49 protein-coding genes and 2 riboswitches (1 of these 51 running past the window's edge) are annotated in these 57,671 nt (G+C 70.1%); of the genes, 22 read left to right on the top strand and 27 right to left on the bottom strand.

Annotation, left to right across the window (positions count from 1 at the left end):
- Positions 1–466, bottom strand: the 5' portion of a protein-coding gene (locus ABH935_RS46490) for a nuclease-related domain-containing protein (protein ID WP_370384422.1). It extends 188 nt beyond the left edge of the window; 466 of the gene's 654 nt are visible here — the first part of the coding sequence; it begins with the start codon at positions 464–466; its stop codon lies beyond the left edge, outside the window.
- Between the two features lie 284 nt (positions 467–750).
- Between ABH935_RS46490 and ABH935_RS46485 the strand changes: the two genes are divergently transcribed.
- Both ABH935_RS46485 and ABH935_RS46480 read left to right on the top strand, forming a co-directional pair.
- Entirely contained in the window at positions 751–1,644 is an 894-nt protein-coding gene (locus tag ABH935_RS46485; protein WP_370384421.1) for a metallophosphoesterase family protein, read from the top strand.
- A 213-nt stretch (positions 1,645–1,857) separates the two neighbouring features.
- Positions 1,858–2,703 carry a hypothetical protein gene (locus ABH935_RS46480; RefSeq protein WP_370384420.1) on the top strand — a complete coding sequence of 282 codons (846 nt, stop codon included), beginning with the start codon at positions 1,858–1,860 and terminating at the stop codon, positions 2,701–2,703.
- Between the two features lie 79 nt (positions 2,704–2,782).
- On the opposite strand, the gene ABH935_RS46475 is transcribed toward ABH935_RS46480, so the two are convergent.
- From ABH935_RS46475 to thiC, 3 genes are all read right to left on the bottom strand, one after another.
- Positions 2,783–3,382, bottom strand: a complete 600-nt coding sequence (locus ABH935_RS46475; protein WP_370384419.1) for a hypothetical protein — start codon at positions 3,380–3,382, stop codon at positions 2,783–2,785.
- A gap of 54 nt (positions 3,383–3,436) precedes the next feature.
- On the bottom strand, positions 3,437–3,979 hold the full coding sequence (locus ABH935_RS46470) for a DinB family protein (protein ID WP_370384418.1): 543 nt from the start codon (positions 3,977–3,979) through the stop codon (positions 3,437–3,439).
- Positions 3,980–4,171: 192 nt separating this feature from the next.
- Positions 4,172–5,950: a phosphomethylpyrimidine synthase ThiC gene (thiC, locus tag ABH935_RS46465; RefSeq protein ID WP_370384417.1), complete on the bottom strand. Its 1,779-nt coding sequence runs from the start codon at positions 5,948–5,950 to the stop codon at positions 4,172–4,174.
- Positions 5,942–6,050: riboswitch (TPP riboswitch) on the bottom strand. Its footprint overlaps the gene before it by 9 nt.
- A 63-nt stretch (positions 6,051–6,113) precedes the next feature.
- On the opposite strand from thiC, the gene ABH935_RS46460 reads away from it, so the two are divergent.
- The 4 genes from ABH935_RS46460 (at position 6,114) to ABH935_RS46445 (ending at position 9,095) form a co-directional block, all read left to right on the top strand.
- A complete protein-coding gene (locus ABH935_RS46460) occupies positions 6,114–6,311 on the top strand; it encodes a hypothetical protein (RefSeq protein ID WP_370384416.1) in 198 nt (65 codons plus the stop codon).
- Between the two features lie 34 nt (positions 6,312–6,345).
- Positions 6,346–7,038, top strand: a complete 693-nt coding sequence (locus tag ABH935_RS46455; protein WP_370384415.1) for a DUF2975 domain-containing protein — start codon at positions 6,346–6,348, stop codon at positions 7,036–7,038.
- Positions 7,038–7,277, top strand: a complete 240-nt coding sequence (locus tag ABH935_RS46450; protein WP_370384414.1) for a helix-turn-helix domain-containing protein — start codon at positions 7,038–7,040, stop codon at positions 7,275–7,277. The genes ABH935_RS46455 and ABH935_RS46450 overlap by 1 nt, the downstream gene beginning before the upstream one ends.
- 153 nt (positions 7,278–7,430) lie before the next feature.
- Positions 7,431–9,095, top strand: a complete 1,665-nt coding sequence (locus ABH935_RS46445; RefSeq protein ID WP_370384413.1) for an SPFH domain-containing protein — start codon at positions 7,431–7,433, stop codon at positions 9,093–9,095.
- Between the two features lie 341 nt (positions 9,096–9,436).
- On the opposite strand, the gene ABH935_RS46440 is transcribed toward ABH935_RS46445, so the two are convergent.
- Positions 9,437–9,661 (bottom strand): DUF5326 family protein, encoded by a 225-nt coding sequence (locus ABH935_RS46440; RefSeq protein ID WP_194915604.1) that lies wholly within the window; start codon positions 9,659–9,661, stop codon positions 9,437–9,439.
- Between the two features lie 400 nt (positions 9,662–10,061).
- Positions 10,062–10,676 (bottom strand): MarR family winged helix-turn-helix transcriptional regulator, encoded by a 615-nt coding sequence (locus tag ABH935_RS46435; protein WP_370345562.1) that lies wholly within the window; start codon positions 10,674–10,676, stop codon positions 10,062–10,064.
- Between the two features lie 392 nt (positions 10,677–11,068).
- Between ABH935_RS46435 and ABH935_RS46430 the strand changes: the two genes are divergently transcribed.
- Positions 11,069–11,467, top strand: coding sequence for a phage holin family protein (locus ABH935_RS46430; RefSeq protein WP_370384412.1), 399 nt, complete (start codon positions 11,069–11,071; stop codon positions 11,465–11,467).
- Positions 11,468–11,542: 75 nt separating this feature from the next.
- On the top strand, positions 11,543–12,442 hold the full coding sequence (locus ABH935_RS46425; RefSeq protein WP_370384411.1) for a fructosamine kinase family protein: 900 nt from the start codon (positions 11,543–11,545) through the stop codon (positions 12,440–12,442).
- Positions 12,443–12,464: 22 nt separating this feature from the next.
- Here ABH935_RS46425 and ABH935_RS46420 read toward each other — a convergent pair whose 3' ends face one another.
- The 6 genes from ABH935_RS46420 to ABH935_RS46395 all read right to left on the bottom strand — a co-directional run bounded on the left by ABH935_RS46420 (position 12,465) and on the right by ABH935_RS46395 (position 19,926).
- The gene (locus ABH935_RS46420; RefSeq protein ID WP_370384410.1) at positions 12,465–13,370 is read right to left on the bottom strand and encodes a hypothetical protein; all 906 of its coding nucleotides are present in this window, start codon (positions 13,368–13,370) and stop codon (positions 12,465–12,467) included.
- Between the two features lie 62 nt (positions 13,371–13,432).
- Complete coding sequence (locus ABH935_RS46415; RefSeq protein ID WP_370384409.1) at positions 13,433–14,479, bottom strand: hypothetical protein; 1,047 nt, start codon at positions 14,477–14,479, stop codon at positions 13,433–13,435.
- A 92-nt stretch (positions 14,480–14,571) separates the two neighbouring features.
- The gene (locus ABH935_RS46410; RefSeq protein ID WP_370384408.1) at positions 14,572–16,185 is read right to left on the bottom strand and encodes a hypothetical protein; all 1,614 of its coding nucleotides are present in this window, start codon (positions 16,183–16,185) and stop codon (positions 14,572–14,574) included.
- Between the two features lie 278 nt (positions 16,186–16,463).
- On the bottom strand, positions 16,464–17,249 hold the full coding sequence (locus ABH935_RS46405) for a hypothetical protein (protein ID WP_370384407.1): 786 nt from the start codon (positions 17,247–17,249) through the stop codon (positions 16,464–16,466).
- A gap of 97 nt (positions 17,250–17,346) precedes the next feature.
- Entirely contained in the window at positions 17,347–18,054 is a 708-nt protein-coding gene (locus tag ABH935_RS46400; RefSeq protein ID WP_370384406.1) for a class E sortase, read from the bottom strand.
- A 42-nt stretch (positions 18,055–18,096) separates the two neighbouring features.
- The gene (locus tag ABH935_RS46395) at positions 18,097–19,926 is read right to left on the bottom strand and encodes an acyl-CoA dehydrogenase (protein ID WP_370384405.1); all 1,830 of its coding nucleotides are present in this window, start codon (positions 19,924–19,926) and stop codon (positions 18,097–18,099) included.
- Between the two features lie 200 nt (positions 19,927–20,126).
- On the opposite strand from ABH935_RS46395, the gene ABH935_RS46390 reads away from it, so the two are divergent.
- Positions 20,127–20,528: an SseB family protein gene (locus ABH935_RS46390; protein WP_194915594.1), complete on the top strand. Its 402-nt coding sequence runs from the start codon at positions 20,127–20,129 to the stop codon at positions 20,526–20,528.
- On the opposite strand, the gene ABH935_RS46385 is transcribed toward ABH935_RS46390, so the two are convergent.
- From ABH935_RS46385 to ABH935_RS46360, 6 genes are all read right to left on the bottom strand, one after another.
- On the bottom strand, positions 20,525–21,202 hold the full coding sequence (locus ABH935_RS46385) for a Uma2 family endonuclease (protein ID WP_370384404.1): 678 nt from the start codon (positions 21,200–21,202) through the stop codon (positions 20,525–20,527). The genes ABH935_RS46390 and ABH935_RS46385 overlap by 4 nt on opposite strands.
- A gap of 109 nt (positions 21,203–21,311) precedes the next feature.
- The gene (locus ABH935_RS46380; RefSeq protein WP_370384403.1) at positions 21,312–21,722 is read right to left on the bottom strand and encodes a thioredoxin family protein; all 411 of its coding nucleotides are present in this window, start codon (positions 21,720–21,722) and stop codon (positions 21,312–21,314) included.
- Between the two features lie 2 nt (positions 21,723–21,724).
- Complete coding sequence (locus ABH935_RS46375; protein WP_370384402.1) at positions 21,725–22,399, bottom strand: ABC transporter ATP-binding protein; 675 nt, start codon at positions 22,397–22,399, stop codon at positions 21,725–21,727.
- Complete coding sequence (locus ABH935_RS46370; protein WP_370384401.1) at positions 22,389–23,192, bottom strand: ABC transporter ATP-binding protein; 804 nt, start codon at positions 23,190–23,192, stop codon at positions 22,389–22,391. Before ABH935_RS46370 ends, ABH935_RS46375 begins: the two co-directional genes overlap by 11 nt.
- Positions 23,189–25,102, bottom strand: a complete 1,914-nt coding sequence (locus tag ABH935_RS46365) for an ABC transporter permease (protein WP_370384400.1) — start codon at positions 25,100–25,102, stop codon at positions 23,189–23,191. Before ABH935_RS46365 ends, ABH935_RS46370 begins: the two co-directional genes overlap by 4 nt.
- 7 nt (positions 25,103–25,109) lie before the next feature.
- The gene (locus ABH935_RS46360; RefSeq protein WP_370384399.1) at positions 25,110–25,406 is read right to left on the bottom strand and encodes a hypothetical protein; all 297 of its coding nucleotides are present in this window, start codon (positions 25,404–25,406) and stop codon (positions 25,110–25,112) included.
- A 119-nt stretch (positions 25,407–25,525) separates the two neighbouring features.
- Here ABH935_RS46360 and ABH935_RS46355 point away from each other — a divergent pair, with 119 nt between their 5' ends.
- Complete coding sequence (locus ABH935_RS46355) at positions 25,526–26,125, top strand: hypothetical protein (RefSeq protein WP_370384398.1); 600 nt, start codon at positions 25,526–25,528, stop codon at positions 26,123–26,125.
- 29 nt (positions 26,126–26,154) lie between these two features.
- On the opposite strand, the gene ABH935_RS46350 is transcribed toward ABH935_RS46355, so the two are convergent.
- A complete protein-coding gene (locus ABH935_RS46350) occupies positions 26,155–28,596 on the bottom strand; it encodes an HAD-IC family P-type ATPase (protein ID WP_370384397.1) in 2,442 nt (813 codons plus the stop codon).
- A gap of 211 nt (positions 28,597–28,807) precedes the next feature.
- Between ABH935_RS46350 and ABH935_RS46345 the strand changes: the two genes are divergently transcribed.
- The 3 genes from ABH935_RS46345 (at position 28,808) to ABH935_RS46335 (ending at position 33,524) form a co-directional block, all read left to right on the top strand.
- Positions 28,808–30,829: a cell wall-binding repeat-containing protein gene (locus tag ABH935_RS46345; RefSeq protein WP_370384396.1), complete on the top strand. Its 2,022-nt coding sequence runs from the start codon at positions 28,808–28,810 to the stop codon at positions 30,827–30,829.
- 93 nt (positions 30,830–30,922) lie between these two features.
- Complete coding sequence (locus ABH935_RS46340; RefSeq protein WP_370384395.1) at positions 30,923–32,818, top strand: glycoside hydrolase domain-containing protein; 1,896 nt, start codon at positions 30,923–30,925, stop codon at positions 32,816–32,818.
- Between the two features lie 109 nt (positions 32,819–32,927).
- A complete protein-coding gene (locus ABH935_RS46335; protein ID WP_370384394.1) occupies positions 32,928–33,524 on the top strand; it encodes a dihydrofolate reductase family protein in 597 nt (198 codons plus the stop codon).
- Here the strand turns inward: ABH935_RS46335 and ABH935_RS46330 are convergent.
- The 3 genes from ABH935_RS46330 to ABH935_RS46320 are packed head-to-tail and all read right to left on the bottom strand — an operon-like array spanning position 33,514 to position 37,999.
- Entirely contained in the window at positions 33,514–33,996 is a 483-nt protein-coding gene (locus tag ABH935_RS46330; RefSeq protein WP_370384393.1) for a GtrA family protein, read from the bottom strand. The genes ABH935_RS46335 and ABH935_RS46330 overlap by 11 nt on opposite strands.
- Positions 33,993–36,911, bottom strand: a complete 2,919-nt coding sequence (locus ABH935_RS46325; protein ID WP_370384392.1) for a YfhO family protein — start codon at positions 36,909–36,911, stop codon at positions 33,993–33,995. Before ABH935_RS46325 ends, ABH935_RS46330 begins: the two co-directional genes overlap by 4 nt.
- Complete coding sequence (locus ABH935_RS46320; protein WP_370384391.1) at positions 36,908–37,999, bottom strand: glycosyltransferase family 2 protein; 1,092 nt, start codon at positions 37,997–37,999, stop codon at positions 36,908–36,910. Before ABH935_RS46320 ends, ABH935_RS46325 begins: the two co-directional genes overlap by 4 nt.
- Positions 38,000–38,255: 256 nt before the next feature.
- On the opposite strand from ABH935_RS46320, the gene ABH935_RS46315 reads away from it, so the two are divergent.
- Together ABH935_RS46315 and ABH935_RS46310 are read left to right on the top strand one after the other, a co-directional pair.
- Positions 38,256–40,193, top strand: a complete 1,938-nt coding sequence (locus ABH935_RS46315) for a cell wall-binding repeat-containing protein (protein WP_370384390.1) — start codon at positions 38,256–38,258, stop codon at positions 40,191–40,193.
- Positions 40,194–40,465: 272 nt separating this feature from the next.
- Entirely contained in the window at positions 40,466–42,472 is a 2,007-nt protein-coding gene (locus ABH935_RS46310; RefSeq protein ID WP_370384389.1) for a cell wall-binding repeat-containing protein, read from the top strand.
- Between the two features lie 90 nt (positions 42,473–42,562).
- On the opposite strand, the gene ABH935_RS46305 is transcribed toward ABH935_RS46310, so the two are convergent.
- On the bottom strand, positions 42,563–44,857 hold the full coding sequence (locus tag ABH935_RS46305; protein ID WP_370384388.1) for a heavy metal translocating P-type ATPase: 2,295 nt from the start codon (positions 44,855–44,857) through the stop codon (positions 42,563–42,565).
- Positions 44,858–45,015: 158 nt separating this feature from the next.
- Between ABH935_RS46305 and ABH935_RS46300 the strand changes: the two genes are divergently transcribed.
- Positions 45,016–46,140: a DUF1906 domain-containing protein gene (locus ABH935_RS46300; RefSeq protein ID WP_370384387.1), complete on the top strand. Its 1,125-nt coding sequence runs from the start codon at positions 45,016–45,018 to the stop codon at positions 46,138–46,140.
- Positions 46,141–46,203: 63 nt separating this feature from the next.
- On the opposite strand, the gene ABH935_RS46295 is transcribed toward ABH935_RS46300, so the two are convergent.
- Positions 46,204–47,892, bottom strand: coding sequence for a hypothetical protein (locus tag ABH935_RS46295; protein ID WP_370384386.1), 1,689 nt, complete (start codon positions 47,890–47,892; stop codon positions 46,204–46,206).
- Positions 47,893–48,206: 314 nt separating this feature from the next.
- Between ABH935_RS46295 and ABH935_RS46290 the strand changes: the two genes are divergently transcribed.
- The 6 genes from ABH935_RS46290 (at position 48,207) to ABH935_RS46265 (ending at position 53,923) form a co-directional block, all read left to right on the top strand.
- A complete protein-coding gene (locus ABH935_RS46290; protein ID WP_370384385.1) occupies positions 48,207–48,779 on the top strand; it encodes a SigE family RNA polymerase sigma factor in 573 nt (190 codons plus the stop codon).
- Positions 48,780–48,822: 43 nt separating this feature from the next.
- Positions 48,823–50,448 (top strand): long-chain fatty acid--CoA ligase, encoded by a 1,626-nt coding sequence (locus ABH935_RS46285; RefSeq protein ID WP_370384384.1) that lies wholly within the window; start codon positions 48,823–48,825, stop codon positions 50,446–50,448.
- 116 nt (positions 50,449–50,564) lie between these two features.
- On the top strand, positions 50,565–51,494 hold the full coding sequence (locus ABH935_RS46280) for a hypothetical protein (protein WP_370384383.1): 930 nt from the start codon (positions 50,565–50,567) through the stop codon (positions 51,492–51,494).
- A 122-nt stretch (positions 51,495–51,616) separates the two neighbouring features.
- Positions 51,617–52,111 carry a SigE family RNA polymerase sigma factor gene (locus ABH935_RS46275; protein ID WP_370384382.1) on the top strand — a complete coding sequence of 165 codons (495 nt, stop codon included), beginning with the start codon at positions 51,617–51,619 and terminating at the stop codon, positions 52,109–52,111.
- Between the two features lie 35 nt (positions 52,112–52,146).
- On the top strand, positions 52,147–52,518 hold the full coding sequence (locus ABH935_RS46270; protein WP_370384381.1) for a hypothetical protein: 372 nt from the start codon (positions 52,147–52,149) through the stop codon (positions 52,516–52,518).
- 43 nt (positions 52,519–52,561) lie between these two features.
- Entirely contained in the window at positions 52,562–53,923 is a 1,362-nt protein-coding gene (locus ABH935_RS46265; protein ID WP_370384380.1) for an ABC transporter substrate-binding protein, read from the top strand.
- Here ABH935_RS46265 and ABH935_RS46260 read toward each other — a convergent pair.
- The 3 genes from ABH935_RS46260 to ABH935_RS46250 all read right to left on the bottom strand — a co-directional run bounded on the left by ABH935_RS46260 (position 53,911) and on the right by ABH935_RS46250 (position 57,027).
- Positions 53,911–54,705, bottom strand: a complete 795-nt coding sequence (locus ABH935_RS46260; RefSeq protein ID WP_370384379.1) for an ABC transporter ATP-binding protein — start codon at positions 54,703–54,705, stop codon at positions 53,911–53,913. The genes ABH935_RS46265 and ABH935_RS46260 overlap by 13 nt on opposite strands.
- Positions 54,702–55,688 (bottom strand): FecCD family ABC transporter permease, encoded by a 987-nt coding sequence (locus ABH935_RS46255; protein WP_370384378.1) that lies wholly within the window; start codon positions 55,686–55,688, stop codon positions 54,702–54,704. The genes ABH935_RS46260 and ABH935_RS46255 overlap by 4 nt, the downstream gene beginning before the upstream one ends.
- A 358-nt stretch (positions 55,689–56,046) precedes the next feature.
- The gene (locus ABH935_RS46250; protein WP_370384377.1) at positions 56,047–57,027 is read right to left on the bottom strand and encodes an ABC transporter substrate-binding protein; all 981 of its coding nucleotides are present in this window, start codon (positions 57,025–57,027) and stop codon (positions 56,047–56,049) included.
- 104 nt (positions 57,028–57,131) lie between these two features.
- A riboswitch (cobalamin riboswitch) is annotated at positions 57,132–57,256 on the bottom strand.
- Between the last annotated feature and the right edge of the window lie 415 nt (positions 57,257–57,671).

The following is a 57,671-nucleotide window of genomic DNA, read 5'->3' as shown; positions in this document are numbered from 1 at the left end:
CCACCAGGACCGGCTCGACCTTCACCCCGCTCGGCAGGTTCCGGCCCAGCGCCGAGGTGAGGTTCTGGGCCTCCAGGTCGAGCCGCTTGAGCGTGGTCTCGCGGTTGTCCATGCCGACGAAGAGCTTGTCGCCGATCATCTGGGGCTTGGGGCCGGAGGCCCAGTTCTTCGAGTCCAGCAGGAAGACCCCGGCCGGGCCGATCAGCAGGTGCTCGATGTCCACCGGCGGGATGCCGGGGACGGCGCCGGAGGCCAGCCGGCGGTCGTGCAGGGCGGTGAAGCCCTGGAACCTCAAAGGTTTGATCGCCCGCGCGGTGGCGGCCTCGCCGGAGGCTCGGCGGCCGGCCAGGCTGACGTCGGCGGGCTTGGTGTAGGCCAAGTCCGCCAGCGCCAACGCCACCAGCGCGGCGAAACCCACGCCGAAATACCCGTGGCGGGTCATCGCGGACGCGACGACGCCGCTCACGACAGTGACAGGAAGGGCCCACCACAGGGAGTCCTTGATGCGTCTCCGGCGTTGAGCGGCCCAAGCCGACTGGACGCTGGTGTTTACCGCCCGCAGACTGCTACCCGCCGCGGCCCTCTCCGGCTTCAATTCTCTGAACGCCACTGAAGACCACTCTCCTCGTCACCGACCGTACTCCGATGTGCATGCCCGGCGCAGAGGTATTCACTTACGACGCCGGCTTGGTAAACCCACGCCGCCACCGATGTGTACCTACAAGCCACATTGTCGTTAGCCTGGCCTGCATGACGCCGCCGCCGCCCGAAGTCGACCCCATGGCCATGACCCTGGAGATCGACGACACCATGGACTTGACCCTCGACGCAACGGTCGGGATCAACGGACCCGTGCCGGCCGGGCCGGTCTACGTCACGGGCGACGTGCACGGCTGCGCGGAGCAGTTGCAGGCCTCGTTGTTCCGCAGCGGCATCACCGACGCCGACGGCGAGTGGGCCGCCGGCTCGGCGTGGCTGTGGTTCCTCGGCGACCTGTTCGACCGCGGCCCGGACGGCATCGGCGTCATCGACACCGTGATGCGGCTGCAGAAGCAGGCCCCGGAGCACGGCGGCCGCGTCGACTGCCTGCTGGGCAACCACGAGGTCATGCTGCTGGCGTCCTACCGGCTGACGGGCCCCGGCGCGGACAAGTTCCAGGAGCGGTGGCTCGGCAACGGCGGCCAGCCCAAGGACCTGCGGGCCCTGACCGAGGAGCACGCGCAGTGGCTGGCGTCGCTGCCGGCGATGGCGCTGGTCGACGACCACCTGCTGATCCACTCCGACACGGTGACCTACCGCGAGCTCGGCGGCGACATCGCCACGGTGAACGCCACGGTGCAGGCGGTCCTGCGGGAGTACACGGACCTGGAGGCCTGGGACCGGCTCACGCACCTGGTGACCGCGCGGTTCGCGTTCGCCGACGACGGGACCAACGCGCTGGAGTTCCTGGCGGAGTTCGGCGGCTCGCAGATCGTGCACGGGCACTCGCCGATCCCGCTGGTGTTCGACATCCCGGCCGAGGACATCACCGGCCCGATGATCTACGCCGAGGGGCGCGCGGTGAACATGGACACCGGGACGTTCCTCGGGGGGCCGTGCCTGATCAGCCCGCTGCCGTCGATACCGCCGCGGCCGCAGGGCTGAGGTTCGGCGCTCGGCGCTCGGCGTTCGGCGCTCGGCGCTCGGCGCTCGGCGCTCGGCGCTCGGCGCTCGGCGCTCGGCGCTCAGAACCGGCTCCGGTCGGACGTGGACACGTGCGTGTGATGACGGTGCGGCCGGTATCGGCACGGTGACCTGTGCGCCCGGCGGCGGCGAGTCTCCCGGGCCCGGGGCGCGCACGGCGCCAATATGGGCGGTATGCGCAGATTCCTGACATCCCGCGGGGTCCCGGCGTGCGCGGGCCTCAGCCTGACGGCTGTCGCCGCCGCCGCGTTGCTGGCCGGCTGCTCCTCCTCGGCCTCGAAGCCGGATCCCTACAAGATCGGCACGCTGCCGGCCGCCGACGTCGTGACCCAGGGCCACGCCGCCGGGCACTGGACCCGCACCGGCGGCACGCTCCAGCTGGTCGGCACGGTGACCCCGGACAGCGCCGCGCAGTTCGCCACGGCGCTCGGCTCCGGCGCGGACACCGTGCGCGTCACGGTGACCGGCGGCGACCTGGCCTCGGGCCTGGCGATCGGCCGCACCATCCACGACCGCAAGCTCAACCTGCTGATCGACGGCGCGTGCGCGGGCCCGTGCGCGGACTACTGGTTCCCGGCCGCCGCCACCCGCCGCGGCACCGGCTCGGGCTCCTGGCTGGGCTACGTCCCGGACCTGAGCGAGACCGGCGGCGCCACCGCGCAGCAGCAGGCCGCCGAGGCCAAGTTCTACACCGACTCCGGCGTGGACGCCGCGAAGTTCCACGCGGCCCTGGACGGCCAGCTCCGCGAGGTCCCCGGCGGCAGCGCGGCGCCGGGCGCGGCGATGTGGATGCCGACCGCGGCCGATCTCAAGTCCCTGGGCTACTCCGCGGCGACGGTCAAGGACCTGTGGCTGCCGCCGAACCTGGCCTCGGCCAACGCGCAGGCCCGGGCCTGGCAGCAGGTCGTGGCGTACCAGAACACGCTCGTGGGGCTGCCGCCGGTGCCGGACAAGGGCGCCCCGGCCGTGCCCGCGCCGCCCGCGGCCCCGGCCGCGCCGAAGCCTTCGAAGAAGGCCTAGGCGGTTCGGACCACACTCGGCCCGCTCGGCCCACACTCGGCCCACACTCGGGCCGGCTCCGGTCCCGTCGGGCCCGGCCTCAGACCTTCCCGACCGCCGCCTGCGCCAGCGCCTTGGCATCGTCCGAGGCGCTGGCGTAGCTGTCGGCGTGGATGACCGCGACGTTCAGGTCGAAGCCGTTCTTGTACACGTCGATCACGCCCGGCGTCTGGCTGCTGCGGTAGGCCTCGTCGCCCAGGCCCGAGATCGAGCTCACGGTGCTGGCCGGGATGGTCGCGCGGAAGGCGTCGAAGCCGGATTTGGTGACCCCGGTGAGCGAGATGGTCACCATGTCCGGGTGACCGGAGTTGTAGGCGCAGCTGCGGCCGCCGCTGTTGGAGGCTATGGCCCCGGACTTCGAGCCGTCCGGCAGGTGTCCTATCGAGATCACCTGGTCCGCCGCGATCAGCGCGCACGGGTCCGGCACGCCGGGTACGACGAAGCCCTGGGCGTTGCCCGTCGCGGCGCTGGTGGGCCCCGTCGAGTTCGTCGCGACCGGCGCCAGCGGCGGCGGGGTGGAGTTCCCGCCGCACGCGGACAGCGCCACGGACACGGTCAGCGCGAGCGCCGCGGTGGCGAGGACGGTGGACCTGGTGAGGGTTTTGGAGTTGGTACAGATCGCGGGCCTGGGGCTTGGCATGGGGACTAGGGTAGCCGCGGCTCCTCGGGCCCACGCCGGGGCCGGGACATGCGCTCACTCCCCGGTGGCACCGTCGATCGCCTCGCGCAGCAAGTCGGCGTGGCCGAGGTGGCGCGCGTACTCCTCGATCATGTGCAGGTAGACCCAGCGCAGCGACAGGGTCTCCTGACGCTTCTCGAACGTCTCGTCGAGACTGTGCCCCACACAGGCCTGCCGGGCGAGCTCGACCTCCTCGTGGAACACCGCGAAATCGGCCTCGGCACTGTCCGCGGTCCCGTTGTGGAAGTCGCCGTCGGGGTCTTCCTTGGTCGTGAAGATCTCCTCCAGCTCCTTCCGGCCCAGGAACTGGATCCGGAACCACCAGCGCTCCACCAGCGCCATGTGCCGGACCAAGCCCAACAGCGTCAGGTCGGTGCTGGCCAGCGGCTGCGACGCCAGCTGCTCCCCGGTGAGCCCGCCGCACTTCCAGAGCAGGCTCTCCCGGTGCCAGTCCAGGAAGCGTTCAAGGCTGTCGCGCTCGGTGCTGGAGGGGATGTTCTCCTGCCGCTCGAAGGACGGTGCGGTCCACACGGCGGGCGAAGTCGATGTTGAAGACATGCGCACAGCGTCTCGGCCTTCGAGCCGGTCTGGCAACACTCAGAGGAAACCCGTGTATGGTTGGTCACCGTCGGCACATCACAGGGCCCGCATATATCGCTTCATCTCCGGTATATGCGGGCCCTGTTTGCCTAGGGGCTGGTGTGAGGCTTGTGTCGCCTCGCGATCAGTCCACGGGATCTGTTCACGCGATCAGTCCACGAGCGGCAGGTAGACGCCCTCGTGTGCGGAGGCCGCGAACTGCGCCGACTTCTCCGCCATGCCGGCCGACAGCGCCTCGTCGGTGCCGAGGCCGTGCTCCTCCGCGTACTTGCGGACGTCCTGCGTGATCTTCATCGAGCAGAAGTGCGGGCCGCACATCGAGCAGAAGTGGGCGGTCTTCGCCGGGGCCGCCGGCAGGGTCTCGTCGTGGTACGCGCGGGCCGTGTCCGGGTCCAGGGCCAGGTTGAACTGGTCCTCCCAGCGGAACTCGAAGCGGGCGTCGGACAGCGCGTCGTCCCAGCGCTGCGCGCCTTCGTGGCCCTTGGCCAGGTCGGAGGCGTGCGCGGCGATCTTGTAGGCGATCAGGCCCTGCTTGACGTCGTCGCGGTTGGGCAGGCCCAGGTGCTCCTTGGGCGTCACGTAGCAGAGCATGGCGGTGCCGTACCAGCCGATCATCGCCGCGCCGATCGCGGAGGTGATGTGGTCGTAGCCGGGGGCGATGTCGGTGGTGAGCGGGCCGAGGGTGTAGAACGGCGCCTCGTCGCACAGCTCCATCTGGAGCTCGACGTTCTCCTTGATCTTGTGCATCGGGACGTGGCCCGGGCCCTCGATCATCACCTGCACGCCGAGCTCGCGGGCGATCTTCGACAGTTCGCCGAGCGTGGTCAGCTCGGCGAACTGGGCCGCGTCGTTGGCGTCGTAGATGGAGCCGGGGCGCAGGCCGTCGCCGAGGGAGTAGGTGACGTCGTAGCGCGCCAGGATCTCCGTCAGCTCCCTGAAATTGGTGTAGAGGAAGTTCTCCTTGTGGTGCGCCAAGCACCAGGCGGCCATGATCGAGCCGCCCCGGGAGACGATGCCGGTCTTGCGGGTGGCGGTCAGCGGGACGTAGCGCAGCAGCACGCCGGCGTGGATCGTCATGTAGTCCACGCCCTGCTCGCACTGCTCGATCACGGTGTCCCGGAACACCTCCCACGACAAGTCCTCGGCATTGCCCTTGACCTTCTCCAGCGCCTGGTAGATCGGCACGGTGCCGATCGGGACCGGGCTGTTGCGCAGGATCCACTCGCGCGTGGTGTGGATGTTGCGGCCGGTGGACAGGTCCATCACGGTGTCGGCACCCCAGCGCGTGGCCCACACCATCTTGTCCACCTCCTCCTCGATCGAGGAGGCCACCGAGGAGTTGCCGATGTTGGCGTTCACCTTGGTCAGGAAGTACCGGCCGATGATCATCGGCTCGGCCTCGGGGTGGTTCACGTTGGCCGGGATCACCGCGCGGCCCCGGGCGACCTCGTCCCGCACGAACTCGGCACTGACGCCCTCCCGCACCGCGATGTACTCCATCTCGGCGGTGACCTCGCCGCGCCGCGCGTAGGCGAGCTGGGTGACCGCGCCGGCGCCCTCGGCCCCGCGTACCGGCTTGCGCCCGCCGGAGAACACCGCGTCGAGGTTGCGCAGGTCGGCGGACTTGAGCCCGTCGTCGGTCGGCTGCCAGGTGCGGCCCTCGTACTGCTCGGTGTCGCCGCGCTCGGCGATCCACGCGCTGCGCAGGGCCGGCAAGCCGAAGCGGACGTCGGTCCGCACCTCCGGGTCGGTGTACGGACCGGAGGTGTCGTAGAGGACGACGGAGTCGCCGTTGGTCAGCGCGATCTCGCGCATCGGCACGCGCAGGTCGGCGCGCGCGTCGGAGGACAGATACGTCTTGCTCGAAGCGGACGAGCCGGAGGTTTCGGAGGATTCGGACGATGCGGACACATCATTGACAGCCGTCATGGCGGCGCTCCCTACGTCGGCATTACCCGGACAGGTTCGGCGGTCGACGGCGCCAGCCGTCCTCTCAGCCCGGTTCGCCCGAGCTCCCGCGTGTATGTGGTTTCAGGGGACACCGTAGCGCGCGTACCGTGATCCGCGTCAATGCCAGGGGACGGGAGCACCGATGATCGGCAGGCAGGGCCGCGTGACGGGGCGCATCGCGCCGGGACTGGTCGGCGAGGTGATAGTGGAGATCCGCGGCGGCAGCGAGGCGTTCCACGCCTACGCGATGACACCGGGGACGGAGATCCCGAAGGACGCGCTGGTGGTCGTGGTGGAGTACCAGGCGCCTCGGACGGTGTACGTGGAGCAGCTGCTGTAGCGGTTTCTCAGGGTCTTGTAGTTATCGAATATCGATGGCATCGTTTCTCGATACCATCGACTTTCGATATGGGGGAACGGTCGTGGACGGTGTCGCGAAGAAGAGGGCGATCAAGGTTCGGAATCCGCTGGAACCGTTGATGACCTTCAACTGGATGGTGTTGTGCCTGGTCCTCGGCGGCTTCGTTTGGGACATCTTCGACACGCTGTTCGGCGGCGGCAGCATCCTGGGATACGGACACCAGGTCGCGGTCTGCGCGGACACCGGCGGCATGGGCGCGAGGGCCGACAGCACGGATTGGCTGTTCCAGCCACGCGCAGGTGTCACCGTCGACGCGACGCACGTCCGGCTGTGCACCGACAAGCCCTCCGCCGGCCAGCGGTGGTGGTACACGCTGGACAGCCTGCCAGGGACGGTGACCTTGATCGGAGTGGTGGTGATCACCTTTCTGGCGCTCACCTCAGCCCACCGCAAGGGCCTCTACACCCCGGGCTTCGCCGCCAGACTCCGCCTCCTTGGCTGGTTTCTGGTGGTCGACTCGGTGCTCCGCCCGACAGTCGAGGTCTATGCGTCGGGCAAGCTGTGGACTTCCTTGGCCGCCGGCCCGATCGATCGCCAGTGGAATGTGGTCTGGATATATCTGTTCGCCGGACTGGCCCTGCTCTCCCTGGCCCGCATCATGCGCGTCGGCAACGCGATGCGCGAAGACCTGGAGGGCGTCGTCTGATGCCGCCGGACAGCGCCGACGCCCACTCGATCGGCGTGCACCTGGACCGTCTGCTGGAAGCGCGCGGTCTGACCCTGACCGAACTCGCCGACCGGGTCGGGGTCACCGTCGTGAACCTGTCCGTGTTGAAGAACGGCCGGGCGAAGGCCATCCGTTTCAGTACCCTGACTGCCTTGTGCCGGGAGCTCGGCTGCCAGCCCGGGGACCTGCTCAGCTACCTGCCCGACGGGCTGGATTGAATGCGTGAGGCATGCATGTTCCGGGTGTGAGCGTGCTGTGAGAAACGCAAGCGCGATGCAAACGCCCGGGCCATTCTTCGGCGGTTCCGCCGGGAGTAGAACTTCCCTTGGCACTCCGCAGGGTACGGAGGCCACACGGGAAGGATGTGAACGGTGCCTACTGCCGTTCCGTACGTCATCGGGGGAGCCGTACTCCTCATCGCAGTGCTCGTATTCCTCTTCAAGGCCATGTGGCGGGTGGCCGAGCCGAACCAGGCGCTGATCGTCTCCGGGCGGCGGCACCGGGGGGCCGGCGGGGACGGGCTCGGTTTTCGCATCGTCACCGGGGGCGGCAGCTTCGTGCTGCCGGGTGTGCAGGTGGTGCGGCGGTTGTCGCTGGACCTGAACGAGTCCGGGCTGGAAGTCGAGTGCGTCACCCGGCAGGGGATCCCGTTGCACGTCAAGGGGGTGGTGATCTTCAAGGTCGGGGACGACCACGCCTCGATCGCCAACGCCGCGCGGCGGTTCCTGGACCAGCAGGCGCAGATGGGGGTGCGCGTGCACAACATCTTCGCCGGGCATCTGCGCTCCATCGTCGGCAACCTGACCGTCGAGGAGATGATCCGGGAGCGCGAGCGGCTCACCGAGCAGACCCGCGCCACCAGCGGCACCGAGATGGAGAAGCTCGGTCTGATCATCGACTCGCTGCAGATCCAGGAGATCGACGACCCGACCGGGTATATCAAGGCCCTGGCCGCGCCGCACGCCGCGGCGGTCAGCCGGGACGCCCGCATCGCGCAGGCCGCCGCCGACCAGAGCGCCACCGAGGCCGAGGCGGAGGCCAACGCCCGCAAGGCCGAGGCGATGCGCAAGGCCAGCATCCAGCAGGCCGGCTACCAGGCCGAGGTGGAGGAGGCGCAGGCCCGCGCGCGGCAGGCCGGGCCGCTGGCCGACGCCCGGGCCCGGCAGGACGTCGTGGTGCAGGAGACCCGCGTCGCCGAGCTGGAAGCCCAGCGCAAGGAGCAGCAGCTGCAGGTCGAGGTCCGCAAGCCCGCGGACGCCAAGGCCTACGAGACCGTCACGCTGGCCCAGGCCGAGCGCGAGGCGAAGATCCACGAGGCGGAGGCGGAGGCCAAGGAGACCGAGCTGCGGGCGCTGGCCGAGGCGCACCGGGTCAAGGCGGCGGCCGAGGCGGAGTCGCAGGCCAAGCGCTCGCTGGGGCAGGCCTCCGCGGACGCCGCCCAGGCACAGGCCCTCGCCGACGCCGCGGCGCGCCGGGCCCGCGGCCTGGCCGACGCCGAAGCGCGCAAGGCCGAGGGGCTGGCCGAGGCCGAAGCCCGTCAGGCCCGCGGTCTGGCCGACGCCGAATCCCGCCGGGCCGAGGGTCTGGCGAACGCGGACGCCCGCAAGGCCGAGGGCGCGGCGAACGCCGAGGCGGTCCGGGCCCGCGGTCTGGCCGAGGCCGACGCCGCCAAGGCGCTGGGCCTGGCCGAGGCCGAGGCGATCAAGGCCCGGGGCGAGGCGCTGGCCGAGCACCAGGACGCGGTCATCAACCAGCAGCTGGTCGCGCAGCTGCCGCTGGTGGTCGAGGCGGGCGCCAAGTCCTTCGAGAACGTCGAGCACATGGTGCTGCTCAACGGCGCCGACGGCGTCACCGACGTCTTCGGCAAAGCCCTGACGATGGGCGGCACCGGCCTCGGCCTGGCGCGCCAGATGCTGGCCACGATGGGCGACCAGAACGGGAAGGCCGCCGTGGCGAAGAAGCCTGCTCAGAAGGAGGCGGTCGAGATCACCGAGACCGTCCCGGCCGTCGAGGCCACACAGACCCGCGCAGAGTAGCGCGGCGCGAAACGGGGGTGGGCCCGGCGGATTCCTTCCGCCGGGCCCGTCGCAGTGCACTGGTTCGGGTGTAGCGGACGCCGGGAAGGCCGCGAAACACACCGCCCGGGAGCCCGGCGATCGGCGGGGAGTAAAAGCCCTGCCAGGGGGAAGGAACGACAGTGAGACCCGCGTACGCGGGTCTCACCAGTTCCATGGGCTCCCACCGGCCTCAGGGATATCCCCGAATCCCGGCAAGCCCAGGAGCAACGCTCGTCACGTCCGTCACACGGGTCGCGGCGGACCAGCCGACCGCGACACCGGATCCCCGCCTCATCCGCCGGCCGGCGCCGGCGGCTCTCCTAGTACAGGCCCTTGCGCTGCTTGTCCCGCAGCTTCTTCCGGCGGTAGGCCGGAATCTCCATCATGACCTTGTGGTATCCCCAGTACAGCGCGCCGACGACGGCGGCCGCGATGACCAGGGTCACGATGCCGTGCAGGATGAAGCCCACGATCGCGCTGATGATCCAGAAACTGACCACGATGCCCGCGATCGGTAGTGCGATCCACTTGAGCCAGAAGGGCATTGCGACCCCACCTTGTCTTGTCGTTTCTCTCCAGAACCGAAGGTCCTGTACCACTCAACGTCGTGGCCTACGCTTCTAGTTCCCAGGTAACCACGCGATATGTCGCGTTGGCAAGCGACCTTCGCAGCGGTTTCGCCGGGCCGGGACGACCGTGGGGCCGATGGGGCGCGTGGGGCGGAAGTCGCGCGAAGTGCTTTTGAGGATGTTGAGATACCCGGGGCCGGAGTGGCTCAATGTGCTGATGTGCGAACAGTGCACTGATGTGCGTGCCCGTGCGACGGGTGTCCGGCGGCCTTCGGGCACGAAAAAAGACCCCTGCAATCCTTCGGGCCCGGCGCCTGCGCGCCGGGCCCTACTAGCAGGGATCTTGCCGATTGTCGCCGCGGGAGAGCCAGGTGGCTCAGCGCGCGGTCTTCTTGGCCGTCTTCTTGGCGGTCTTCTTCGCGGCCGCCTTCTTCACGGTCTTCTTGGCCGCCGCCTTCTTGGCCGGAGCGGCCTTGGCCGCCGCGGTCTTCTTGGCGGGAGCCTTCTTCGCCGTCTTCTTCGCCGTGGTCCGCACCGCCCGCTTCACCGGCTTCGGAGCGGCCTCCTCCTTGGTGAAGGGGGCACGCGCCTGGTCCAGCAGCTTGGCGAACGTCGCCTGGTCCTTGACGGCCATGGTGCCGGCCAGCGTCTTCTCGACGGCCAGCACCTCCTTGTCGGCCCTGGCCAGGATCCGCTTGCCGGCAGTGGTGATCGTGGTCTCCATGGCACGACCCTGGCCGGGCACCGAGCGGCGCTCGATGTACCCCTTGAGGGTCAGGTTGCCCAGGACCGTGGTCATGGTCTGGGGGGTGACCAGGCATCGCCGGGCCAACTCCGCTCCACTGATGCCGGGCTCGTCATTGATGACGAGCAGGGCCGTGTACTGGGGGACCGTCACGCCCATCGGCCGAAGCACGGCGTCCTTGGCCCCGCTGAGTTCCTGTTCGAGGCTCTTGACCTTGTGGCCGAGCCGCTGTTCCACCGCAGTCATGGTGTGAGCATATCCGGCAAAACCCTTCATGAACCAATTCAGGGCCGTTCGTGGGATACCGACCCTGATAGCCAGGCGTGAAACCAGCCTTCTGCATCCGCCGATCAGGCGACATCAGTGGACGATGACGGAATCCAGTCACCGTCTGCTTGCCAGAGTACGGGTACACGGGAATGTGTGGAGCACCGGTGGTCGATTTCTTAGAAAGCTGTGACCTCGGCAAGGCCCGCGAGTCCCCTCGAAGTCCTCTTACGCCACAGTGAGCGCATCAAGGAACGCGGAGGGTGTCCGAACGGGTCCGGACGATGTGGCTTTCATGTTCTGTTCTTGATGAAGAACGGCTCCGTGTCAAGCCCTCGACTCGCGATATGGGACCGTGCGAGCATGCCGCGGTGAAGAAGCTGCTGCTGAAGATCGGTATCAACGGTGTCGCCCTGTGGGTCACCACGCTGGTGGTGTCCGGCGTGAAGATCGTGGTCGACCCCAACGCCCAGAACGCCACCAGGGAGAAGGTGCTCACCGTCCTCATCGTGGCAGTCATCTTCGCCGCGGTGAACACTTTGGTGAAACCACTGGTGCAGATCGCGACGTTCGGGTTGTTCATCCTGACCCTGGGACTGATCACCTTCGTGATCAACGCGCTCATGCTGTTGCTCACCTCGAAGATCTGCGAGCACTACGACGTGCGGTTCCACGTCGACGGCCTGCTGTCGGCGCTGATCGGCGCACTCGTCATCAGCGTGGTCTCCATCGCGCTGCACGCGATGCTCCCGGACGACGTCAAGCGCTGAGAAACCGCCCGGCGGGCGCGAAAACGGTGGTGGCGGGCTACGTCCGGGGGGCTCACCTGCGGCTACGATCGCCATATGGCGAGTACTGTCGCGGACCGCGTGGCCGCCCTGCTGAACAGGGCCGTGCTCGGCGTGGCCGCAGTTGGAGGCGGCTCCTTCGGGAAGACGTACCGCATACAGTTCTTCACCGGCGGCGCGGCGTTCGTGAAGACGCTGGAGCACGCCGAGAAGGTGGCGGGGCCCGGGTACTTCGACGCCGAGGCCGCGGGCCTGCGCTGGCTGCGCGAGGCGGTCGGCGAGGACGGCGCCTCCGGCGGCGTGCGGGTCCCCGAGGTCCTGGGCGTGGCCGAGGACATCCTGGTCACCTCGTGGATCGCCCCGGGCCGGCCGACCCCCGACGGCGCCGAGGAGTTCGGCCGCCGGCTGGCCTCCCTGCACGCCCGCGGCGCGCACAGCTTCGGCGCCGAGTGGCCCGGCTACATCGCGGTCCTGCCGTTGGACAACGGCGGCGACGACGACTGGGCCACCTTCTACGTCGAGCGCCGGGTGCTCCCCTACGTGCGCCTGGCCCGCGACCGCGGCCACCTCGACGCCGAGGGCGCACAGGTGATCGAGGAGGTCTGCACCCGCATCGACTTCCTGGCCGGCGAGGAGGAACGGCCCTCGCGGATCCACGGCGACGCCTGGAGCGGCAACATCCTGTGGGACGGCCGGGGCGAGGGCTGGTTCATCGACCCGGCGGCGCACGGCGGCCACCGCGAGACCGACCTGGCGATGCTGGCGCTGTTCCCGCCGCCGTATCTGGACCGGATCATCGCGTCCTACGACGAGGTGCACCCGCTGGCCGACGGCTGGCAGGAGCGGGTGCCGCTGCACCAGCTGCATCCGCTGCTGGTCCACGCGGCGCTGTACGGGTCCGACTACGGGGTACGCGCGGCGTCCGTGGCACGGGAGCTGGCCGAACGGCTGCGCTGAGGCATGGCTGGCGGCCGGGCCGCTATGAGGATTCGTTCTCAGGAATCTCAGGCGTCTCAGCCGTCGCGTTTTCGAGCTCTGGGGTCGGGAGCACCATCGCCGGCGTCGGCGGTTCCAGCGGCGACGGCCCCGGGAAGGGCTCTGGGACGGCCGCACCGCGCCTGCGGACCGCCAAGAGGCACAGCACCCCCAGAAGGAGTGCGGAAGGCGCTACGAGCTCGCCCCAGGGCCGTACGGCCGCTGACAGGGTACGGACGGTGACCGGGTTCCCGGGCGCGCCGATCGCGACTCCGATCTCGTAGTCCCGGAACCAGCCGCCGGGCAGCGCCAGCTCGCAGGTCAGCGTCCGGCGACCGCCGACGGCCAGGTCACCGCCGGTCCACGCCACGGGGTAGCGGCCGACCTCTTTGGCCCCGCGCGACACCGTCAGCACCACGCCGGGGTCCGGCGCCGGTCCGCCGCCGAGGTTCGCGAAGGTCACCGTGACCCGCGCCGAGCCGTCCGCCCCGAGCTGGGCCGGGAACGGCGAGTCGCCGACGGCCGTGGCGTCCATCAGCTTCGCCGTGCCGACCTGGGGCGGCGCCGCCTGCGGCAGATAGCGCAGGCCGGGGATGCTGATCGCGGCGTCCACGGGGTCGGCGGCGGTGCCGTCGAACGGTGCCGCGTGCACCGTGCAGGGGCACGGGGTCGGCGGCTCCACCACCGGCAGCGCCTGGTGGAACCCGCCGGCGGGGTCTGTCGTCGCGATGACCGCGGTCGCGATGGCGCAAGAGTTCGACGTTCCCCCGATGCCGCATATCTCCACCTGCAGCCGAGCCCCTGCGGGGAACCCGGTGCCGGTCACGCTGATGTACTCCCCCAGCTTCGCCGTGCTCTTGGACAGCATGAGGGCGGGGCCGTCGGCGGCGGTGGCGTGTGCGGCGGACATGGCGGGCATCGTGAGGCCGACGGCCAGCAGAAGCGCCGCGGCGGACGCGGCCGACCCGCGCATCAGGGCGCCGCAGCCTTCGACGGCTCGGGCTCGCGCCGGGGCCTGATCGGCAGGGGGCTTCGACGCCGCCGCCAGAACACCAGCGCCACCAGCAGCGCCAGCACCACGAGCACGACGACCAGCAGCGTGAACCAGGGAATCAGGGTCACCGCGACCGCCGCCGTCGATGTCACCGGTGGAGAAGCGGACTCGTCGGTGACATCGAGATGCAGAGTTCCGATCTCAAAGGGCGGGATGTTCTTCCACACCTGTGAGAAATCGACGCTCTGTCCCGGCAGGATCTGCGGAAGCTGAACCGTCCGGTCTATCAGCGTCCCGAAGATTCCCGTCGCATGGAGATGCGCTTTCGGGGACTCCAGCAAGTTGCCGCTATTAGTGACCGTCGCAGTAACCGTCCCGTCACTGTCACTCACATAGGCGGGGAAAGGTGCGGATCCGGAGACTTTCAGGTTGGTGACCGTCAGACCGCCGACTGCGGGACCGTCGACATGCACATAGAGCCGCGCTGCGACGACCCGCTTGATGCCGACCCGGACGTTGCCCTGTTGCTGCACGCTCTCCACAGCGGTGTCCATGCCGGAAACGCCGCCGACGTGATCACCGGGGGAGGCGTTCCGAGGAATCGCTATAGAGATCGGCACGACAGTGGAAGTACGCGCTGGAACGGTGATGGTGGGGAACGCGGTGCGCACCCACGAACCGACGCCGGTCATCGGGTACCCGTGGTCCCGCAGCGCGAACTGGCCGTCCTTCGGGGTGTTGTAGCCGTCTGCGCCGTACACGTAGTAGGTGATCGGGTGGTCGGTGTAGTTGGACACCGCGAGACCGTCCTGCAGAGTGCTGCCCGGCCGGCCCTCCAGGATGAAGTACTGGCGCGCGCCGGCCGGCGAACCCGGCTTCGGCGCGGGCTGCACCGACCAGGACCCGCTGTCCGCTCTGGCGCTTCCGCTCCCGAAGGCGATGGAGACACCGGCGAGGAACGCGACAGCCAGGAGCACGGCCGCTGCACGACTACGGAAACTGTGCTGGACCACGGTGTTCTCCACAGCGATCTCCTCGGCAAGTCGGCCGGTGTGGTACTCATGGCTGTGGCTTCCGGTGGGGCGAATGGACCTCGCCCCACCGGAAGCCGCTCACGTCACTGCAAGGTGATGGTGACCGTGCCTGTGTAGGTGCCCTGCAGGACGTACGCGGGGACCGTCAGACTCAGCCCACCGTCGATCAGGAAGTCGCCGCCGGTGACGGTCGGCGGGTTGGTCCCGCCTGCCGCCTGCGAGCACAGCGTGACCGCCGTGGTGGTGCTCAGCGCGCCGCCGGAGCCGGCCGTCGGGGTCGACGGGTACGGCGGGGATCCGGCTGGGTTGCCGGCGCACTTCAGACCGGCGACCGACACGTTGCCCGCCGGGATCGGCGCGGCGCCGCTGTTGGCGTACGGCCCGCCGGTCAGCGCCAGGTTCGACATCGTGGCGTTCAGGACCCATCCGTTGGTGGTGCCGCGGAAGTCCTGGACGTCGACCTGCTGGAGCGTTCCGGCCTGGGTGTGCGCGGTGCCGTTCAGGGTCACGCCCGGGAAGGCCACCGCGCCGGTGTTCTCCGTCATCTGCAACGGCCCGCCGGTGACGACCACGTTCGCGCTCTGCGGTACCGAGCAGGTGCCGGTGGCGGAGACGGCCGCGCCGGCCGCGTCAGCGGAGCAGGAGTTGCCGGCGAAGGTGAACGCCGCCGCCGCGCGCAGGGTCGTGCTCGGCGCGCCGCCGACCAGTTCCGCGGCGCCGATGGCGGCGATCGCGGTGCTGGGGACCGTGTAGCTGCCGGACAGGTGTCCGGAGGCGTCCGCGGTCAGCGTCGCGGGGCTGCCGACGGGGTTGTTGGACGCGTCCACCCCGCTGACCGCCACGGTCGCGCCGGGATCCCAGTTGCCGCCGGACAGGCCGACGACGGTGCCCGGGCCGCCGGACGACGGCGACGCGCCCAGCGTCGGCGCGCCCAGCACGGTGATCGCGGTCGGGACCGCACCGCTGGTGCTACCGGTCAGGACCAGCGAGCCGGCCCCGGTGGCAGCCGCCGCGGGAACCCCGAGGGAGCCGGAGATCGCGCCGCCCGCCGGGACGGTTATCGCCGTGCCCGCGGTCGCGGTACCCGCGCTGTCGGTGAACGACGGGGTGACCGTCTCCCCGGCGATCCAGCCGGCCCCGGTGAAGCTCACCGTGCCGCCGGGCCGCACGTAGGCGCTGCCCACGGAGGCCGAGGCGTTGGTCGCGGTGACCGTGGCCGCCGCGCTCGCGCCGCTGGCCGTGCACTGGATGACGATGCCGAACTGGGCCACGTCCTGCTCGTTGTTCCCGGGCGTGAACGTGTACGTGCCGGCCGTCGTCGGGGTGAAGGTGGCGGTGAAGTCCGGGATCTGGAACGTCCCGCCGGTGGCGACCGGCGCCGGCGGGAACGCCGCCGAGGGTCCGGCCGTGATCGTGCTGCTGGCCGCTCCGCCGACCAGGATCTGCGCCTTCGCGGTGGCCGCGTTGGCGATCGGGATACCCGGAGAGGGAGCCGTCGACAGCGAGTAGTGCCAGGTGATGGTGACCGGCGACCCGACGGCGACGGAACTCGCCGAGGGGGTCAGGGTGACCTGGCTGCTGTAGTTCGGCGGCGGTGCCGCGAGCGCCGGGTTGCTGCTGGTGCAGCTGCCGAAGTTCACGGTCGTGGTTCCGGCCTCGGCGATCGGCGCCAGGGCCGTCGCGGTGGCCAGCGCCACGGCGAGGGTGCCGGCCAGGGCTATGGCCCGGCCGGGTCTTGTCCTGTGTCTTGATCCGAACCCTTGTCTCACTGGTGGTGCCCTCTCTTCTGTGAGGGGGTGACAAACCCACGGGCCGGCGGCCCGCAGGGGTGGGTTGTCGTACACCGGTTCTGATGGAGCGTCAGATATTCACGGTCAGCTCGGACGCGAAGTCAATACGCACGTTCGAACGCCGAGCGGCCGGCGGCCGCGGATAGCGGGTGAATCAGGGTTTTTCGGTGACACCGCGCCCCGGTTCAGCCGTGGCTTCCGCGCCGTCGGCGGGTGGCGTACAGGCTCGTGCCGCCGAGCGCGGCCGCCAGCACCACTCCGCCGGCCAGCCAGCGGCCGTCGAAGCCGGTGTGCGGCAGGACCCCGGTGGACGACGTCGACGAGCTGCCGGTCGCGGCGCTGCTGCCGGTCGAGGTCGTGGAAGGGCTCGACGACGAGCTCGCGCCGCCGCCGGTCGCCGGGGTGACGGTGATCGTCAAGGCGGCACCGGGCGCAGAGGCCTTACACCCGATGGTGAGGGGCGGCTGCGCGATGTCCTGCTCGTTGTCGCCGGGCGTGAAGGTGTAGGTCCCGGGCGCCTTGGCCGTGAACGTCGCGGTCATGTCGGGGATCTGGAACGTCTTCCCGGCCGGGACGACGGCCGACGGGAAGGTGGCCGACGGTCCGGCGGTGATCGACGAGCTCGCCGCGCCGCCGACGACGATCTCCGCCTTCGCGGTGGCCACGTTCGCTATCGGGATACCGAGTGGCCCCGGGGCGGTGGAGATCGAATAGTGCCAGGTGATGGTGATCGGCTTACCGACCTGGAACGAAGAACTCTGAGTCTTCAGCGTCACCTGCGAGGTGTAGTTCGGCGGCGGCGCGGACAGCGCCGAGTTGCTGCTGGTACAGCTCCCGTACCCGACGTCCACCGTGTCCGCACTGGCGCTCGGTGCGAATACCGCCAGCGCCGCCACGGCGACCGTGACGGCGCCTCCCACCGCTGCGACCCGCTCGGTAACGCGCTTTCCAGGCGCGTGTTGACGACCCATGGATGCCTCCTGACATCGAACGACAGATCGAACTGCCTAGCCATTGATGGAGGAATCTGATGGAGTGTCAATAGCCATCTGACGGATCGTCAGACCTCTACGCGCGAGGGCGGGTGGCGATCAGACGGCCGGTCACGATCATCCGCTGCGTGGAGGACCACCAGGGATTGCAGGTTGTCAGGGTCATGAGATCCTGCGTCGGTTGGACCCCGGGCTCGCCGGGCACCGGGTCCACCACCGCGAGATCGGTGGGTTGGACTATCACCGGATCGGCGTCGATCCGGTAGGTGTACCAGTCCTGCGCGGTCTCCACGTAGACCAAGTCGCCGGCGCGCATCTCGTCGAGGTGGCGGAACGGCTCGCCGTGCGTCTTGCGGTGGCCGGCCACCGCGAAGTTGCCGACCTGGCCGGGCAGCGCGGTGCCCGGGTAGTGGCCGGTGGCCTTGTTCAGGACGTCCAGCCCGACGCCTTCCAGGACTGGGATGCCGGTGTCGTCCACGCCGGATCCCAGGCGCGGGATGTGCAGGATCGCGACGTTGTCGCCGTTGCGCAGCACCGGGGCCGGAGGCGGGGCCACCACCGGGGCGGACTGTCCGCGGGGCAGGGGGGCAGCCGGGTGCGCGGGCGCTGTGGCCGTCCACTGCTTGTGCATGGCGTTCACTTCGTGGGTCATGTCGTGCCGACCGACCACGTTCGTGTAATAGAGCTGATACACGATGAACAGTGCCAGCAGTGCGGAGAAGGTGACCAGCAGCTCGCCGACCGTCCGCACCGCGATACGCAGAATCGCCCCTGCCCTCGCCATAGTGGCGCAGAGTAGGGGCGACTCCGTGAAATGCGAAGAGGCTTAGAAGGCCTCCTCCGGCACGTCCATCAGCGAGTTGTCGGTCGCCTCGACGATCGCGCGCTGACCGGCCAGCAGCGGCAGCATGTTGCGGGCGAAGAACTTCGCCGCCGCGATCTTGCCGGTGTAGAACGCCACGTCCCGGCCGGCCGCGCCGTCGGCCAGCGCCGCCTGCGCGACGGTGGCGCCGCGCAGCAGCAGCCAGGAGACGACCACGTCGCCGAGCGCGAACAGGAAGCGCACGGTGTTCTGCGCGACGATGTGCAGCTGCCGCGGGTCGGACAGCGACTCGCCGGCCTTGTCCAGCATCGCCTTGAGCATCGCGCCGACCTCGCCCTGGGCGACGGCCAGCAGCTGGCGCTCGCGGGCCAGGTCCGCACCGCCCGGGTCGCCGGCCAGGAACGCGGAGATCTGGTCGTTCAGGCCGGTGAGCGCGACGCCGCCGTCCTTCACGATCTTGCGGAAGAACAGGTCCAGCGACTGGATCGCGGTGGTGCCCTCGTACAGCGAGTCGATCTTGGCGTCGCGGATGTACTGCTCCAGCGGGTACTCCTGCAGGAAGCCGGAGCCGCCGAAGATCTGCAGCGCCTGCGCCAGCTGCTCGTAGGACTTCTCCGAGCCGTAGCCCTTGACGATCGGCAGCAGCAGGTCGTTCATGCGCACCGCGTCCTTGTCCTCGGTGCCGGCGGCGCGGGCCTGCTCGATCGCATCCTGGAAGGTCGCGGTGTACAGCACCAGGGAGCGCATGCCCTCGACGTAGGCCTTCTGCGTCATCAGCGAGCGACGCACGTCCGCGTGGTGCGTGATGGTCACGCGCGGGGCGTCCTTGCCCGGGGTGGTCAGGTCCGCGCCCTGCACGCGCTCCTTGGCGTACTCCAGCGCGTTCAGGTAGCCGGTGGACAGCGTGGAGATGGCCTTGGTGCCGACCATCATGCGCGCGAACTCGATGATGTTGAACATCTGCGCGATGCCGTCGTGCACCTCGCCGAGCAGCCAGCCCTTGGCCGGGACGCCGGCCTGGCCGAAGGTGACCTCGCAGGTGGTGGAGGCCTTCAGGCCCATCTTGTGCTCGACGTTGGTGACGAAGGCGCCGTTTCGCTCGCCGAGCTCGCCGGTCTCCCAGTCGAAGTCGAACTTCGGCACGATGAACAGCGACAGGCCCTTGGTGCCGGGGCCGGCGCCCTCGGGGCGGGCCAGCACCAGGTGGATGATGTTGTCGCTGAGGTCGTGCTCACCGGAGGTGATGAACCGCTTCACACCGTCGATGTGCCAGGTGCCGTCGGCCTGCTGGACCGCCTTGGTGCGGCCGGCGCCCACGTCGGAGCCGGCGTCCGGCTCGGTGAGCACCATGGTGGAGCCCCACTGGCCCTCGACCATGCAGCGCGCGACCTTGCGCTGCTCCTCGGTGCCCAGGTTCCAGACCACGGTCGCGAAGTCGGCGCCGGAGGAGTACATCCAGATCGCCGGGTTCGCGCCCAGCACCAGTTCGGCCACCGACCAGCGCAGCGTGCGCGGGGTCGGGGTGCCGCCGAGCTCGACCGGCAGGCCCAGCCGCCACCACTCGGCGTCCATGAACTGCTTGTAGGAGCGCTTGAAGCTCTCGGGCAGCGTGGCCGAGTTGGTGTCCGGGTAGAAGATCGGCGGGTTGCGGTCGGAGTCGAGCAGGCTCGGCGCCAACTCGTCCACGGCCAGCCGCTCGACCTCAGCCAGGATCGACTTGGCGGTGTCGACGTCCATGTCGGCGTACTCGCCGGTCCCGTAGACCTCGCCGCGCCCGAACACCTCGAAGAGGTTGAACTCGATGTCGCGCAGGTTCGACTTGTAGTGGCTCATCGCCGTAGGCTCCCGCTGTCCCGGACCGGCTCAGGGTTTACGTTCCGGTCGTACTGGTGAGTAATATGCTCTCCCCAGGATGCTACCCACTGGTAACTAGTGGCAAGCCCGCACCCCGCCCTATTCGCCACCCACGGTGGTGAGGTGGATCACGCGAGCGCCGTGCACTGCCCCCGAAGCGCCGGGTAGGCTCTCATGACGTGTACGGCTATCCCCAGGAGCCCCCGCCGTCCCAGGTGGCCAACGCCGCCCTGAGCGACGCCATCCGCGCGTTCGCCGGCGGCGTGATGGGCCCGGAGGACTTCTACACGGTGTTCAACAGCGCGAAGATCTACTGCCCGCGCGGCGAGCAGCCGGGCTTCCTGGCGCTGCACGACACCCCGGAGCCGGTGATCCCGATGTTCAGCTCGCTCACGGAGCTGCGGGCGTACTCCGGCGAGGAGTCGCGGTACTTCACGGTGACCGGCGGCGAGGTCCTGGACCTGCTGCCCACCGGGTACGGGATCGTGCTGGACATCGAGGGGGAGCACCGGATCGTGTTCGACGCGAAGGCGATCGAGCAGATGACGGCTTACGCGATGCAGCGGTTGTACGGGGCTTAGTCGTTCGGCCCGGACCAATCCATCCAATTGGACGTGTCGATAGTCAGTCCGAACGGCTGCGGGAGAATGATGGGCTGCCCGAAATCCCAGGCGATGGCGGATTCGTAGCGGCTCGTTTCCGGATTCGGATCGAAGTAGAGCGTCGTGCGCACCACGCGTGGATCACGGTCGACCAGCAGGTAGTACTCGACGCCGGCGGAGGCGTAGTCGGCCCACTTGGTTTTGATCCGGTTCCCGTTCTTCTGCCGGTGCTGAGGGCCCGGCTCCCGATCATGGTCTGCGTTGGACGGCGACGTGACTTCGACGGCCATCACCATGTCCGACGGCCCGATGATGGCCACACGCGCTGCGGTAGCCTCGGCAGAGCGTGCCCGATCCATCACTGCCACGTCGGGAATCCAGCCTCTGCTGGAAGGCTCACCGACTCCGGTACCGACCACCGTCTCCCATGGGAAGGCTGGGTCGGATGCCAATGCGATCGCGAAGGCATTGTTGATGAGCGTAGCGATCTTGTTGTGATCGAAGCGCGGCGCAGGCGACACGACGATGTCCCCCTCGATGATCTCGACGCGAGAGCCCTCCGGCAGGCCGAGATACTCCTCGAGCTCGCCGTTGAGCCACATCGCAAACGGCGAGTCCGGGAACGGGGGGTACTCCACAAAGGCGACGCTCACGGGAGACCAACTTTCCGGTGGTACTCGATCTGACTCCATAAGTTCAGCGTAGCCAGTCGGTCACCGCAGGCGAATGTCTTTCAATCACCTGTTCGGCCTAATCTGATTGTCAGCGCCCGTATTTCAGGAAGTCCAGCAGGTCCGCCGGCTTCATCCTCCGGGCGCGGGCGAACTCGCCGTCGGCGGAGTCGAAGCGGATCTTGCCCTCGGGGTTGAGGACCGACAGGGACGGTATGCCGCCGGCGATGGGGTGGTTGAAGTCGGCGTCGATGTCGCTGTTCTGGTCGCGTTGGCCTCGGTCGGTGCCGACGCTGACGGTGACCAGGTGGTACTTCTGCGCCAGGAGCTCCGCTACTTCGGGGTCGCGGGTCCAGTCCTCGAAGGCGGTGCAGTCCGGGCACCAGCGGGCGCCGAGGGCCAGCAGGATGTCCTTGCCGTCGGCGGCCGCGGCTCTGCGGGCGTCGGCGAGGTCGGCTCGGGGGTCGCGGGCGGGGTCGAAGAGCTCCGTGGGCGCGTCCATGGTCACAAGGTAGCCGGGTCGAAGTCGGTGGGGGAACCCGTCGCGGCCAGTTCGCCGCGGCGCAGGACGTGGACGCGGTCGGCGAGGGCGAGGGCTTCGCGGGGGTCGGGTTCGGCCAGGACGACGGCACGGTCGGGGTGGGCAGCGGCCAGGGCTGCGAGAACGTCGTAGAGGCGGGTCGCCAGGACCGGCGCCAGGCCGTGCGAGAGTTCGTCGACCAGGAGCAGCCGCCAGGGCGCGAGGAGTGCGCGGGAAAGGGCGAGCATTTGCTGTTCGCCGCCGGACAGCAGGGCGACGCGGCGGCGCGACAGGGTGCTGAGGTCGGGGAACGCGTCGAAGGCCGGAGTGAGGTCGCGTCCTGCGGCGAACAACTCCAGGTTCTCGCGCACCGTCAGGGTCCGGAACACCCCGCCCTCGTCGGGGATCAGCATCACCCCGGCGGCGGCGCGACGTCCGACGGTCGCGCGGGTGATGTCAGAGCCCTGCCAACGGATCCGGCCGGAGGACGCACGTAGGTAGCCGGCGACCGCGCGCAGCAGCGTGGACTTACCGGCGCCGTTGCGACCCAGGACCGCGGTCACCTCGCCCTGCACGACGGTGAGGCTGACGCCGTGCAACGCCTCCAGAGGGCCGTAGCGGACGCGCAGCGCGTCGAGGGTGAGCATCTCAGGACTCACCGACGTAAATCTCGCGCGCCACATCGGAGGCGAACACCTCGGCGGGACTGCCGGAGAGCAGCACACGCCCGGCGACCATGAGGTACGCGCGGTCGGCGACGGCCGTGACGAAGCGCATGTCGTGCTCCACGAGCAGGATCGCGAGGCCGTCGGCGGCGAGGGCGCGCAGCACCTCGGCGAGGCGGGCGATCTGGTGGTCGTCGAGGCCGGACGCGGGCTCGTCGAGCAGCAGCGCGGCGGGTTCCGCGGCGAGCGCCCGGCCGACTTCGACCAGCCGCATTGTGCCGGTGGGGAGGGAGCCGGCGGGAACGTCGGCGAGCGCGGCGAGGCCGAGGCGGTCGAGGACAGCGGCGGCGGTGACCTGCAAGGCGTCCCGGCGGGGGTCGGGCAGGCCGAGCAGCCCCGCCAGCAGCGGACGGCCGCGGCGGTTCTCGGCGCCGACCCGGATGTTCTCGGCGACGGTGAGGCCGGCGAACAGCTCGATGCGCTGGAAGGTCCAGGCGACGCCGGCGCGGGCTCGGGCATGCGGTGGCAGCCCACTGAGAGCCAAGCGTGAGGAAGCTGAGTCGGAGCCATCGGAAGCGGCGCCGACGAGCGTCACCGTCCCGGCATCCGCCGTGTCCAAGCCGGTGACGCAGTGGAACAGCGTCGTCTTCCCGGCCCCGTTCGGCCCGATCAGCGCCGTCACCGCGCCGGCGGGCACGTCCAGGTCCGCGTCGTCGACCGCGGTCACGCCGCCGAACCGCCGCCGCAGCCCCCTGATCTCCAGCCCGCCGCCCAGGAACCCGCTCATGACACCCGCCGCTCCCGCACCCGCGCCGCCGCCGCGCGTCCGGCCGGGCTCAGCCGCCGGCTCACCGCACGCTCCCGCGGCCGCGCCAGCCAGTCCCCCGCACGCCGCACCGCCGCGCCGATCCCGCCCGGGAAGCGCCCCAGCAGCACCGCCCCGATACCGATCAGCAGCCCCGAGACCCCCACCACCGTCCCGACGTCCACCGCCACCAGCGCCGCGGCCCCGACCACCGCGCCCAGCGCCGAGTCCACGCCCCACACCGCGACCGCGGCGAACCACACCAGGCCCTGCACCGGATCGAAGTCCGTGGGGTTGAACGCCTGCGCGGCGGAGGTCGTCAGCGCGCCGCCGAGCCCGGCCAGTCCGGCCGCGCAGGCGAACACGAACACCTTCATGCGCCGCACATCGATGCCCGCCGAGACGGCTGCCGCCTCCGAATCCCGCAACGCCACCAGCGCGCGCCCCAGCGGGCCGGTGTGCAGCGAGCGGACCAGCAGCAGTGCGAGCAGTAGGCAGGCGAGTTCGAGGCCGTAGAACCAGTGGTCGTCGGTGAAGCCCGCAGGACGCGAGACCACCAGTCCGCCGACGAACACCGGCTGCGCGAACACGAACCGCGCTACCACCGCCGCTGTGGCGAAGGTGGTCAGCGCGAGGTAGAGGCCGCGGCGGTGGATCGCGGGGTATCCGGTCAGCCAGCCCAACGGCACTACCAGCAATGGTCCGACGAACAGCGCCAGCAGCCACGGCACCCCGGCTCCGGCCAGCTTGGCCATGAACAGCGCCCCGAGTCCGGCGTACCCGGCCTGCCCCAACGAGATCTGGCCGGCGTACCCGGTGGCGACCACCAGCGAGACGAACACCACCGCGAGCGCCGGCACCGCCAGCGAGGCCCGCAGATCCGCCGGGTCGAAGAACAGCGGCAGCGCCAGCACCAAAGACAGCGCGCCCAGCGGCAGCCGGCTGATCGCGTCAGGGTTCGAAGTCCGGCGCGCGCCCACCCGGTGCAGTCCCCCACCGACTGGCCCCGAGTCCCGGATCCCCAGGCGGGGCACCACCATCAGCGCCGCGAACAGCACCAGTACGAACAGGTTCGTGTGAAAGGCGTCCACCAGCCCCTGCCAGCGCACCGGCGGATGCACCGCGGTCAGCTCGGTCTGCCCGATCCCGATCGCCAGCGCCGCCAGCACCGCGACCGGCAGCGACGTCAGCCGGGCCAGCACCGCGACGCCCATCGTCTCCAGCACGGTCAGCGTCAGGCTGTACGGGTCCAGGTGGTAGATCGGCGCCCACAGCACCCCCGCGACGCCGGCCAGGAACGAACCGAAGGCCCAACCCCCGGCGGCGAGCCGGTCGGCGGGCACCAGGGCGGCGGCCAGGTCGCGGTCGTCCACCACGGCCCGCACCATCAGCCCGACCCGGGTGGCACGCAGCAGAAAAGTCAGCAGCACGGCGATCAGCGCCACGACGCAGAGCTCGACGATGGTCGCGTAGGGGAGGGTCAACGCGCCCGGCAGCCTCACCGATCCGGCGGGGAGCAACGACGGCGCGTCGACGTACGAACGCCCGCCCCACAGAAGGAAAACGAGTCCGAGCTGGAGCACCAGCACTCCGAGCGTCGCCACCAACAGGCCGGACGCGCCGCTGCGTCGCAACGGCCGGTACACCAGCCGCTCCAACACCAACCCGACGCCCGGAGCGACGATCCCCAGCACCACCAGGGCGGCCACGGCTACCGGCATGCGCCACACCCGCACGCACTGCCACATGACGTAGGCGCAGAACACCGCGTTGGATCCGAAGGCGATGTTGAACACGCCGGTCACCCGATACGTGGCCAGCAACCCCACCGCGGCCAGCGCCGCCACGCACCCGATCGCCAGTCCGTTCAGCGCGAGACCGGCGTAGAACATCGCGCGCCTACTCCTCGGTCCCGGCGGCGCCGTCGTCCACGGCCTCGGTCAGCAGCGCGTGCAGTTCGGCGATCCGGCGGGCCGTGTCAGGGTCCGTGGTTCCGGACACCGCGAGGACGAATCCGCAGACCACCAGGACCGCGCCGGGTATCGAAGCAGAGGCCAGATACGGCAGTTGCTTCGCCGCGATCGCCTCGCCGGATATCAGATACCAGCCGAGGACCAACAGCAGGATCCCGACGAAGCCGACGGCCCCGCCGAGCGCCATGCGCGTCCGCCGGTCAAGATCATCGAGGCGGGACATAGGTGGGACACCTTCCTCCGTCGACATCAGTGAGGCGGGTGTGTCTGTGGACCCTTACTGGAGATGATGGTATGTCAGGTGGAAGAGGCCGGGAATACTCTTCAGGAGCGTGATCCTCCGTGACATCTCGACGCACATCGCTCGTTCGCACCGGCGCAACCCTCGCCGTCGCGGCACTCCTCGCCGCCGGCTGTTCCTCCAGCAAGTCCTCGCCGTCGGCGAGCGGTAGCAGCACCTCCACCGGAGGTTCGAGCAGTTCCAGTTCCAGCAGCTCGTCCAGTTCGTCCAGCTCCAGCAGCTCGTCCAGTTCCTCCAGCTCCGCGTCCGGAGGTCAGCCCGCCGACGTCGCGGGCGCCACCCAGCAGGTGAAGGACGCGTACAACAAGTTCTTCGACAACAGCATCGACGCCGCCACCAAGGGGTCGATGGTGCAGAACGCCGCCCAGGTCCAGGCGCTGCTCACGGCGCTGGCCGCGGCGGCCGCCGGCGAGAAGTCCTCGATCCAGGTGAACACCGTGACGTTCGACAGCCCCACGCACGCCAAGGTCGACTTCGCCATCCTGCTCAACGGCCAGCCGGCGCTGCCGCACGCCACCGGCGACGCGGTCTACGACTCGGCGTCGGGGCACTGGCAGGTCTCGGACTCCACGCTGTGCCAGCTGGCCGGCATCACCCCGGGCGTCAACCCGACGGTGTTGAAGGCCGCGGGCTGCAGCTGAGGCAAGGTGTGACAGACGGGTAGCGGCGGCTAGCCGGCTTCGGCAGGCTCCGTCGCCGCACTCTTGCTGTGCGCGCTCAAATAGCGCCACAGCACTTCCAGCGCGACGCACGCCACGGCGGCGATCGCCAGACCGGTGGTCCACTGGTACCACGGTCCGAAGTGCAGATCGAAGAAGTGCCGACCGTACGGCAGCGCGACGCAGAGCACGAACAAACCGGCCATCGACGCGATGAGCACGACCTTCCACCAGACGATCGGCCGCGCCACCATCTGCACGATGTACAGGCTGCACGCGAACAGCGAGATCATCGCAGTGGTCTGAGCCTCCCCCAGGGCGTCCGTCTCGCCGCGCGCCACCCAGTACGCGACGAACACCTCGATCCCGGCGACCAGACCGGCCGGGATCGCGAAGCGCAGCACCCGACGCACGAAGCCGGGCTTGGCTCGCTCGTAGTTCGGCGCCAGCGCCAGGAAGAACGCCGGGATCCCGATGGTCAGCGCCGCGATCAGCGTGGTGTGCCGAGGCAGGAAGGGATATTCGAGCTGGAAGATGCCGACCAGGATCACCAGCACGAACGAGTAGACCGACTTCACCAGGAACAGGTTGGCGACCCGCTCGATGTTGCCGATCACCCGCCGGCCCTCGGCGACCACCTCCGGCAGGGTGGCGAAGCGGTCGTCCAGCAGCACGATCTGCGCGACCGCCTTGGTGGCCCCGGCGCCGGAGCCCATCGCGACGCCGATGTCGGCGTCCTTCAGGGCCAGCACGTCGTTCACGCCGTCGCCGGTCATGGCCACGGTGTGCCCCCGCGACTGGAGCGCCTTGACCATCTCGCGCTTCTGCTGCGGGGTGACCCGGCCGAAGACGGTGTGGTCGGCGACGTCCTCGGCGAACGCGGCGGCGTCGCCCTCGGGGAGCGTGCGCGCGTCCATCGGATCGGTCGCGCCGGGCAGCTTCAGGGAGGCCGCGACCGCGCCGACCGACACGGCGTTGTCTCCGGAGATCACCTTCAGCGCGACGCTCTGCTTCTCGAAGTACTCCAGCGTGGAGCGGGCGTCGGAGCGGACGCGCTGGCGCAGCGTGATCAGCGCGACCGGGGTGATCGAGCCCTCGACCACCGAGTCCACCGGGCCCTCGGCGCGGGCCAGCATCAGGACCCGCAGACCGGTGGCGCCGAGCTTCTCCGCCTGGTCGGCGGCCGGGGTGCCGCGGCCCAGGACGTCGGGCGCGCCGAGCAGCCAGGTGCCCAAGCCGTCGGCGAAGGTGACGCCGGACCACTTGCGGGCCGACGAGAACGGCGCGACCTGCGCGGCGGTCCAGCCGGCCGCCGGTCCCGGGAACCGCTCCATGACCGCCTGCATCGTGGCGTTCGGGCGCTCCTCGGCCGCACCGAGGGCGGCCAGAACGGTCGGCACGTCGGCGCCGGACACGGACGCCGACGCGCCGGCCGCTCCGGTCACGCCGCCCGCGCTGGCCGCACTCGCCGTACCACCGGCGCCCGGCAGCTCCTCGATCGCGTCGAACGCCATCCCGCCCTCGGTCAGCGTCCCGGTCTTGTCCAAACACACCGTGTCGACCCGAGCCAGCCCCTCGATCGCCGGCAGCTCCTGTACCAGGCAGTTCTTCTGGCCCAGCCGGATCACCCCGGCCGCGAACGCCACCGAGGTCAGCAGCACCAGGCCCTCCGGGACCATCGGCACCAGCCCGGCGATGGTGCGGCTGATCCCGGAGCGGACCCCGCCGGCCCGGTTCAGCTGGGTCACCACCTGCAGGATCCCGGCCGGGACCATCAGCAGGGTCATGTACTTCAGGATGCTGTTGATACCGGTGCGCAGCTCGGAGTCGACCAGGGTGAACTTCTGCGCCTCCTCGGCCAGCTTGGCGGCGTAGGCCTGGTGCCCGACCTTGGTGGCCTCGAAGGCCCCGGAGCCGGCGGCCACGAAGGAGCCGGACATCACCGGGTCGCCGACGCGCTTGAGCACCGGGTCGGACTCGCCGGTGAGCAGCGACTCGTCGACCTCCAGGGCGTCGGCGCGCGCCACCGTGCCGTCCACCACCACGCGGTCGCCCGGACCGAGCACGATCACGTCGCCGAGCACGATCCGCGCGGCCTCGATCTCCTGCTCGGCACCGTCGCGCAGAACCCGGGGCCGGGCCTCGCCGACCACCGCCAGCGAGTCCAGGGTCTGCTTGGCGCGCCACTCCTGCAGGATGCCGATCGCGGAGTTGGCGACGATGACGAACCCGAACAGCGCGTCCTGGATCGGCCCGACGGCCAGCTCGATCACGAACAGCGTGCCGATGATCGCGTTGAACGGCGTGAAGACGTTCGAACGCACGATCTCGGACATCGAGCGCGAGGTCTTCGACGGGACGTCGTTCACCTCGCCGGCCGCGACGCGTTGCTCGACCTGGGCCGAAGTGAGCCCTGAGAGCGGCTCGGCCACGGCTGTCCCAGGATGCGTCATGCGTCCCATCAGAACCTGAACCCACGGTTGGCCGCAAATCGGAGAATCTGTCCGGGGCGTAAATATGAATTCGCCTACGTACCGGCACCGGATCAGGGACCGCATTCGCTCATGTGGCCTAACCTCGTCACCGCGGCATGCCCGCGCATTTCGGGATGCGCCCATACGCCGGGTGCAGCGCCGCGCTGACGACAGGCCAAGGAGCCAATTCATGTCTGACTCTGCTTCGCGCCGGCCGCTGGCGCTGACCGCGACCATAGCCACCTCGGTGGCCGCGGCGGCCGGACTCATCGCCCCGGCTGCGAACGCCACCACGCCCAGCCCGAACGGCACCGCGACCCTCACGTTCTCCGGCGGCAGCTCCTCGGCGCCGGCCAAGGCCGCCGCCGTCACCGGGACCAAGTACGCACTGGGCTTCGCCCCGCAGATGCGGGACCTCGCGTGGGCCCCGACCGGCGCGCGGGCCGCGTGGGTGGACACCACCACCGGCGCGATCATGGCCGGCGTCCCGGGCGGAGCGACGCAGATGGTCGCCCCCGTCCCGCCGAACGGGACGGTCCGCAGCCACCTGACGTGGATCGACGGCGGGTCCAAGGTCGCGTGGTCGGAGAAGGCCCCCGGCACCGGCAACGCCGTCCTGAAGTGGGCTCAGGGCAACGGCATCGCAGGCGACGGCGGTATCCCGGCCGTCCAGAACCTGCAGGCCCTGGCCGGCAGCGACCTGCTGCACCCGGACTCGGTCGGCTCGCTGCTGGTGTACCAGGTCAACACGCCCGGCAAAGCCTCGCAGATCTACCTGTGGGACCGCTCGCAGGCGGCCTCGACGCCGGTGCTGATCGCCACCGGCTGGGACCCGTCGATCTCGGCGGACGGCACGCACGTGGCCTTCGTCGCCGCGACGCCGACCCCGGCCAACGCCGGCAACAACATCTACACGATCGCCCTCAGCAACCCCGCCGCCACCCTGAACCAGGTGACCAACGGCGGCGCCTTCGAGAACCCGGTGTGGACACCGGACGGCTCCGGCCTGGTGTTCCAGGCTCTGGACGGCACCGGCAAGGACGTCGACACCATGTCGGTCCCGGCCGCCGCCGCCAAGAGCGCCGCCTACACCGAGGTCGTTCCGGGCACCAAGGTCGTCGGCCTGCCGGCCTTCGAGCCGACGGTCCGCGACCATGTGGAACGCATCGCCGGCGCCGACCGTCTGGGCACCGCCATCAAGGTCTCCCAGTCGCACTGGGCTACCGCGGGCGCCAACAACTCCCAGGGCGCCGCGGCCAAGGCGGTCGTTCTCAGCCGCTCCGACCAGTTCGCCGACGCACTCGGCGGCTCGGCGCTGGCCGCGAAGGTCGGCGGCCCGCTGCTGCTGACCCCGACCGCCGGCCTCGACGGGGGCGTGAAGGCGGAGATCCAGCGCGTGCTCGGCCCCGGCGACGGTGCCAAGACCGTGTACGTGCTCGGCGGCGTCCAGGCGCTGTCCCCGGCCGTGGCGAACGCGCTGAGCGCGCTGCACTACCACGTTCAGCGGGTCGCCGGTCAGGACCGCTTCTCGACCGCGGTGGCGATCGCGAACACCATCACCGGTCCGGGCGTCGCCCCGGACTACGTCCTGGTGGCCACCGGCGAGGGTTTCGCCGACCCGCTGTCCGCCGGTGCCGCGGCCGGCGCGATCAACGCGCATCAGGGCAAGAACGCGGTCGTGCTGCTCACGAACGACAAGGTGATGGCGCAGCCGACCACGGACTACCTGGCTCCGCTGCTGGCCCGCACCAACCTGAACCCGGACCGCTCGAAGCCGGCGAACTTCATCGAGCTGGACAGCATCGGCGGCCAGGCCACCACGGCGCTGGGTTCGCACTGGATCCCGGCCGGCTACCAGGCCGGCTCGTTCCTGGGCCTGTCCGGCCTGGACCGGTATGAGACCTCGTACTTCGTCGCACGGTACTTCTTCGGCTCGGCCAACGCGGTCGGCCTGGCCACCGGGATGAACTGGGCCGACGCGCTGTCCGGCGGTGCCGAGATGGGCACCGAGAACGGCCCGCTGCTGCTGGTCAATCCGAAGGCCGGGGTGCCGGCCGGCGCCGCGCAGTGGCTGAGCCAGGACAACGGCCAGTTCAACCGCGCCGAGATCTTCGGTGGAACGGTCGCGGTACCTGGAAGCGTCGACAAGGTTGTGGGCGGTCTGATCGCGGCGACCGGCGGGGTCGACTACCCGTCGAACCCGACGGTCTGAGGCCCGAGGGGCCGCGATCGAGACAAGCGGCGCGGGCTCGTCCGAGTCCGCGCCGTCTGCTTCGCAGAAGTAAAAAAGGGTGGGGTGGGTTAGGTGTCGGCGTTGTTCCATCGGTGGCCCAAGCGGGTCACGGCGGCGGTCTGTGCGGCCGCTCTGGCCATGGCGGGGCTGGCCACGTGGCTGCTCACCGCGACCGCGAGCCCACCGACGCCGGAGGCGGTGCCGAGCACGGTCTACTCCGGCTCCGGCTTCGACCCGTGCTGGGCCCCGGACAACGCCTCGATGGACGCCTGGCTGCAGTCGCCGTACCGCGCCATCGGGATCTATCTCGGGGGACTGCGTTACGCGCCGGGCTGCAAGCCGCAGAACACCGCGAACCTCACCAAGGACTGGGTCGGCCGCCAGGCCGCGAACGGCTGGCGCTTCCTGCCGCTCTACGTCGGGAGCCAGGCCGAGTACAAGGACGCGGGCGGCAACACCCAGAGCGACTTCACGAACCTCACCCCGGCCACCGCGTTCCAGCTCGGCTCCTCCGAGGCCGACGACGCGGCGACCCTGGCGCACGGCCTGAACTTCCCGCCCGCCTCGGTCATCTATGACGACATGGAGAACTACGACTCCAGCTACACACAGCTGGTCATCTCCTACTCGCAGGGCTGGACCCAGGAACTGCACCGCGACGGCTTCCGCTCCGGCTGGTACTCCAGCTCCAGCACCGGGATCAAGGACCAGTCGGCGGCCTACGGCGCCAGCTCCCCCGACGTCCTCGACATCGCCGCGTGGAACAGCACGAACACCACCGCCGACCCCAACGTGCAGTCCTCCCAGTGGGCCAACCACCAGCGCGTGCACCAGACGCAGGGCGGACACGACGAGACCTACGGCGGCGTCACGATCAACATCGACACCGACTGGTTCGACGTCGGCCAGGCCAGCCGGGCCACGGTCGAGCGCCTGGCCGGCTACGACCGCGACCAGACGGCGGTCCTGGCCAGCGTGCGCACCTTCGACTGCCACGGCTGCGGGAACGCGGGCCACGACCAGGCCAAGTCCGCGGTCCTCAGCCGCGACGACACCTTCGCCGACGCCCTCGGCGGCTCGGCGCTGGCCGCGCAGGCCGGCGGACCGCTGCTGCTCACCGGCACCAAGGCGATGAACCCGGCCACCATGAACGAACTGCACCGGATCCTGTACCCGGGCTCGACGGTGTACCTGCTCGGCGGGACGCAAGCGCTGTCCCCGGCGGTGGAGCACGCGATCGCGGCCAACGGGTTCGTGCCCCATCGCGTCGCCGGCATCGACCGCTTCGGCACCGCCGTGAACATCGCCCGCGCCATCTCCCCGAACGGGCCGCCCTCCAGCGTCCTGATCGCCACCGGCGTCGACTTCCCCGACGCGCTGGCCGCCGGGGCCACGGCCGGGGCGCTGGGCATCGCGGCGCAGACGCCGGCTCCCGGCGCGCCGACCCCGCAGCCCGGCGACGTCACGCACGACGGCGCGGTGGTCGTCCTCAGCAACGGGGCGGCCCTCCCGCCGGCGACCCGGGACTACCTGGCCAGCCTGGACCCGAACGCCACGAAGATGTACGGCATCGGCGGCAAGGCCGTGACCGCGGTACACAGCACGTTCCCGTCCTGGACCAACTGGGTGAACTTCACGCCGCTGTTCGGCGCGGACCGCTACGGCACCGCGACGGCCGTCGCCGCCCGCTTCGCGTACCTGCCCACGTCGGTGGTCGTCGCCTCCGGCGCCAACTGGCCGGACGCGCTCTCCGGCGGCGCGATGGCCGCGCACCGCGGCGTGCCGCTCCTGCTGACCGACCCGAAGACGCTGCCCGCGCCGACCGCCTACTACCTCGGCGCGAAGAACAACCCGATCACCACCGCGACGCTGGTCGGCGGGACGGCGGCGATCTCGCCCGCCGCGGCGACGGCGCTGGGCAACACCTTCAGCTACCCGGGGCAGTGGGATCCGGTGACCATCAACTGAAGCCGGCCGTCTTCGGAGAAATCTGACGAGCGGGCCGTGTCGAATGCGACGCGGCCCGCTCGACGCTTTGCTGGAAGGCAGTCACGCAGACCCGGCAAGGAGCGCAACGATGAAGGTCACCGCCAACATGTCCATGTCCCTCGACGGTTTCGTCAACCACCCCACCGACGGCGTGGACACCCTGTTCGGCTGGTACAGCCGCGGCGAGGTGGTCACGGAGACCGTCGGGGATCAGGGCTGGGAGTTCAAGACCGATGCTCACGAAGCTGAGGGCCTGGAGGATGCCAAGTCCTCGCTCGGCGCCATTCTTTACGGCCGGCGGTCCTTTGAAGCGGCCGGGGGCTGGAACGGCCTGCACCCGCTCGGCGTGCCCGTCGTGGTGCTGACCCACCGGATCCCCGAGGGCTGGCCGCGCGAGGGTTCCTCGGTCCACTTCGTCACCGAGGGCGGCATCTCAGCGGCGATCGCCGAGGGCCGGGAACTCGGCGGCGGCCAGACCGTGGTCATCGGCAGCGCCGACCTGACCCAGCAGGCCCTGAACGAGGGGCTGCTCGACGAGCTCACCGTGGACCTGGTCGCGGCGATGCTCGGCGAGGGCACACGGTTCTTCGACAACCTGAAGGGCGCGCCCTACGAGCTGGAGCAGACCTCGGTGCGCCCCGGAAACGGCGTGACGCACCTGGGCTACCGCGTGGTCAAGCGCTGACTTCGGAAGCAGGCGCCTCCGGAACCGGCTGGGCTCCGGCGACCACACCGGGCCCGGCCTGCGAGGTCTCCGGCTTGAACACCCAGTGCTTGTACAGCCAGAAGTTGTACAGCGTGATGACCACCGTCGACAGCGGCTTGGCGATCAGGTAGTTCACCCCGGCGCCGGTCAGCGAGTACATCAGCACCTGCGTGACACCCAGGTTCACGCAGACCAGCAGCGCGAAGCGCACCGTCTGCTTGTGCACCGCGCCCTCGCGCGCGCCGTGGTCGGCGAACGTCAGCATCCGGTTGATCGAGAAGTTCACGCCGAACGCGATGAGGTACGCCAGCCCCGTGGCCAGCCACAGCGGGAACTTCATCAGGCCGTGCGTCAGGTACAGCACGACCTCTTCGGTCACCAGTGCCGAACCGCCGCTGAACGCGTACCTGACGAACGTGTTCTTCGCCAGCGTCCTGATCAGCCCGGTCATGACAGCGCGTCCTGCGGCACCTGTGCCTCGCCGCCCGCCGCATCCTCACCGGCAGCCGGCGCGGCAACCCCGGCGAGCGCCGCACGGCGCCGCTGGAACCACCACACACCCCCGAGCGCCAACAGACCCACGGCGCTACCCCCGATGCCCGCGTAGAGCCCCGGAGGAGTGAAGGACATCGAGATCCGGTGGGTGCCGGCCGGGACCGGGACACCGGTGAAGGTGCCGAGCAAGTCAGTCGTCTTCACCGACTTGCCGTCGACCGTGACCGACCAGCCCGGGATCGTCGGGACCGACAGGAAGACGGTCGCCGCGCTGTCGCCGGTCGTCGTGGCCGCCAGCCCGGTGTCGTTCCAGTGCACATCCGTCACCCCGCCGCCGCGCAGCTGCGTCAGCTTGGCGTCGACGGCCGTCGGGTCCAGGCTGCGGATCGGGTTGGCAGGAACCGTGTACGAGTTGTGGAGGGGCAGGTTCTCGCTGAACATCGTGACCGTGAACGAGCCGGCCTGGACGCTGCCCAGGTCCTGGATGCCGTTGTCGAAGCCGCCGGGATAGGCGATGTTCGCCAGGTCGTGCGCGGGGACGTCGACCGTCCGCGGCGCCGGCCGGTTCTGGCCGTCGACCCGGACGTAGGACAGCCCGGTGGGCTGAGCGGTCGGCGCGTACATGTAGAGCTGCCGCTGCCCTGAGGACTGGCACTGCCACACGATCTTGTCGCTGTAGAGCTTCTTGTCCGGGCTCGCCTTGGTCGGAACCTTGATCGACACGCTGCCGTCGGCGGCCGGTGTGACGGCCACCCCGTCGCTGGCGGTGACGGTCGGGCTGCCGCACATCGACTGGAACGCGCCGGGCATCCCGAACGCCTGCTCCTGTGCGGCGAAGGGAGAGTTCGACGGCGCCGGCGCGGTGAAGTTCGCCAGGTCGGTGCCGGTGAGCCGGAACCCGACCGGCAACGTGTCGTTGATCTTGTAGACCGTGGTGATGTCCGGTGCCGGAGGAAGCTTCCCCGGTTTGGCCGACGCGGTGTCGTTGTACGTCTTCTGCAACGTCGTGCCTAGGCGGTCGATGGTGCCGTCCGGCGTCTCGCGCGTCGTGCCCACCAGGTACTGATAGCCCAGAAGCGCGTCGGTGAACAGCGTGGCGCCGGTGTGCGCGGACCAGACGTACGAGGGGTAGTGGGCGAAGCCCAGATTCGCCATGTTCTCGTGCAGGTTCGCCGCAGACAGCGAGGAGAAGTGCGTGAACGCGAAGTTGCCGAAGCGCAGACCGTCATTGGTGCTGCGCAGGTTCTGGTCGAAGCCCTCGGCGCGGAAGAACTCGTCGTTGCTCGGCTGAAGCGAGGAGAGCGCGGTTCCGTAGGACTTGCTCGGCGAGCTGTACCAGTTGGTCCAGGCGATGGAGCCGTTGCTGCTGCTCGGCTGCTTGCCGAGCGCCTTCTGGCCGATCAGCGAGGCCGAGCCCGATGCGTCCACGGCCAGCACCGCGACCGCGGCCACCGCGGCGACCTTCGGCGTGGCCAGTTGCTTGGGCATCCAGCCGAGCCACTTGACCATCGGCTCGCCGGCGGGCCGCACCCGCAGATACAGCGCGAACGACAGGAGCGCGGTACCGACGACCAGGATCAGCGCGTCGAACTGCACGACCGCCGGCCGGATGATCCACGGGTAGCTCTGGCGTCCCCAGTACAGCACCACGAACCACGCCGCCGCGCTCACCCCGAGCCACTTGATCTGCTTCACCGAGTCGATGCCGACCCAGGCCCGGAACGCCAGGAACGCCAACAGCGCGGTGATCAGGAACGCGAAGCGGAACGGGAAGGCGTTCGGCATCTGGCCGCCGTGCATAAGGATGTAGAGCGGCTTGATCTCCATCGCCAGGATCAGGAACGCCAGGATCGCGCCGAACGCGATCCGCTCGGCCCGCTTGATGCTCTTCACCGTGAAGAACAGCGGCACCAGCACCAGGATCAGGGTCGCGGACCCGACGTTCGGCGTGAGCGACGTCCCGCCGTCGGTGGTGCCGCCGAAGAACCGCACGAGCATCGACAGCACCGGGATCGGCGGGTTCACCGAGGCGTCGACGTGCAGGCTCGTCTTCTGCTTCAGCCCGCCGAAGTAGGTCGGCACGATGAAGGCCGCGGCGAGCAGGCCGCCGATGACGCCGGCCAGGGCGAACCTGCCGGCGGTCCGCAGGAAGTCGGCGCGCTCGAAACGCTCGCGGACACCGACGTAGCGCGCCAGCGCGTACATGCACACGAAGACGCAGACCATCGCGCCGGTGTAGAAGTCGATGACCAGGTTCAGGCCGATCGCGATCGCCAGCGCGGTGACCCGGCCCCTGGCCAGCAGCCGCTCCACGCCGAGCAGCGCCCACGGCAGCAGGTACAGCGAGTCCAGCCACATGATGTTGAACGCGTAGATCAGGGAGAAGGCACCCAGCGCGTAGGCGGTGGACAGGACCACAATGACGGTCTTGTTCACCACCGAGTGCAGCCCCTGGACGACGTCACCCCGGAACTTGCGCAGGAACAGCGCCATCCCCAGGCTCGCCGAGGCCAGCTTCAGCAGCGTGATGAAGCCGATCATTATCGGCAGCCGGTGGTCCGAGGCGAACAGCGTCAGCAGCCCGAAGGGGCTGGTGAGGTAGTACGCCACGATCGGCCAGAAGTTCATGCCGCCGTCGGCGCGCCAGGTGAACAGCAGCGAACCGTGGCCGGTGAGCGCCTGGTCGAAGTACGAGTAGAACTGCGCGTACTGGTTGTTCAGGTCGATCATGAACACCGTGTACGTGCCGTGCGGGTCGAACGGGTAGACCCCGCGGTCGGCCAGTATCGCCCCGTAGACCACCGCCGGGACGACGAAGGCGAGGACCAGGTACAGATTGCGGCGCAGGCCCCGCCAGACGGTTCTGCTCACTGGATTCCGTTCAGCTCTCGCGCCCCTGGGACGCCGTTGACCGGGTCGGACTGGTCGCCGGCCACAGACGCGGCAGTCGGCGCGGGGGTGTTGTGCGTAGCGGGCGCCACGGTCCCGGTCACCCGGCGGTGGTCCCCGGAGACAGCCAGGAAGTCGCGCTGGTCCCGCAGCGGGCCGGCCTCGGTCTCCTTGACCAGGTAGTGCGGTCGCTGCTTGGCCTCGTAGTAGATGCGGCCCACGTACTCGCCGATCACGCCGACCGTGAACATCTGCAGACCGCCGATGCCGACGATGGCCGCGATCGTGGTGACGTAACCGGGGGTGGTGCTGTAGAAGATCGCCCTCACGATGATCCACACCATGTAGGCGAAGGAGATGCTGAAGAACAGGAAGCCGAGGTAGATCGCCAGGCGCAGCGGCTTGTTGTTGAACGACAGCAGGGAGTCCACGCCGTAGTTCAGCAGCCGCCGGAAACCCCACTTGGTCTCTCCGGCCTCGCGCACCGCGTTGCGGTACTGGAAGGTGACCGCGTCGAAGCCGATCCAGGCGAACAGGCCCTTGGAGAAGCGGTTGTACTCCGGCATGTCCAGCAGGGCGTTCACCGCGCGCCGGGACAGCAGCCGGAAGTCGCCGACCCCGTCCACCAGCTCGACCTCGACCATCTTGTTGATCAGCTTGTAGTAGGTCCGGGCGACCATGCTCTTCAGCACCTTGTCGCCCTCGCGGTCACGCTGCGCGATGACCTGGTCGAAGCCCTGCCGGTGCAGGTCGACCATCCGGCCCAGCAGCTCCGGGGGGTGCTGCAGGTCGGCGTCGATGATGATCACCGCGTCACCGCTGGCCCGCTTCAGGCCGGCCAGGATCGCCGACTCCTTGCCGAAGTTGCGGCTGAAGGAGACGTACTTGGCCTCGGGGTCCTGGGCCGAGAACTTCTTGAGCAGCTCCAGGGTGCCGTCGGAGGAGCCGTCGTCGACGAAGACCAGCTCCACCTCGTCCGCTATCCCCGCGGTCTCAGCACGGACGACCTCGTGAAACCTCGCCAAAACCGCTTCTTCGTTGAAGCACGGGACGACCAGGGACAGACGCATGGGATCTCCGGTTATGGACGTGGACTGCGGGGCCAGGCTACCCGAGCACGCCGCGACGGACGGCATTACTGCAGTGAGGACGCATGTTTTCGGACAACCGGTTGCGCCCGCGGGAAGTCCTGCCAGCTCGGCGGGCACCGCGGACCGGTTCCCGATAGGAACATAACGAATTCGCAACGGAGACCAACGACTCGATCAGCGGTGCGTCATACCGTGCGACAAGGCTTTGAACATGAGTGCTCAGGGGAGACGCACAATGAAGTCCATCAAGAAATCGTTGGCGGCCACCGCCGTGCTGGCCAGTTCCGTCGTCACCGGCATCGGACTGGCTGGGAGCGCGCAGGCGACGACGGCGGGGGCGTCGAACTCGCCGCTGACGATCACGAACGGCACCAACGCGGTGTTCTACAGCGGCCAGGCCTGGGCGTACGAGGGGACCGTCGGTCAGGCTTCCTGGGCGCCGGACGGCAGCCGGATCGCCTACGTCGACGGCAACGGCAACGTGGTCACCGAGCGCACCGGCGGCTTCGGCCTCGCGGTGGTCGCGCCGGCCAAGACCGGGGCCACGCGGTCGAACCCGACCTGGGTCGACGGTGGCAAGTCGATCGTCTTCGCGGAGACCGTGAACGGCGTCTCCAAGCTGGAGCTCGTCCCGGCCTACGTCGCCCCGGGCACCGACATGCAGGAAATCGACCCGCTGACCTTCCCGCGCGGCCAGAAGTTCACCGAGGGTACCGAGAGCGCGCCCGACTCCAACGGCGAACTGCTGGCGTTCCAGCACCACAACACGTCGAACGGCCACGACGAGATCTGGGTCCAGGACGACTTCGGCCGCGGCAGCGCCGGGCCCATCCTGGTCTCCGACGACGGGACCGCGCCGACCGTCTCGCCCGACGGCAAGACCGTCGCCTTCCTGCGCAAGGACTCCTCCGGCAACGAGCAGATCTGGACCGTCGCCTGGAACGGGCAGGACCTGAACTTCCCGCCCGGCACGCCGAAGCAGCTCACCACCGACGCCCACGACCACCTGCACCCGACATACTCGCCCGACGGCTCGCGCATCGCCTACGAGGCCGGCCCGGGCAACGGCGCCGCGCCGACCGAGGTGGACTCGATCGCCTCGAACGGCACCGGAGAGCGTCAGGAGTCGAACAAGGCGGGCCTGCCGTCGTACCGGCCGTCCAACCCGAACACCATGGTCCGGCTCGAAGGCAGCGACCGGATCGGTACCGCGATCGCCGCCTCGCAGGCCCAGTGGAAGACCGCCTCGGCCGTCGTGCTGAGCCGCTCCGACCAGTTCGCCGACGCGCTCGGCGGCAGCACCCTGGCCACGACGGTGGGCGGCCCGCTGCTGCTCACGCCGAGCGACCACCTCGACGCCAGTGTCAAGGCCGAGATCACCCGGGTGCTGGGCGCGGCGAGCACCAGCAAGACCGTTTACGTGCTCGGCGGCGAGCAGGCACTGTCCCCGGCCGTGGCCAACGCGGTCCACTCCATGGGCTACACCGTCAAGCGGCTCGCCGGTGCCGACCGGTACGCGACCTCCGTGGCCATCGCCAACCAGGTCACCCACGACATCGGAGGCTCGGACCGGGTCCTGGTCGCCACCGGCAACCTGTCCCCGGACGCGCTGTCCGCGGGCGCCGCGGCGGAGTCCGGCGCCTACGGCGGCCCCGTGGCCGGCGTGGTCATCCTGACCGACGACAAGAAGATGCCGGCGTCCACCGCCGCTTACCTGGCGCAGGTCAAGGCGAAGGACAGCGCGACCCCGGTCTACGGTGTCGGCGGCGCGGCGGACACCGCGCTCACCAGCATCGGTTTCAAGCACGTCGCCCTGGTCGGGGCGACCCGCTATGAGACCTCCTACCTGGTCGCCCGCACCTTCTTCGGCAACTGGAACCAGGCCAGCGCACCCACCAGCGTGGGCTTCGCCACCGGCGCCAACTGGGCCGACGCGCTGTCCGGCGGCGCGTTCATGGGCTCGAAGGGCGGCCCGCTGCTGCTGGTCAACCCGGCCACCGGCGAGCCGGCCAAGGAGGCCGAGGCCTGGGTGACCGGCTGGTCGTCGAGCATCACCACCGGCTACGTCTTCGGCGGCCCGGCGGCCGTGCCCACAGGGACCGACTCCGGCATGGGCAACCTGATCGGCGCCATGGGCGGTCCCGTGAACTACGAGGTCAACCCGAAGGCCTGATCTTCGCACCACGACGCAGGGCACAGCGAAGCCCCGCAGACCCCAGGGGGAGTCTGCGGGGCTTGTCGCACGTCCGCGGCAAGCCGTGCCGGACTACCGGCAACACCGCCATGTTGTAGCCGAACGCCCAGATCAGGTTCCCCTTGAGCCCGTTCCGGTGCCGGTTCCCGGTAAGAACATAACGAGTTCGCAACGGAGACCAACCACTCGATCAGCAGTGCGTCATACCGTTCGACAGGGCTTTGAACATGAGTGCTCAGGGGAGACGCACAATGCGTAGCAAGTCCATCAAGAAGTCGTTGGCGGCCACCGCCGTGCTGGCCAGTTCCGTCGTCACCGGCGTCGGACTGGCCGGGAGCGCGCAGGCCACGACGGCGGGGGCGTCGAACTCGCCGCTGACCATCACGAACGGCACCAACACGGTGCTCTACAGCGGCCAGGCCTGGACGTACCAGGGGAACATCGGCCAGGCCTCCTGGGCCCCGGACGGCAGCCGAATCGCCTACGTCGACGGCAACGGCAACGTCGTCACCGAGCGCGCCGGCGGGGGCGGCGTCGCGGTGGTCGCGCCGGCCAAGGCCGGGGCCACGCGGTCGAACCCGACCTGGGTCGACGGCGGCAAGGCGATCATCTTCGCGGAGAAGGTGAACGGCGCCACCAAGCTGGAGGCCGTCCCGGCCTATCTCGCGCCGGGTACCCAGGTCGAGGAGACGGACCCGCTGAGCTTCCTGGGCGGCCAGACGTTCACCGAGGGTGCCGAGAGCGCCCCGGACTCCAACGGCCACACCCTCGCCTTCCAGCACTTCAACTCGGCGACCCAGCAGACCGACATCTACGTCCAGGACAGCTTCGGCCGTGGGAGCGCCGGACCCATCCTGCTCGCGGCCAACGGGGACTCGCCGACCGTCTCGCCCGACGGCAAGACCATCGCGTTCCTGCGCAGGGACTCCAGCGGCTACGAGCAGATCTGGACCGCCGCGTGGAACGGCCAGGAAGGCACGCCCAAGGCCGGGCCCGCGACCCAGCTCACCAGCGGCACCAAGAACCACCTCTTCCCGACCTACTCGCCGGACGGCACCCGGATCGCCTATGAGGCGAGCACGCAGACCAGCGGCAAGCCGGAAGACGTCGAGTCCATCGCCGCCAACGGCACCGGGCAGCGCGTGGAGTCGACCACCTGGGGCTTCCCGTCCTACCGGCCGTCCAACCCGAACACCATGGTCCGACTGGAAGGCAGCGACCGGATCGGTACTGCGATCGCCGCCTCGCAGGCCCAGTGGACCACCGCCCCCGGCAACCCGGGTGCGAATAAGTACCCGGCCAACAACGTCGTGCTGAGCCGCTCCGACCAGTTCGCCGACGCGCTCGGCGGCAGCACCCTGGCCACCTCGGTGGGCGGCCCGCTGCTTCTCACGCCGAGCGACCACCTCGACGCCAGTGTCAAGGCCGAGATCGCGCGAGTGCTCGGACCGGCCGAGACCGGCAAGACCGTCTACGTGCTCGGCGGCGAGCAGGCGCTGTCCCCGGCCGTGGCCAACGCGGTGCACGCCATGGGTTACACCGTCAAGCGGCTCGCCGGAGCCGACCGGTACGCGACCTCCGTGGCCATCGCCAACCAGGTCACCCGGTCCAACGCCGGCAGCGGCTGGCAGCAGCCGGGGCGGGTCCTGGTCGCGACCGGCACCCTGTCCCCGGACGCGCTGTCGGCCGGCGCCGCGGCCGAGTCCGGCGCCCACAACGGCCCCGCCGACGGCGTGGTGATCCTGACCGACGACAAGAAGATGCCGGCGTCCACCGCCGCCTACCTGGCGCAGGTCAAGGCACACGACACCGCGGGCTACCCGACCCCGGTCTACGGCGTCGGCGGCGCGGCGGACACCGCGCTCACCAGCATCGGCTTCCAGCACACTCCGCTGGTCGGGGCGACCCGCTACGAGACCTCCTACCTGGTCGCCCGCACCTTCTTCGGCGACTGGGACCGCGGTTCGGGCACCGCGCCCGCCAACGTCGGCTTCGCCACCGGCGCCAACTGGGCCGACGCGCTGTCCGGCGGCGCGTTCATGGGCTCGAAGGGCGGCCCGCTGCTGCTGGTCAACCCGGCCACCGGCGAGCCGGCCAACGAGGCCGAGGTGTGGCTGACCGGCTTCTCCTCCAGCATCACCACCGGCTACGTCTTCGGCGGCCCGGCGGCCGTGCCCTCGGCGACCGACTCCGGCATGGGCAACCTGATCGGCTCCATGGGCGGCCCGGTGAACTACGAGGTCAACCCGAAGGCCTGATCCAGCACCGGATCGCAGGGCACAGCGAAGCCCCGCAGACACCAGGGGGTTTGCGGGGCTTGTCGCATCTCCGCGGCAGGTAGCGCCGGACTACCGGAACCGCCGCAGCCGCAGGCTGTTGCTCACCACGAACACCGACGAGAACGCCATCGCGGCCCCGGCGATCATCGGGTTCAGCAGCCCGGCGGCGGCCAGCGGCAGCGCCGCCACGTTGTAGCCGAACGCCCAGAACAGGTTCCCCTTGATGGTGCCCAGGGTGCGGCGCGAGAGCCGGATCGCGGTGGCCGCGGTCCGCAGGTCGCCGCCGACCAGGGTCAGGTCGCCGGCCTCGATCGCGGCGTCGGTGCCGGTGCCCATCGCCAGGCCGAGGTCGGCCTGGGCCAGGGCGGCCGCGTCGTTCACGCCGTCGCCGACCATCGCGACCACGCGGCCTTCGGCCTGCAGCCGCCGCACCGCCTCGACCTTGCCCACCGGCAGCACCTCGGCCAGCACCTCGTCGATGCCGACCTCGGCGGCCACCGCGCGGGCCACGGTCTCGTTGTCGCCGGTGAGCAGCACCGGAGTCAGACCCAGGGCCCGCAGCTCGCGGATCGCCTCGGCGCTGGTCGGCTTCACCGCGTCGGCGACCTCCAGCACCGCCCGGGCCCGGCCGTCCCAGCCGACCGCGATCGCGGTGCGGCCCGCCGCCTCGGCCACGGTCTTCGCCGAGGCCAGCTCCGGCGTCAGGTGCTGGGCCCACTCGGCCAGCAGCTTCTCCCGGCCGACCACGACCGCGTGGCCGTCCACCACGCCCTGCACGCCCAGACCTTCGACGTTCTCGAAGCCCTCGACCTCGGGCAGCGCTCCGGTCCGCGCGGCCGCGGCGGCCGCGACCGCCTTGGCGATCGGGTGCTCGCTGGCCGCCTCCAGCGCGCCGGCCAGCCGCAGCGCCTCGTCCTCGGACTCGCCGTCGGCCACAGCCACGCCGACCAGCGCCATGCTGCCGGTGGTGACGGTGCCGGTCTTGTCGAGCACGATCGTGTCCACCTTGCGGGTGTTCTCCAGCACCTCCGGGCCCTTGATCAGGACACCGAGCTGCGCGCCGCGGCCGGTGCCGACCATCAGCGCGGTCGGCGTGGCCAGGCCCAGGGCGCAGGGGCAGGCGATGATCAGGACGCTGACCGCGGCCGCGAAAGCCGTCGCGACACCGCCGGAACCGACCAGCAGCCAGAACGCCAAGGTGGCCAGGGACAGCAGGATCACGGTCGGGACGAAGACCGCGGAGATCCGGTCCGCCAGCCGCTGCGCCGCGGCCTTGCCGTTCTGCGCCTCCTCGACCAGCTTCGCCATCCGGGACAGCTGGGTGTCGGCGCCGACCCGGGTCGCCCGCACCACCAGCCGGCCGGAGGTGTTCACGGTGGCGCCGGTGACGGCGTCGCCGGGGGCGACGTCCACCGGGACCGACTCGCCGGTGAGCATGGAGGCGTCGACCGCCGAGCGGCCCTGCTCCACCACCCCGTCGGTGGCCACCTTCTCGCCGGGCCGCACCACGAACAGGCCGCCGACGGCCAGCTCGCCGATCGGGATCCGCACCTCGGCACCGGCACGCAGCACCGCGACGTCCTTCGCGCCGAGCGTCATCAGGGCCCGCAGAGCCGCGCCGGAGCGTCGCTTCGCCTTGTGCTCGAAATACCGCCCGGCCAGGATGAACGCGGTCACGCCCGAGGCCGCCTCCAGGTACAGGGACCCGGAGCCGTCGGTGCGAGAGATCGCGAACTCGAAGCCGTGCTTCATGCCCGGCATCCCCACGTCCCCGAAGAACAGGGCCCACAGCGACCAGAGGAAGGCTGCTGAGACGCCGACGGACACCAGCGTGTCCATGGTGGCGGCGCGGTGCCGCAGGTTGGTCCAGGCCGCCTTGTGGAAGGGCCACGCGGCGTAGGTGACCACCGGCGCGGACAGCGTCAGCGAGGCCCACTGCCAGTTGCGGAACTGCAGCGCGGGGATCATCGCCATCAGGACCACCGGCACGGACAGCACGACCGCGGTGGTCAGGCGCTGCCGCAGCGAGCCGGCGCGGCGTTCGTCCTCCAGCTCGGCGGCCGTCTTCGGCTCGCCGTCGGCCGGCACCGGCCCGGCGGACGGCGGCGCCGGCGGCTCGGGCAGCGCGGCGGTGTAACCGGCCGCCTCGACCACGGCGACCAGGTCGGTCGGCGCGTAATCGGCCGGGAAGGTGACCTTCGCCTTCTCGGTGGCGTAGTTCACGGTGGCCGTGACGCCTTCGAGCTTGTTCAGCTTGCGCTCGATCCGCGACGCGCAGGAAGCGCAGGTCATCCCACCGATGGCCAACTCGACGTCATTGAGAGGTCCGGACTCCGCCGGCACCTCCAGGGTGGTCTCCGCCATGGCTGCCTCCGCTTGTGGGACGAGGATCAGTGTCTCATCGGCAGCAACGATATACCCCATGGGGGTATTCCGTCAGCGGCCGGTCAGTTGATCTGACGATTGGGCCGCCGGGGTTCCTTCGCGTGAATGCCGCCGCGACACCGGGTAGGCGCTCCGTCATGCGTCTGCTCCGTCTCCTCGCCCTGACCGCAGTCCTGACCCTGAGCTGCGGCGAAGCCGCCTCCGCCGCGGTCGGGCCGCTGTCCGGGGTCAAGGAGGTGAGCTACGCGGGCACCACGGTCGAGGTCCCGGTGAGCTGGCCGGTGCACGACCTGACGGCCGAGCCGCATACCTGTATCCGGTATGACCGGCACGCGGTGTACCTCGGCGACCCGGGACCGGACCAGAACTGCCCGGCGGACGCCGTGGGCCGTACGGAGACCGTGCGCATCGCCTCGGACGGGAAGGTGACCCGGACCTACGGCTACCTCCCGTCCGCGGACGAGGAGAACGCGGCGGGCGCGGAGCCGCAGGCCGTGCCGGACACCCGCTCGCGCCTGCCCGAGCGCCCGATCGAGGCCGCCGCCACCTACTCCGGCCTGGGCTTCGACACCTGCGCGGCGCCGTCCACCGACGCCATGCAGGCCTGGGCCGACGCCTCGCCGTACCACGCGATCGGCATCTACATCGGCGGCATCGACCGCGCCTGCCCGGACGGCAACCTGACCCCGGGCTGGATCAAGACGGTGGCCCTGCAGGGCTGGAAGTTCTTCCCGATCTACGTCGGCCTGCAGGCGCCCTGCTGGAAGAACCCCGGCAGCGGCCATCCGGCGCGGATCGCCCGCAGCCGCCGCTGGACCCAGGGCCAGGAGGCCGCGGACGACGCGGCGAACCGCGCGGCCTACTTCGGCATCGCCCCGGGCAGCCCGATCTACTTCGACATGGAGTACTACCCGCGTAACGACGCCGGCTGCACCCAGGATGTCCAGGCGTTCCTGAGCGCCTGGACCGACCAGCTGCACGCGCGGGGGTTCATCTCAGGGATCTACAGCAGTTCCAAGGGCGCGATCGCGGACATGGCTCTGGTGTACGAGAGCGGGGCGGCCTACCGCGCGGACGTGGCGTGGTACGCGCACTGGGACAAGGCCCCGCAGCTGTTCGGCGACGCGACGCTGAGCGACCGGTACTGGCCCGGGCCGCGGCGCATCAAGCAGTACCGGGGCGGTCACAACGAGACGTACGGCGGGAAGCGGTTGAACATCGACCTGAACGTGCTGAACGCGCCGGTGGCGGCGCTGAAGTAGCGCCAGGGGTCGAACGGGCTGGACCGCAGTGCGGTCCAGCCCGTTCGACGTCAGGTCTCTGACTCAGCGCTCCGACGGCCGGCCGGGACGGGTCGCCGGACGGCGTCCCATCGTCCCGCGCTGCGGCGGGTTGGCGGCCGCGGCGGGGCGGCGCGGCTGCACGGGATTGCGGTCGCTGGAGCGGCCCGGGTCCTGCGGCTCGGCGGGGCGGCCGTAGCCGTCGCGGGGCTGCGCCGGACGGGGACGCGGCTGCTGGCCGGAGGCACCCGGGACGCCGGGCACCGGACGCGGGGCGGCCGACTGCGGTGGACGCGGCTGGTGCGACGATCCGGTGGCGCCGTTGGGACCCGGACGGCGCGGCGCGGCCGCGCGCGGCTCCCAGTCGGCGCCGCTCTCGCGGGGACGGCTCGCCGGCGGCAGCGCGGCCTGCGGCGTCGCGCCGCCTCCGTAGCCGCCGCGCCCGGCGCCCGCACCCGGGTTCGAGCTCGAATACGGCTTCGGCGCGGGCGGCGCCGGCGGCTTGGGCGCCGGGCGGCCCATGACCGGAGCCGGCGGCACGGCCGGGAACCCGCCGGTGCCGGTCCCGTCCGCGGGCTCGAACCAGCCGCTCTCCGCCGCGCTCGCGCCGGTGGTGACCGGGAGGTAGGACGTCTGGGCCGCGTCGTATGAACTGCTCGCAGCGTACGAGCCGGTCGAGTAAGTGCTCTGACCCAGTGGATCCGACGCGGACGAGTACGAGGACTGATCCAGGGAGTCGGTCAGCGGGTCCGCGAGATTCGCGTACGGGCTGGCCGCGTAGGCGCTCGTGGAGCTGGACGAGCCGTAGCCGCCGGAGCTCGACGTGGAACCGTAGGTCGCAGGGCTCGTAGAAGAGCCGTACACGCTCGACCCGGAGCTGTACGCGTCCGTCCCGGAGCTGTACACGTCCGTGGACGACGAGCCGTAAGCGCTGGTCGAGCTATAGGTACCGCTCGCAGCAGCGCTCGATCCGTTCGAGGTCTCGTAGCCGCTCGACGAGCCGTAGGTGCTTGTCTGGCCGTAGCCGCCGCTCGCGCCGGACGAGCTGTAGCCGGTCGCAGGGCTCGAACTCGTCGAGCTTCCGTACAGGGCGTCGCTGCCCATGCCGTACGACCCGGAGCTGCCGTACGACCCGGAGCTGCTGTACGACCCCGAGCTGCCCAGGGCGCTCTGCGAGCCGAACCCGGAACCGGAGCCGAAGGCGTCGGAGGAGCCCGCCGAACTCGACGCGGACGAGCCCAGCGCCGGGGTGGATCCGAAGCCCGACCCGGACGTCGAGTACCCGCTCGACACGCTCGGCAGCGCCGGGGCCGGAGTCACCGGCGGCCCGCTCTGCGCCACGGCGGCCATCGCCATCGGCAGCAGGTCCATCGAGGTCGTCCCGAGCCCGTCGGCCGGGCACACCCGGACCAGCTCGCCGACCGTCAGCGCCAGTTCGGTCGCCAGGTCCAGGGAGCGCGGCTGCATCGGGTTCTCCCGCATCCACCAGCACGCGATCTGCACGATCGAGCCGGCGGCGTGCGGACAGGTGCGGATCGCCCCGCGCAGCTGCAGGGGCTGCGGACCGGACACCGTGATCCGGAACCAGGTGCCCTCGCGGAAGCCCAGCGCCGGGTGGCCCAGGGAGTCCTGCAGCACGACGTGGTACTGGCGCTCAAGCTCACGCTGGCCACCGGCCCCGGACGCGCTCAAAGCCGAGCTGTTCCTCTGCTGCTCGCCGTAGGCGACGCTCATCGGCTGCCTGACCGTTCTCCGGACTGCGAGTCCGGAACCCTGCTCGAAGTCACCATGTGTCGCCCGCCTCGGCTCTAAAGAGCGGAATTGAGGCGGCCCCCGTTGCCGCTGTGTCCGCAGTGCTGTGTGTGATCAATGTCCACTGAAGTGGTGGGATCGTTGCGCAAACGGTACTCAATACTGGGGCTCAGCGGTAGGGCATCCACTAAGAACAAGCCGTGATTTCTGTGGCCTGCCCACAACTTCCAGATCCGGGCCGTGGCGAGCCGACCCTCGATTGTCATCTCAGCGCCCCCTCGGCATAACGTTGTCGCGTGACGGCGGACAGAGACGAGGAGTTCTCTCGCTATGTCACTGAGCGGTCCGGTGCCCTCTTGCGCGTCGCCTATCTGCTGACCGGGAACCGCGCCGACGCCGAGGACCTGCTGCAGACCGCGCTCGCCAAGACTTATCTGTCCTGGGCCCGCATCCAGGACAAGGGCGCGCTCGACGGATACGTGCGGCGCGTCCTGGTGAACACCCAGACCTCCTGGTGGCGCAAGCGCCGGGTCGAGGAATACCCCACCGACCAGCTGCCTGAGCAGGTCTGGGAGGACACCCGGCCGGCGGAGATCGAGCTGCGCTCCACGGTCTGGAAGTCGCTGGCGCAGCTGCCGCGCCGCCAGCGCGCGGTGGTCGTCCTACGCTATTACGAGGACCTCTCCGAAGCGGAGACCGCCGAGGTAATGGGGATCTCAGTCGGCACGGTGAAATCAACGGCTTCACGAGCCCTTGCCAAACTCCGGACGGACGGCGCATTGCGCGACGCCCGCGTCGCCATCCCCGCGCCGCTTCGCCCGCCTGCCGGCGAAACCCTTCCGAAATCCGCCAGGGTCGATGCAGACTGACCGGTGTACCGCCCGGTAACCTCAACCCCTCAGGAGGTCAGCGATGCGCTCGACCATGCAGGAGACCCCGCTAGGAATCCCGACGCTCCTGAGGTTCGCCTCGACCGTCTATTCCGGGTCGAAGGTGCACACCGTCACCGCCGACGGCCTGCGCACCGCCACGTTCGCCGAGGTCGGCGGGCGTGCCGCGCAGCTGGCCCACGCGCTGCACGACGACCTCGGGATCCGCGGCGACCAGCGGGTCGCCACGTTCATGTGGAACAACCAGGAGCACCTGGAGGCGTACTTCGCCGTCCCGTCCATGGGCGCCGTGCTCCACACCCTGAACATCCGGCTCTTCCCGGATCAGGTCACGTACATCGCCAACCACGCCGAGGACAAGGTGGTGCTGGTCGACGGCAGCCTGATCCCGCTGCTGGCCCGGGTGCTGCCGGGGTTCGAGACCGTCGAGCACGTGGTGATCGTCGGCGAGGGCGACCCGGCGCCGCTGGAGCCGGCCGGCAAGCGGATCCACCGGTATGAGGAACTCCTGGCCGGCAAACCCACCACGTACGACTGGCCCGACTTCGTCGAGACCGACGCCGCCGCGATGTGCTACACCTCCGGCACCACCGGCAACCCCAAGGGCGTGGTCTACAGCCACCGCTCGGTCTATCTGCACTCGATGCAGGTCACGATGCCGCAGTCGTTCCAGCTCACCGAGGCGAACCGGGTCCTGACCATCGTCCCGATGTTCCACGCGATGGCCTGGGGAATCCCCTATGCGGCGTTGATGTCCGGCGCGAGCCTGGTCATGCCGGACCGGTTCATGCAGGCCCCGGCGCTGGTGCGGGCGATCCACGCCTCCGGCGCGGACTTCGCCGGCGCCGTGCCGACGATCTGGAACGACGTGCTGAACCACCTGGACGCCACCGGCGAGAAGATCCCCACGCTCAAGCGCGCGGTGGTCGGCGGCTCGGCGGTGCCGCCGGCGCTGATGAGCGCCTTCGAAGAGCGCTACGACATGCGCATCATCCACGCCTGGGGCATGACCGAGACCTCCCCGCTGGGCTGCGTCTCCACGCCGCCGGCCGGCACGGAAGGCGAGGTGGCCTGGTCCTACCGCGTCACCCAGGGCCGCTTCCCGGCCGGGGTGCAGGCCCGGCTGGCCGGGCCGGACGGCACGATCGTGCCCAACGACGGCGAGGCGGTCGGCGAGTTGGAGGTCCGCGGGCCCTGGATCACCGCCTCCTACTACGGCGACGAGGACCCCGAGCGCTTCCACGACGGCTGGCTGCGTACCGGCGACGTCGGCACGATCACCCCCGACGGCTACCTGACGCTGACCGACCGGGAGAAGGACGTCATCAAGTCCGGCGGCGAGTGGATCTCCTCGGTCGAGCTGGAGAACCACCTGATGGCGCACGCCGCCGTGGCCGAGGCGACCGTGGTCGGCGTCCCGGACGAGCGCTGGCAGGAACGGCCGCTGGCCGCCGTGGTGCTCCGCGAAGGCGCCGCGGCCGCGCCGGAGGAGCTTCGTGAGTACCTGTCCGGGCTGATCCCGAAGTGGCAGCTTCCTGAGCGATGGACCTTCCTCAACGTCGTCCCGAAGACCTCCGTGGGCAAGTTCGACAAGAAGGAAGTACGCCGCGCGTATGCAGCCGGTGAGCTTGAGGTCACAGTGTTGTAGAAGCGTTGTAGACCCGCGCCTGAACGCCTCTTCAACAGAAAAGTCCGCAGTGTAGAGTGCCGAGAACTTGAGCACCTGGAACATCAGTTGTAATCGGCAGGGGAGGCACCGCGGACATGCGGATATCTCGGCGGTTTTCGCGCAGCACCGCTGCCGGCGCGGCGTCGGTGCTCGCCGCGCTCGCTATGAGCGCGTGTTCCAGTAGCTCCTCCGGCGGCGGCACCGCGGCTTCGAGCGCCGCGCAGTCGCAGTCTGTGGCGAACGCGAACGCCAACGAGAACGACGTCCAGGTCCTCAACTCCTTGCAGCTCAATACCCAGGAGTTGGACAGCGCATTCGCCACTGACAACCAGTGGAAGGCGTGGCCGGCCGCGGACACCGCGAAGCTCCTGCTCAAGCAGACGTGGGCCTGCACGCAGAACATGATCGACACTTCGAAGAAGTCGCTGCAGCCGGTCACCACCTTCTTCATGGCCGGCCCGCTGCCCAGCGATCCGCCGACGACGCCGGCATCCACGACCTCCTCCACGTCGTCGTCGAGCCACAGCAACAGCTACAACCACAAGAGCGGCTCGTCGTCGACCCCGACCTCGACCTCGACCGGGTCCAGCAGCTCCTCCCCGGCGGTCGGCGCCGACGGGAACCCCGTGCACTGGGTGGTCAGCACCGCGATCGCCTACCAGACCGCCGACGCGGCCCAGGCCGCCGTGCAGGGCATGGGCGCCGTCGACCCGAGCGCACCCGGCTGCGGCGGGCCCAAGGACGGCGACAAGGACGAGATCGTCGGCGGTGGCGGCGAGGTTCTGCCGTCCTGGGTCAACTCCCAGGGGGTGTTCGTGTTCACCGACACCCACACCCACGTCACGATCTCCGCGGTCGCGCAGCGCCGCGGACGGTACGTCGTCCTGACCTACACCCGGGGGAGTGCCGCGAACGACTCCGGGTATTACGACCTGGAACCGGGTTCGGACACCGGCCCCGCGGCCGCCGCCGCCACGGCCGTGCTCGGCCAGCTGACGGCCTCGGTCGTGGGCTCCGCCAACTGAAAGCACCCGCGCCCCTCTCCGATCGACCGGGAACCACCGACGAGGCCCAGCGCCACCTGAGCAGTCCAAGCACTGAGCAGTTCCAGCAAGCTGCCGACACTTGTGAAGGCCACTGATAACGGATGCGGTCGGGAACCGAGGATTTCCGCGAGTTCGTCGCGGCCCGCCAGGGCGCGCTGCGGCGAACCGCGTATCTGCTGTGCGGCGACTGGCACCAGGCACAGGACCTGACGCAGCAGACGCTGGCCAAGCTGTTCGTGGCGTGGCCGCGGGTGCGCGCCGTGGAGGCCGTCGACTCCTACGCGCGCCAGGTCCTCGTGCGCACGTACATCGACGAGTCCCGCAAGCGCCGCAACCACGAACTGGTCACGGCGGAGCTGCCGGACGCCGGCACCGAGGGCCCGGAGATCGAGACCCGGCTGGCGCTGATGGCCGCGCTCAAACAGCTCTCGCCGCGCCAGCGGGCCGTCGTGGCACTGCGGTTCTGGGACGATATGAGCGTAGAAGCCACCGCCGAGGCGCTCGGAATGAAGGCCAACACCGTGAAGTCGGACACCGCACGCGCGTTGGCGAAACTCAAAGGGCTGCTCGACTCGTCTGTACACCAGGCGGTCTGAACGATGAGGGCGGAGCCAGCGAAGGGAGGACACGGATGAACGCGGTGAACGCGTCCGCGGGCGAGGACGCGATGCGCGGTCTGATGGAGACCGCCTTCACCGCCGGGGAACCGGCGCTGCCGGACGTCGACGACGTGATGGCGACCGTGGAGGTCCTCGGCGGGCACATGCGGCACCGGCAGCGGGTGCGGACCGGCCTGGCGGCCGGCGTCCTGTGCGTCGCCGGGTTCGGCATGGTGGCCGGCATCGGCGCGGTGGCGCACTCTAACCATTCGGGCGGGTCCAGCGTGGTGGGCCCCGGCGGCAGCGGGGGTCCGGCGGCGCCGCCGGTCACCGACACCGGCACGACGCAGAGCGGCGGTGCGCAGAGCAGCGGGACCAGTGGCGGGACGGTCGCCGTTCCCTGACGCGGGCTGAGCGCCGGGGCGTTTCGAGCCCTCGGGAGGGCGGATGCGACGGATCTTCGTGCTCGGTGCGGGTCTGAGCCTGCTCGGGACCGCGCTGCTGGGGACTGCGGCGTGCGGCACCCGGCTGCCGGATTCGGCCTTCACCTCGCAGAATCCGGGTGCGCCCGGGACATCGGCCGCCTCCTCCGCGAACTCGGCCAGCGATATCGGCGTCACCCCGGCCTCGATCAAGATCGGGATGATCGACTCGGTGGACTCGCTGCTCGGGCCGGACACGTTCTCCGGCCCGATGTACGGCGCGCAGGCCTTCTTCAAGGCGCTGAACGCGGCCGGCGGGGTCAACGGTCGGCAGATCACCTTCGTGACGTGCGACGACCAGGGGGTCGGCGGGACGAACGTGTCGTGCGCGCACACGCTGATCGACCAGGACAAGGTGTTCGCGTTCGCCGGCAACTCGGCCTTCCAGTACGACGGTGCGTCCTACATCTCGGCCAAGGACGTGCCGGACATCGGCGGCGAGCCGATCAGCAACGCCTACGACCAGTACCCGCACCTGTACTCGATCTACGGCAGCGACTATCCGCGCGACGGCAAGAGCATCGGCTGGCAGGGGAAGCTGTACTCCTCGACCGAGGCCGAGCACTACGCGAAGACGGTGTTGCACGCGCACGTCGCCGGGCTCGTCTCGTACAACCAGGCGGACTCGGCGCGGTACGCCTCCTACGAGGCCGAGGCGCTGCGCAAGGAGGGGTTCACGGTCGTTCCGGAGCAGTTGGACATCGCGCTGGCCGACTTCAACTCCGCGGCGCTGGACATGAAGAACAAGGGTGTGGACGTCGTCTTCGACACCATCGACACGGACGGGAACGCCAGGTTGTGCAAGGCGATCGAGGACGCCGGGGTGCCGATCGTGGCGAAGATGACGACGGTGCAGAGTTGGGACGCCACGGTCGCCGCGACGTACAAGGACGCGCCGAAGTGCCGGAACCTGCTGTACGCCAACGCTTCCGACGCCAACTACGAGGACACGTCGAACCCGGCGGTGAAGGCGTTCCGCGACGCGATGGCGAAGTACTTCCCGGACCGGGAGGGGAAGCTGTCGGAGTGGGAGATCGACGGGTGGGCGTCGGCGCAGTGGCTCACCGACGCGGTGGCTTCGTGCGGGGCCGATGTGACGCGGGTGTGCGTCGAGAAGTTCATGAACTCCGGGAAACCCTATGACGCGCACGGGATCATCACGCCGGCGGCTTTCGATGTGAAGGCTCCGACGGGGACGACGCACGCGTGCTTCAACGTCGCGCAGTGGCAGGACTCTGCGAACGGCGGGCGGGGCGGCTGGGTGACGCGAGTACCGAATATGGATACGAACTGTTACGACGTGCCTCAGGTTTCTTATTCGCCGTAGCCGTGGTGTTTTTCGCGGATCAGGTGGATGACAGGTCGGCCGTCGCCGTTGTCGAAGACTCTCACGCGCGCTCCGTAGTGCTCGGCGATCCGTTGCTCCGTAAGGACTTCGCGGGCTGTGCCGCAAGCGACGACCTGCCCTTGGACGAGAAGAGTCAGCTCGTCGGCGTACTGCGCGGCGAGGCTGAGGTCGTGCAGGGTACTGATGACGGTCAGGCCCTCGCTCCCGCGCAGTCCGTCGACCAGATCCAGGACCTGTTGCTGGTGGCCGAGGTCCAGGGCGGTGGTCGGCTCGTCGAGCAGCAGGACCCCGGCCTGCTGCGCCAGCGCGCGAGCCAGGACGACGCGCTGGCGTTCGCCGCCGGACATCGCGCCGAGCCGCCGCCCGGAGAACCCGGCGAGGTCCAGGCGCTCCAGTGCGCTCTCGGCGACCGCGCGATCGGTCCGGGACTCGACGCCGAGGTAGCCCAGGTGCGGCGTGCGGCCGAGCAGGACGTACTCGGCGACGGTCATGTCGCCGGGCAGCTGCGGCTGCTGCGGGACGTAGGCGATGAGGCGGGCGCGGTGCTTGGCGGAGAGCTTCGCGACGGCCTCGCCGCCGACACGGATGTCGCCCTCATACGGCAGGATGCCGACGATCGCCCTGAGCAGCGTGGACTTACCCGCGCCGTTCGGGCCGAGGACGGCGTGCCAGGCCCCGGAGGCCACGTCGAGGTCGACGCCGTGCAGGATCGGCTTGCGGTCCAGCCGCACCCGCACCCCGGCGGCCTTGACCGCGCTCACCGGTCCCGCTCCCGCGTGGCGCGCAGGATGACCAGGAAGAACGGCGCCCCGACGAACGAGGTGACGACCCCGATCGGCAGCTCGGCCGGCGCCAGCACGGTCCGCGCCAGCAGATCGGCCAGCACCAGGAAGGCCCCGCCGACCAGCAGGCTCATCGGCAGCAGCAGGCGGTGCCCGGGCCCGGCGACCCGCCGCACGACGTGCGGCACCACCAGCCCGACGAAGCCGATGATCCCGCTGACCGCCACCGCGGTCGCGGTCGCCAGCGACGCGGCGGCCAGCACGATCACGCGCGTGCGCACCGGATGCAGGCCCAAGGTGGCGGCCTCGTCGTCGCCGAGCGCGAGGACGTCGAGATGCCGGGCGTGCACGGTGACGATCAGAACACTGATGACGGCGTACGGCAGCGCCAACCGCACCAGCGACCAGTCGGCGGCGGCGAAACTCCCGAACAACCACGAGTACACCTGCCGCACGTCCGCGGTGCTCCGCTGCATGACGAACGCCTGCACCGCCCCGACGAACGAGCTGACGGCGACCCCGGCGAGGATGAGCGAGGCGGTCCCGCCGCGGCCCACGAACGTGCCGAGCACGTAGCTCGCGAGCACGCCACCGAGCGCCCCGACGAACGCCGCGAGCGGCACCGCGCCGATCCCGGCGACGGTGTGCTCGGGCCCGCCGCCGTAGACGATGACGAGGGTCGCCGCCATCCCGGCACCGGCCGAGGCCCCGATGGTCCCGGAATCGGACAGCGGATTGCGGAAGACGCCCTGATACGCGGCACCGGCCTGCGCGAGCAACGCCCCGACGAGCGTCGCCAGGACCACGCGCGGCAGCCGGATCTCGTCGAGCACACTCTGCTGCACCGGCCCGAGCCCGGTACGGAGGTCGACGAAGGGGAGCTTGTCCAGGAGCGCCTTGGCGGTGCCGCCGACCGGGAGGCCGGCCGCACCGCCGAGGCTGGAGACGAGGACAGCGAGCAAGAGGACGAGGACGCCGGCGAGGAGGGCGATGGTGGGGCGGCTCGGACGGCGAGCTAGGCGGCGGGACGGAGGCGTCGGGCGGCCGGGGACTACGGGCTCTTCCACCGGTTCGGGGGCAGGGCCCACCCACCCAAAGGGGGCCACCACCTTCGAACCGGACCGCGCGCCGCCGAATCGTGTCCAGGATCCGCGCCGCGCACCATCGGCGTCAACGTCCTCCGACCGAATCGCCGGTGAGGTTGCGCCGATCGTGGGCGTGTCGCGCGAGCCGCGCACGTCACGCGAGCCGTCCGCGCTGCTCGCGCCAACCGCGGCCGGATCCACCTCATCCCTCATCGTCGTGGCTCGTCCTCGCCGCTCAGCCCTGGGCCTGGTTCACAGCCTTCGCGATCTGCTGCACCAACTGCACCAGGCGCGGCCCCCAACGCGAGGCGATGTCGTCGTCCATACCGACGACGGTGCCCTTCGCGGCGTTCTTCACCGCCGGAATCGCCGACCACCCGGGGCGGGCGGCGACGGTGGCGGCGGTCTGCTGGCAGCACTTGGTGTCGGCCAGGAAGATCAGATCGGGCGCCGAGGTGACCAGGTACTCGTCGGAGACCTGGGGGTAGCCGCTGCCGGTCTTGTCGGCCGGGTCGGCGACGTTGGTGAGGCCGAACTGCGCGAAGATCGAGCCGATGAAGGTCTTCGAGGTCGCGCTGTAGTTCCCCGGCGTGCCGACCTCGTAGTAGTACTTCAGGGCGCCGGCCGGCTTCTTCGCGGCCGCGACGGCCGCGGTGATCTGCTGCTTCATGCCGGCGACCGTGGTGGCGGCCGGGCCGGCGTGGCCGGTGGCGGCACCGAGCTCGGTGATCTGGCTGTAGGCGTCGTCCAGCGTGTTCGGGGCGTCGAACCACAGCACCGGGACGTTCAGCTTCCCGAGCTGCTCCACGATCTGCGAACTGTCGTCGGCGACGACCACCAGGTCCGGGTTGTACTTCGCGATCGCCTCGGCATTCGGCTTGTAGCCGGACAGAGTCGTCTTCGGCGCGCCGGCGGGGTAGTTCGACTGGTCGTCAACCGCGACGACCTGCGACCCGGCGCCGATCTGGAACAGATCCTCGGTCGCCGACGGCGACAACGACACGATCTTCTTGGGCTCAGCCGCCAGCTTCACCGCCCCGTTCTTGGCGGTGACGGTAGCCGGGAACGCAGCCGTACCGGAGGCGGCGGTCGACGCACCGGAACCGCCCGTCGCCGACGCCGACTTCGACGACGAACACCCGGCAGCCACCAGCGCCGAGGCCGCGACGACGCCGACGACGGCCCGCCGAGTCAGAATGTGCAGACGAGAATGCACGAGGTCAGCTCCTCCGGCTGATCCGCGGTCCGCACAGCACGCACCGACCCAGATGAGGCGTGAAGCGCACAGCCGGACCGCCCCGAACCGCGAGGGCCGAACGTTGGCACACCGCGTGAGGCGACCTGGCTCGCTCCGACGGAGCTCACAGTTGCGGGACAGCGCCGGATTCCCACCGGCTTCGCTGCACACGTTGCGGACGACGCACACCGCCGTCGCCCCTGACGCTAGCAAGCGCTGAGGCCCGCGCCTAACGCCGAACGAGGCGACGACTGGTGATCTCTGCTACTCCGAGCGGGTGCCGGTGCGGCCAAGCGCCGGTTCCGCTGAGAACCGGCGCCTCGTGACTCGGGTGGTGACGGGTCCAGTCCTGACCCGCCATGTGGTTCGGTGGATCCTTACACGCACCCTCGTCGCTATCGGCGGGCTCTGCCAACCATTCCGGCTGGCCGGGATGGTTCCGTTCACGGCGCCGTTAGCGACGAGGGAACCGGGACAGTGGTGACCAACACTCGGACCGCCGCCTCCGCGGGGGGTTGAGGATCCCTCAGCTTGTTCTTTAACCTCGGCATGATCATTTCATGTCGGGGTTTCTCATTGCCCTGACAAGGCGGCGGCCTTGCCGTGATGCTGTGTGTTTCCGC

The sequence above is a fragment of the Catenulispora sp. GAS73 genome (genome assembly GCF_041262085.1).
Lineage (GTDB): Bacteria > Actinomycetota > Actinomycetes > Streptomycetales > Catenulisporaceae > Catenulispora.
Note: the sequence above shows the minus strand (reverse complement) of the source record. Positions and strands in the feature narration are given on the sequence as shown.

Excerpts from the sequence above, each read along its gene's own strand:
- ABH935_RS46345 (WP_370384396.1), top strand. The coding sequence starts at position 28,808 with ATGTCTGACTCTGCTTCGCGCCGGCCGCTGGCGCTGACCGCGACCATA.
- ABH935_RS46310 (WP_370384389.1), top strand. The coding sequence starts at position 40,466 with ATGCGTAGCAAGTCCATCAAGAAGTCGTTGGCGGCCACCGCCGTGCTG.
- ABH935_RS46455 (WP_370384415.1), top strand. The coding sequence starts at position 6,346 with ATGGCATCGTTTCTCGATACCATCGACTTTCGATATGGGGGAACGGTC.
- thiC (WP_370384417.1), bottom strand. The coding sequence starts at position 5,950 with ATGACGGCTGTCAATGATGTGTCCGCATCGTCCGAATCCTCCGAAACC.
- ABH935_RS46450 (WP_370384414.1), top strand. The coding sequence starts at position 7,038 with ATGCCGCCGGACAGCGCCGACGCCCACTCGATCGGCGTGCACCTGGAC.
- ABH935_RS46365 (WP_370384400.1), bottom strand. The coding sequence starts at position 25,102 with ATGTTCTACGCCGGTCTCGCGCTGAACGGACTGGCGATCGGGTGCGTG.
- ABH935_RS46320 (WP_370384391.1), bottom strand. The coding sequence starts at position 37,999 with ATGCGTCTGTCCCTGGTCGTCCCGTGCTTCAACGAAGAAGCGGTTTTG.
- ABH935_RS46440 (WP_194915604.1), bottom strand. The coding sequence starts at position 9,661 with ATGCCCTTCTGGCTCAAGTGGATCGCACTACCGATCGCGGGCATCGTG.
- ABH935_RS46330 (WP_370384393.1), bottom strand. The coding sequence starts at position 33,996 with ATGACCGGGCTGATCAGGACGCTGGCGAAGAACACGTTCGTCAGGTAC.
- ABH935_RS46305 (WP_370384388.1), bottom strand. The coding sequence starts at position 44,857 with ATGGCGGAGACCACCCTGGAGGTGCCGGCGGAGTCCGGACCTCTCAAT.
- ABH935_RS46480 (WP_370384420.1), top strand. The coding sequence starts at position 1,858 with ATGCGCAGATTCCTGACATCCCGCGGGGTCCCGGCGTGCGCGGGCCTC.
- ABH935_RS46395 (WP_370384405.1), bottom strand. The coding sequence starts at position 19,926 with ATGAGCCACTACAAGTCGAACCTGCGCGACATCGAGTTCAACCTCTTC.
- ABH935_RS46425 (WP_370384411.1), top strand. The coding sequence starts at position 11,543 with ATGGCGAGTACTGTCGCGGACCGCGTGGCCGCCCTGCTGAACAGGGCC.
- ABH935_RS46400 (WP_370384406.1), bottom strand. The coding sequence starts at position 18,054 with ATGGCGAGGGCAGGGGCGATTCTGCGTATCGCGGTGCGGACGGTCGGC.
- ABH935_RS46470 (WP_370384418.1), bottom strand. The coding sequence starts at position 3,979 with ATGTCTTCAACATCGACTTCGCCCGCCGTGTGGACCGCACCGTCCTTC.
- ABH935_RS46275 (WP_370384382.1), top strand. The coding sequence starts at position 51,617 with ATGCGGTCGGGAACCGAGGATTTCCGCGAGTTCGTCGCGGCCCGCCAG.
- ABH935_RS46335 (WP_370384394.1), top strand. The coding sequence starts at position 32,928 with ATGAAGGTCACCGCCAACATGTCCATGTCCCTCGACGGTTTCGTCAAC.
- ABH935_RS46270 (WP_370384381.1), top strand. The coding sequence starts at position 52,147 with ATGAACGCGGTGAACGCGTCCGCGGGCGAGGACGCGATGCGCGGTCTG.
- ABH935_RS46380 (WP_370384403.1), bottom strand. The coding sequence starts at position 21,722 with ATGGACGCGCCCACGGAGCTCTTCGACCCCGCCCGCGACCCCCGAGCC.
- ABH935_RS46315 (WP_370384390.1), top strand. The coding sequence starts at position 38,256 with ATGAAGTCCATCAAGAAATCGTTGGCGGCCACCGCCGTGCTGGCCAGT.
- ABH935_RS46265 (WP_370384380.1), top strand. The coding sequence starts at position 52,562 with ATGCGACGGATCTTCGTGCTCGGTGCGGGTCTGAGCCTGCTCGGGACC.
- ABH935_RS46485 (WP_370384421.1), top strand. The coding sequence starts at position 751 with ATGACGCCGCCGCCGCCCGAAGTCGACCCCATGGCCATGACCCTGGAG.
- ABH935_RS46475 (WP_370384419.1), bottom strand. The coding sequence starts at position 3,382 with ATGCCAAGCCCCAGGCCCGCGATCTGTACCAACTCCAAAACCCTCACC.
- ABH935_RS46460 (WP_370384416.1), top strand. The coding sequence starts at position 6,114 with ATGATCGGCAGGCAGGGCCGCGTGACGGGGCGCATCGCGCCGGGACTG.
- ABH935_RS46300 (WP_370384387.1), top strand. The coding sequence starts at position 45,016 with ATGCGTCTGCTCCGTCTCCTCGCCCTGACCGCAGTCCTGACCCTGAGC.
- ABH935_RS46405 (WP_370384407.1), bottom strand. The coding sequence starts at position 17,249 with ATGGGTCGTCAACACGCGCCTGGAAAGCGCGTTACCGAGCGGGTCGCA.
- ABH935_RS46350 (WP_370384397.1), bottom strand. The coding sequence starts at position 28,596 with ATGACGCATCCTGGGACAGCCGTGGCCGAGCCGCTCTCAGGGCTCACT.
- ABH935_RS46435 (WP_370345562.1), bottom strand. The coding sequence starts at position 10,676 with ATGACTGCGGTGGAACAGCGGCTCGGCCACAAGGTCAAGAGCCTCGAA.
- ABH935_RS46295 (WP_370384386.1), bottom strand. The coding sequence starts at position 47,892 with ATGAGCGTCGCCTACGGCGAGCAGCAGAGGAACAGCTCGGCTTTGAGC.
- ABH935_RS46360 (WP_370384399.1), bottom strand. The coding sequence starts at position 25,406 with ATGTCCCGCCTCGATGATCTTGACCGGCGGACGCGCATGGCGCTCGGC.
- ABH935_RS46370 (WP_370384401.1), bottom strand. The coding sequence starts at position 23,192 with ATGAGCGGGTTCCTGGGCGGCGGGCTGGAGATCAGGGGGCTGCGGCGG.
- ABH935_RS46285 (WP_370384384.1), top strand. The coding sequence starts at position 48,823 with ATGCGCTCGACCATGCAGGAGACCCCGCTAGGAATCCCGACGCTCCTG.
- ABH935_RS46420 (WP_370384410.1), bottom strand. The coding sequence starts at position 13,370 with ATGTCCGCCGCACACGCCACCGCCGCCGACGGCCCCGCCCTCATGCTG.
- ABH935_RS46280 (WP_370384383.1), top strand. The coding sequence starts at position 50,565 with ATGCGGATATCTCGGCGGTTTTCGCGCAGCACCGCTGCCGGCGCGGCG.